At 59.1% G+C, this 57221-nt stretch carries 52 protein-coding genes (2 of these 52 cut by a window edge); 18 read left to right on the top strand and 34 right to left on the bottom strand.

The features are described from left to right. The 5 genes from sucA to sdhC form a co-directional block, all read right to left on the bottom strand. A protein-coding gene (sucA, locus tag G5229_RS13325; RefSeq protein WP_335819352.1) for a 2-oxoglutarate dehydrogenase E1 component crosses the window boundary here: on the bottom strand, positions 1 to 14 show its beginning. The gene continues 2797 nt to the left of window position 1, outside the view; the window shows 14 of its 2811 coding nt (coding positions 1–14); it begins with the start codon at positions 12 to 14; its stop codon lies beyond the left edge, outside the window. Positions 15 to 129: 115 nt separating this feature from the next. Next, positions 130 to 846 (bottom strand): succinate dehydrogenase iron-sulfur subunit, encoded by a 717-nt coding sequence (locus G5229_RS13320; protein ID WP_421209266.1) that lies wholly within the window; start codon positions 844 to 846, stop codon positions 130 to 132. Between the two features lie 16 nt (positions 847 to 862). After that, entirely contained in the window at positions 863 to 2629 is a 1767-nt protein-coding gene (gene sdhA / locus G5229_RS13315) for a succinate dehydrogenase flavoprotein subunit (protein ID WP_013723668.1), read from the bottom strand. A 1-nt stretch (position 2630) separates the two neighbouring features. Continuing rightward, entirely contained in the window at positions 2631 to 2975 is a 345-nt protein-coding gene (gene sdhD, locus G5229_RS13310; protein WP_216953466.1) for a succinate dehydrogenase, hydrophobic membrane anchor protein, read from the bottom strand. Continuing rightward, the gene (sdhC, locus tag G5229_RS13305; RefSeq protein ID WP_005346101.1) at positions 2969 to 3346 is read right to left on the bottom strand and encodes a succinate dehydrogenase cytochrome b556 subunit; all 378 of its coding nucleotides are present in this window, start codon (positions 3344 to 3346) and stop codon (positions 2969 to 2971) included. The genes sdhD and sdhC overlap by 7 nt, the downstream gene beginning before the upstream one ends. Before the next feature lie 64 nt (positions 3347 to 3410). Between sdhC and G5229_RS13300 the strand changes: the two genes are divergently transcribed. From G5229_RS13300 to G5229_RS13290, 3 genes are all read left to right on the top strand, one after another. Continuing rightward, positions 3411 to 3599, top strand: coding sequence for a hypothetical protein (locus G5229_RS13300; protein ID WP_216953465.1), 189 nt, complete (start codon positions 3411 to 3413; stop codon positions 3597 to 3599). A 189-nt stretch (positions 3600 to 3788) separates the two neighbouring features. Continuing rightward, positions 3789 to 5075 (top strand): citrate synthase, encoded by a 1287-nt coding sequence (locus G5229_RS13295; RefSeq protein WP_005346116.1) that lies wholly within the window; start codon positions 3789 to 3791, stop codon positions 5073 to 5075. Positions 5076 to 5166: 91 nt separating this feature from the next. Then, the gene (locus G5229_RS13290) at positions 5167 to 5484 is read left to right on the top strand and encodes a DUF4377 domain-containing protein (RefSeq protein ID WP_216953464.1); all 318 of its coding nucleotides are present in this window, start codon (positions 5167 to 5169) and stop codon (positions 5482 to 5484) included. Positions 5485 to 5561: 77 nt separating this feature from the next. Here G5229_RS13290 and G5229_RS13285 read toward each other — a convergent pair whose 3' ends face one another. Both G5229_RS13285 and G5229_RS13280 read right to left on the bottom strand, forming a co-directional pair. Next, the gene (locus G5229_RS13285) at positions 5562 to 6002 is read right to left on the bottom strand and encodes an acetyltransferase (protein ID WP_421209265.1); all 441 of its coding nucleotides are present in this window, start codon (positions 6000 to 6002) and stop codon (positions 5562 to 5564) included. Between the two features lie 58 nt (positions 6003 to 6060). Then, positions 6061 to 6906, bottom strand: a complete 846-nt coding sequence (locus G5229_RS13280; RefSeq protein WP_216953462.1) for a DUF5718 family protein — start codon at positions 6904 to 6906, stop codon at positions 6061 to 6063. A 339-nt stretch (positions 6907 to 7245) separates the two neighbouring features. On the opposite strand from G5229_RS13280, the gene G5229_RS13275 reads away from it, so the two are divergent. Then, entirely contained in the window at positions 7246 to 7638 is a 393-nt protein-coding gene (locus G5229_RS13275) for an NUDIX hydrolase (RefSeq protein WP_216953461.1), read from the top strand. Positions 7639 to 7715: 77 nt separating this feature from the next. Here G5229_RS13275 and pdxY read toward each other — a convergent pair whose 3' ends face one another. The 3 genes from pdxY to G5229_RS13260 form a co-directional block, all read right to left on the bottom strand. Next, positions 7716 to 8579 carry a pyridoxal kinase PdxY gene (gene pdxY / locus G5229_RS13270; RefSeq protein WP_216953460.1) on the bottom strand — a complete coding sequence of 288 codons (864 nt, stop codon included), beginning with the start codon at positions 8577 to 8579 and terminating at the stop codon, positions 7716 to 7718. 173 nt (positions 8580 to 8752) lie between these two features. Beyond that, on the bottom strand, positions 8753 to 9529 hold the full coding sequence (locus G5229_RS13265; RefSeq protein ID WP_421209264.1) for a DUF429 domain-containing protein: 777 nt from the start codon (positions 9527 to 9529) through the stop codon (positions 8753 to 8755). Positions 9530 to 9612: 83 nt separating this feature from the next. Beyond that, positions 9613 to 10176 (bottom strand): VC2662 family protein, encoded by a 564-nt coding sequence (locus G5229_RS13260; RefSeq protein ID WP_043824279.1) that lies wholly within the window; start codon positions 10174 to 10176, stop codon positions 9613 to 9615. Between the two features lie 260 nt (positions 10177 to 10436). Here G5229_RS13260 and ybcJ point away from each other — a divergent pair, with 260 nt between their 5' ends. Next, positions 10437 to 10670, top strand: a complete 234-nt coding sequence (ybcJ, locus tag G5229_RS13255; RefSeq protein ID WP_005361116.1) for a ribosome-associated protein YbcJ — start codon at positions 10437 to 10439, stop codon at positions 10668 to 10670. Between the two features lie 33 nt (positions 10671 to 10703). On the opposite strand, the gene G5229_RS13250 is transcribed toward ybcJ, so the two are convergent. The 4 genes from G5229_RS13250 to G5229_RS13235 form a co-directional block, all read right to left on the bottom strand. Next, positions 10704 to 11177, bottom strand: a complete 474-nt coding sequence (locus G5229_RS13250; RefSeq protein WP_421209263.1) for a DUF4442 domain-containing protein — start codon at positions 11175 to 11177, stop codon at positions 10704 to 10706. A gap of 167 nt (positions 11178 to 11344) precedes the next feature. Continuing rightward, on the bottom strand, positions 11345 to 13096 hold the full coding sequence (locus G5229_RS13245) for an ABC transporter transmembrane domain-containing protein (RefSeq protein ID WP_421209262.1): 1752 nt from the start codon (positions 13094 to 13096) through the stop codon (positions 11345 to 11347). Next, positions 13093 to 14829 (bottom strand): ABC transporter transmembrane domain-containing protein, encoded by a 1737-nt coding sequence (locus G5229_RS13240; RefSeq protein ID WP_421209261.1) that lies wholly within the window; start codon positions 14827 to 14829, stop codon positions 13093 to 13095. Before G5229_RS13240 ends, G5229_RS13245 begins: the two co-directional genes overlap by 4 nt. Positions 14830 to 14995: 166 nt before the next feature. Further along, positions 14996 to 17800, bottom strand: a complete 2805-nt coding sequence (locus G5229_RS13235; protein ID WP_421209260.1) for a response regulator — start codon at positions 17798 to 17800, stop codon at positions 14996 to 14998. Between the two features lie 167 nt (positions 17801 to 17967). Here G5229_RS13235 and trxC point away from each other — a divergent pair, with 167 nt between their 5' ends. Together trxC and G5229_RS13225 are read left to right on the top strand one after the other, a co-directional pair. After that, positions 17968 to 18402: a thioredoxin TrxC gene (gene trxC, locus G5229_RS13230; RefSeq protein ID WP_216978913.1), complete on the top strand. Its 435-nt coding sequence runs from the start codon at positions 17968 to 17970 to the stop codon at positions 18400 to 18402. Between the two features lie 161 nt (positions 18403 to 18563). Further along, on the top strand, positions 18564 to 19949 hold the full coding sequence (locus G5229_RS13225) for an SLC13 family permease (protein ID WP_216978914.1): 1386 nt from the start codon (positions 18564 to 18566) through the stop codon (positions 19947 to 19949). A gap of 369 nt (positions 19950 to 20318) precedes the next feature. Here the strand turns inward: G5229_RS13225 and G5229_RS13220 are convergent, their stop codons facing one another. Further along, positions 20319 to 22793, bottom strand: coding sequence for a glycogen/starch/alpha-glucan phosphorylase (locus G5229_RS13220; RefSeq protein ID WP_216978915.1), 2475 nt, complete (start codon positions 22791 to 22793; stop codon positions 20319 to 20321). 375 nt (positions 22794 to 23168) lie between these two features. Then, positions 23169 to 23366 (bottom strand): DUF4250 domain-containing protein, encoded by a 198-nt coding sequence (locus G5229_RS13215; protein WP_005333612.1) that lies wholly within the window; start codon positions 23364 to 23366, stop codon positions 23169 to 23171. 230 nt (positions 23367 to 23596) lie between these two features. Here G5229_RS13215 and G5229_RS13210 point away from each other — a divergent pair, with 230 nt between their 5' ends. After that, positions 23597 to 24082 (top strand): cell division inhibitor, encoded by a 486-nt coding sequence (locus G5229_RS13210; protein WP_216978916.1) that lies wholly within the window; start codon positions 23597 to 23599, stop codon positions 24080 to 24082. 412 nt (positions 24083 to 24494) lie between these two features. Beyond that, complete coding sequence (locus G5229_RS13205; RefSeq protein WP_005361134.1) at positions 24495 to 24929, top strand: YcgN family cysteine cluster protein; 435 nt, start codon at positions 24495 to 24497, stop codon at positions 24927 to 24929. Between the two features lie 362 nt (positions 24930 to 25291). Here the strand turns inward: G5229_RS13205 and pflB are convergent, their stop codons facing one another. The 4 genes from pflB to G5229_RS13185 all read right to left on the bottom strand — a co-directional run bounded on the left by pflB (position 25292) and on the right by G5229_RS13185 (position 32238). Further along, a complete protein-coding gene (gene pflB, locus G5229_RS13200) occupies positions 25292 to 27574 on the bottom strand; it encodes a formate C-acetyltransferase (RefSeq protein ID WP_005352571.1) in 2283 nt (760 codons plus the stop codon). Positions 27575 to 27620: 46 nt separating this feature from the next. After that, positions 27621 to 28469: a formate transporter FocA gene (gene focA / locus G5229_RS13195; RefSeq protein WP_005333620.1), complete on the bottom strand. Its 849-nt coding sequence runs from the start codon at positions 28467 to 28469 to the stop codon at positions 27621 to 27623. A gap of 381 nt (positions 28470 to 28850) precedes the next feature. Next, the gene (gene ycaO, locus G5229_RS13190) at positions 28851 to 30611 is read right to left on the bottom strand and encodes a 30S ribosomal protein S12 methylthiotransferase accessory factor YcaO (RefSeq protein WP_421209259.1); all 1761 of its coding nucleotides are present in this window, start codon (positions 30609 to 30611) and stop codon (positions 28851 to 28853) included. Between the two features lie 193 nt (positions 30612 to 30804). Then, positions 30805 to 32238 (bottom strand): glycoside hydrolase family 1 protein, encoded by a 1434-nt coding sequence (locus tag G5229_RS13185; protein WP_421209258.1) that lies wholly within the window; start codon positions 32236 to 32238, stop codon positions 30805 to 30807. A 167-nt stretch (positions 32239 to 32405) separates the two neighbouring features. Here G5229_RS13185 and G5229_RS13180 point away from each other — a divergent pair, with 167 nt between their 5' ends. After that, positions 32406 to 33269: a LysR family transcriptional regulator gene (locus G5229_RS13180; protein ID WP_216978919.1), complete on the top strand. Its 864-nt coding sequence runs from the start codon at positions 32406 to 32408 to the stop codon at positions 33267 to 33269. 36 nt (positions 33270 to 33305) lie between these two features. On the opposite strand, the gene G5229_RS13175 is transcribed toward G5229_RS13180, so the two are convergent. Both G5229_RS13175 and metE read right to left on the bottom strand, forming a co-directional pair. Next, positions 33306 to 34013 (bottom strand): substrate-binding periplasmic protein, encoded by a 708-nt coding sequence (locus tag G5229_RS13175; RefSeq protein WP_410489649.1) that lies wholly within the window; start codon positions 34011 to 34013, stop codon positions 33306 to 33308. 218 nt (positions 34014 to 34231) lie between these two features. Then, positions 34232 to 36496 (bottom strand): 5-methyltetrahydropteroyltriglutamate--homocysteine S-methyltransferase, encoded by a 2265-nt coding sequence (gene metE, locus G5229_RS13170; RefSeq protein WP_421209257.1) that lies wholly within the window; start codon positions 36494 to 36496, stop codon positions 34232 to 34234. 276 nt (positions 36497 to 36772) lie between these two features. Here metE and G5229_RS13165 point away from each other — a divergent pair, with 276 nt between their 5' ends. Next, a complete protein-coding gene (locus tag G5229_RS13165) occupies positions 36773 to 37681 on the top strand; it encodes a LysR substrate-binding domain-containing protein (protein WP_368227032.1) in 909 nt (302 codons plus the stop codon). A gap of 5 nt (positions 37682 to 37686) precedes the next feature. Here G5229_RS13165 and G5229_RS13160 read toward each other — a convergent pair whose 3' ends face one another. Next, the gene (locus G5229_RS13160; RefSeq protein WP_151286823.1) at positions 37687 to 38622 is read right to left on the bottom strand and encodes a LysR substrate-binding domain-containing protein; all 936 of its coding nucleotides are present in this window, start codon (positions 38620 to 38622) and stop codon (positions 37687 to 37689) included. 192 nt (positions 38623 to 38814) lie between these two features. Here G5229_RS13160 and G5229_RS13155 point away from each other — a divergent pair, with 192 nt between their 5' ends. Genes G5229_RS13155 through G5229_RS13145 form a run of 3 tightly spaced genes read left to right on the top strand, consistent with a single transcriptional unit; the run spans position 38815 to position 41734 of the window. Then, positions 38815 to 39552, top strand: coding sequence for an isochorismatase family protein (locus tag G5229_RS13155; RefSeq protein ID WP_236353604.1), 738 nt, complete (start codon positions 38815 to 38817; stop codon positions 39550 to 39552). A gap of 59 nt (positions 39553 to 39611) precedes the next feature. Then, positions 39612 to 40511 (top strand): pirin family protein, encoded by a 900-nt coding sequence (locus tag G5229_RS13150; RefSeq protein ID WP_236353602.1) that lies wholly within the window; start codon positions 39612 to 39614, stop codon positions 40509 to 40511. Then, positions 40508 to 41734 carry a CynX/NimT family MFS transporter gene (locus tag G5229_RS13145; protein ID WP_421209256.1) on the top strand — a complete coding sequence of 409 codons (1227 nt, stop codon included), beginning with the start codon at positions 40508 to 40510 and terminating at the stop codon, positions 41732 to 41734. Before G5229_RS13150 ends, G5229_RS13145 begins: the two co-directional genes overlap by 4 nt. A 28-nt stretch (positions 41735 to 41762) precedes the next feature. On the opposite strand, the gene G5229_RS13140 is transcribed toward G5229_RS13145, so the two are convergent. Beyond that, a complete protein-coding gene (locus G5229_RS13140) occupies positions 41763 to 42647 on the bottom strand; it encodes a LysR family transcriptional regulator (RefSeq protein WP_421209255.1) in 885 nt (294 codons plus the stop codon). Positions 42648 to 42748: 101 nt separating this feature from the next. On the opposite strand from G5229_RS13140, the gene G5229_RS13135 reads away from it, so the two are divergent. From G5229_RS13135 to G5229_RS13125, 3 genes are all read left to right on the top strand, one after another. Then, positions 42749 to 43387 carry an NAD(P)-dependent oxidoreductase gene (locus G5229_RS13135; RefSeq protein WP_115521834.1) on the top strand — a complete coding sequence of 213 codons (639 nt, stop codon included), beginning with the start codon at positions 42749 to 42751 and terminating at the stop codon, positions 43385 to 43387. A gap of 446 nt (positions 43388 to 43833) precedes the next feature. Next, entirely contained in the window at positions 43834 to 44877 is a 1044-nt protein-coding gene (locus tag G5229_RS13130) for an isopenicillin N synthase family dioxygenase (RefSeq protein WP_421209254.1), read from the top strand. A 133-nt stretch (positions 44878 to 45010) separates the two neighbouring features. After that, a complete protein-coding gene (locus G5229_RS13125; RefSeq protein ID WP_193859383.1) occupies positions 45011 to 46174 on the top strand; it encodes a trans-sulfuration enzyme family protein in 1164 nt (387 codons plus the stop codon). 110 nt (positions 46175 to 46284) lie between these two features. Here G5229_RS13125 and G5229_RS13120 read toward each other — a convergent pair whose 3' ends face one another. The 3 genes from G5229_RS13120 to G5229_RS13110 all read right to left on the bottom strand — a co-directional run bounded on the left by G5229_RS13120 (position 46285) and on the right by G5229_RS13110 (position 49541). Further along, positions 46285 to 47949, bottom strand: a complete 1665-nt coding sequence (locus tag G5229_RS13120) for an AMP-binding protein (RefSeq protein WP_005333638.1) — start codon at positions 47947 to 47949, stop codon at positions 46285 to 46287. A 98-nt stretch (positions 47950 to 48047) separates the two neighbouring features. Continuing rightward, a complete protein-coding gene (locus G5229_RS13115) occupies positions 48048 to 48326 on the bottom strand; it encodes a YfcL family protein (RefSeq protein WP_005333639.1) in 279 nt (92 codons plus the stop codon). Positions 48327 to 48425: 99 nt separating this feature from the next. Continuing rightward, positions 48426 to 49541: an ATP-NAD kinase family protein gene (locus G5229_RS13110; RefSeq protein WP_421209253.1), complete on the bottom strand. Its 1116-nt coding sequence runs from the start codon at positions 49539 to 49541 to the stop codon at positions 48426 to 48428. Positions 49542 to 49661: 120 nt separating this feature from the next. Between G5229_RS13110 and G5229_RS13105 the strand changes: the two genes are divergently transcribed. Beyond that, a complete protein-coding gene (locus G5229_RS13105; RefSeq protein WP_227342667.1) occupies positions 49662 to 50390 on the top strand; it encodes a TerC family protein in 729 nt (242 codons plus the stop codon). A 72-nt stretch (positions 50391 to 50462) separates the two neighbouring features. Here the strand turns inward: G5229_RS13105 and G5229_RS13100 are convergent, their stop codons facing one another. From G5229_RS13100 to G5229_RS13070, 7 genes are all read right to left on the bottom strand, one after another. After that, positions 50463 to 50951: an OmpA family protein gene (locus G5229_RS13100; RefSeq protein ID WP_421209252.1), complete on the bottom strand. Its 489-nt coding sequence runs from the start codon at positions 50949 to 50951 to the stop codon at positions 50463 to 50465. Positions 50952 to 50976: 25 nt separating this feature from the next. Then, positions 50977 to 52218 (bottom strand): diguanylate cyclase domain-containing protein, encoded by a 1242-nt coding sequence (locus G5229_RS13095; protein WP_421209251.1) that lies wholly within the window; start codon positions 52216 to 52218, stop codon positions 50977 to 50979. After that, a complete protein-coding gene (locus G5229_RS13090; RefSeq protein WP_421209250.1) occupies positions 52215 to 52772 on the bottom strand; it encodes a YfiR family protein in 558 nt (185 codons plus the stop codon). Before G5229_RS13090 ends, G5229_RS13095 begins: the two co-directional genes overlap by 4 nt. Positions 52773 to 52960: 188 nt before the next feature. Continuing rightward, a complete protein-coding gene (gene tyrR, locus G5229_RS13085; RefSeq protein ID WP_005333656.1) occupies positions 52961 to 54508 on the bottom strand; it encodes a transcriptional regulator TyrR in 1548 nt (515 codons plus the stop codon). Between the two features lie 148 nt (positions 54509 to 54656). Next, a complete protein-coding gene (locus G5229_RS13080) occupies positions 54657 to 54995 on the bottom strand; it encodes a 4a-hydroxytetrahydrobiopterin dehydratase (protein ID WP_042052889.1) in 339 nt (112 codons plus the stop codon). Between the two features lie 63 nt (positions 54996 to 55058). After that, the gene (gene phhA / locus G5229_RS13075; protein ID WP_043824799.1) at positions 55059 to 55853 is read right to left on the bottom strand and encodes a phenylalanine 4-monooxygenase; all 795 of its coding nucleotides are present in this window, start codon (positions 55851 to 55853) and stop codon (positions 55059 to 55061) included. A 152-nt stretch (positions 55854 to 56005) separates the two neighbouring features. Then, positions 56006 to 57221, bottom strand: the 3' portion of a protein-coding gene (locus G5229_RS13070) for a gamma-aminobutyraldehyde dehydrogenase (protein WP_325793800.1). The gene runs 215 nt beyond the window's last position; 1216 of the gene's 1431 nt are visible here — the last part of the coding sequence; its start codon lies off the right edge, out of view; its stop codon occupies positions 56006 to 56008.

Genomic DNA, 57221 nt, shown 5'->3' with positions numbered 1-57221 from the left:
ACGCCGTTATGCATTTCTATCCCTTGTACTTCTTGTTACTGCTACGCAGCTTGTAGGGTTCAAACAGCCATCCTGCCACGGGTGGGATGGCTATCCGGAAGTCGGGCCAGCACAGGACCGGCCCAAATACTAAACAGCCCGATTGAGCAACATCGACTTGATCTGGCCAATCGCCTTGGTCGGGTTCAAGCCTTTCGGACAGACGTTCACGCAGTTCATGATGCCGTGGCAGCGGAACACGCTGAAGGCGTCGTCCAGATTACCCAGCCGTTCGGTGGTCGCGGTGTCGCGGCTGTCAGCCAGCCAGCGGTAGCCGGCAAGCAGCCCGGCCGGACCGATGAACTTGTCGGGGTTCCACCAGAAGGAGGGGCAAGAGGTGGAGCAGCAGGCACAAAGAATACACTCGTACAGGCCATCCAGCTTGGCACGCTCTTCGGGGGATTGCAGGTGCTCACGCACCGGCGGCAACTTGTCTTCATTGATGAGGAAGGGTTTGACCTTCTCCCACTGGGTGTAGAACTGGGTCATGTCGATCACCAGATCACGGATCACCGGCAGGCCGGGCAAGGGGCGGATAACGACCTTGTTGCCCTTCTTCAGCAAATCGGAGAGCGGGGTGATGCAGGCAAGACCGTTCTTGCCATTCATGTTGAGACCGTCAGATCCACAAACCCCTTCGCGGCAGGAGCGGCGGAAGGCGAGCGTGGGATCCAGCTCTTTCAACTGGATCAGTGCATCGAGCACCATCATGTCGGAACCTTCAGGAATATCAAGATGATAATCCTTCATATGGGGGACGTTATCAACATCCGGATTGTATCTGTAGACAGAGAATGTGACGTTCATAGGGCTGGCTCCGCAATCAGTAAGTCCGAACCTTGGGCGGGAACGCCTCACGGGTCTTGGGTGACATGTTGACAGCACGACGGGTCATGGACTCGGTGTCCGGATGATAGAGGCTGTGGCACAGCCAGTTCTCATCGTCGCGATCCGGGAAGTCGAAGCGGCAGTGAGCACCGCGACTCTCGGTACGGAAGTTGGCGGCAACCGCCGTGGCAAACGCCGTCTCCATCAGGTTGTCCAGCTCCAGGCACTCGATGCGCTGGGTGTTGAACTCTTTGGAGGTGTCATCCAGACGGGCTGACTTGAGGCGCTCGCGGATAACCTTGAGCTCGGCCAGCCCCTCTGCCATCGCAGCCCCTTCGCGGAACACGGAGAAGTTGTTCTGCATGCAGCGCTGCAGGTCTTTGCGGATCTGCACCGGGTCTTCCCCGTCACGGCAATTTTCCCAGCGGTTGAAGCGGGCCAGTGCGGCATCCAGATCCGACTCAGAGGCATCGCGACCATGTTCCATCTCGCCCAGAGTGTTGACCAGATGCATGCCGGCCGCGCGGCCGAACACCACCAGATCCAGCAGGGAGTTGCCACCCAGACGGTTGGCGCCGTGCACCGAGACGCAGGCAATCTCGCCCACCGCAAACAGACCGACCACCGGCACATCGTTGCCGTTCTTGTCCTGGGTCAGGCACTGGCCATTCACGTTGGTCGGCACGCCACCCATCATGTAGTGGCAGGTCGGGATGATCGGGATCGGCTCTTTGACCGGATCCACGTGGGCGAAGGTGCGAGAGAGCTCGCAGATCCCCGGCAGACGGGATTCCAGCACCTCTTTGCCGAGGTGATCCAGCTTGAGCTTGATGTGCGGGCCCCAGGGACCGTCGCAGCCACGGCCTTCACGGATCTCGATCATGATGGAGCGGGCCACCACGTCGCGGCCGGCCAAGTCCTTGGCGTTCGGGGCGTAACGCTCCATGAAGCGCTCGCCATCTTTATTGAGCAGATAGCCGCCTTCACCACGGCAGCCTTCGGTTACCAGCACCCCTGCCCCGGCGATACCGGTCGGGTGGAACTGCCACATCTCCATGTCCTGCACGCCGACGCCGGCACGCAGCGCCATACCGACGCCGTCACCTGTGTTGATGTGGGCATTGGTGGTGGACTGGTAGATACGACCGGCACCGCCAGTCGCCAGCACGGTGGCCTTGGCCTTGAAGTAGACGACTTCACCGCTCTCCATATCGATGGCGGTACAACCCACCACGTGGCCATCCTGGTTTTTCACCAGATCCAGCGCATACCACTCGGAGAAGACGGTGGTCTTGTTCTTGACGTTCTGCTGATAGAGGGTGTGCAGCAGGGCGTGACCGGTACGGTCGGCGGCCGCTGCGGTACGAGCAGCCTGCTCGCCACCGAAATTCTTGGACTGACCACCAAACGGACGCTGGTAGACAGACCCGTTATCGAAACGGGAGAAGGGCAAGCCCATGTTCTCCAGCTCATAGATAGCCTCGGGACCGGTTTTGCACATGTATTCAATGGCTTCCTGATCACCGATGTAATCGGAACCTTTTACCGTGTCATACATGTGCCACTGCCAGTTGTCGTCGTGGGCATTGCCCAGCGCAACCGTGATCCCGCCCTGAGCGGAAACAGTGTGAGAACGGGTTGGAAAAACCTTGGACAACAGAGCGCAGCTCTTGCCGGACTGGGCAATCTGCAGCGCGGCGCGCATACCGGCACCACCGGCACCAATCACCACAGCATCAAATTCACGAGTTGGAATAGTCACCTTACACACCCCACAGCACGACGAAACCCGTCATCAGATAGACAAACAGCACCACGACCAGGGCAAATTGCAGCGCCCCGCGCAGCCCTACCGGCTTGATATAGTCGGTCAACACCTGCCACAGACCGATCCAGGCATGGATCAGTACGCAGAGCAGGGCCAACAGGGTGAATACCTTGGTGAAGGTATTGGCGAAGAAACCTGTCCACACCTCGTAGGTGATGTCGTTGAACGCGACAAAACTCACCAGATAGAGGACATAGCAGGTCATGATGAGGGCGGTGGCGCGGATCAGGATGTAATCGTGAACGCCGCTGCGCCCGAAAGTTGCAGAATTGGTTACCATACAAGCACTCCCGCTAATACAGCCAGGATCGCGGTGATCACGAAGGCCACACGGGCACTCTGATTACCGGATTCCAGCTCTTCCCAATAGCCCATGTCCATGACCAGATGACGCAAACCGCCCACAATGTGGTAAGCCAGCGCAGTCAGGATCCCCCACAATACGAATTTGACCAGGAAGTTGTCCATGATGGACACCACGGTCTCAAATCCTTCGGGAGAGGCGAGTGAAGTGCCAAGCATCCACAGCAAGATGCCCAGTGCAACAAAGGTAATAACCCCTGAAACACGGTGCAGGATGGAGGCGATGGCAGTGACAGGAAAGCTGATCGTTTGTAGGTCGAGGTTGACCGGTCTCTGTTTGTTTTTCACGCTTGCCCACTCAGCTCTATTGAGCACGTTAGTTATTGTTTTAACTCACACTTGAGGGCACGGGATGGTGATTGTTGGCTATTTGTTACCAAAACACTCTGAAAAAGCCAAAACGCGAATTTTTGGTTTCACATCAGGCTTTGCCAAAGCGTTTCAAACACCAGCAGCCATGACCCACGTGGCGCAGTATATCGACGGCCTTAACCGAAGACAATCAAACAGCTACAAAGAAAACACAAAACCGCAAACTTGATCGCATATTTAATTTAACATTCCGTTAATGCCTTTAATGCCGCCCCAGCAAAATTGACATTGATAGGGAACTCTGTTTCAAATAGGGCGCTCCAGCCACCTCGGTATGGGTAACAACCTTTGCCAGCGTCATAAAAGTCGTAATAGAGTAGGACTGGAACCAAATTATAAAGAGCAAAGGAGACGTGCTATGGCTGATAAGATAGCCACCCTACACCTGCCCGGGAAAGATCCGGTTGAACTGCCGATCCTCTCTGGAACCGTTGGACCGGATGTTGTCGATGTTAGAAAGCTGGGTGGGCAAGGGTATTTCACCTTTGACCCGGGCTTTATGGCGACCGGTTCTTGCAAATCTGCCATCACCTACATTGACGGGGATCAGGGTGTCTTGCTGCACCGTGGCTACCCCATCGCCCAGTTGGCCAAAGAGTCCAACTACCTCGAAGTCTGCTATATCCTGCTCTACGGCGAGGCGCCCACCAAGGCACAGTTTGCCGATTTCCAGCGTACCGTGACCCGCCATACCATGGTGCACGAGCAGATTGCCTTCTTCTTCCGCGGCTTCCGTCGTGACTCCCACCCCATGGCCATCATGTGTGGTGTGGTGGGCGCACTCTCTGCCTTCTATCACGACGCCTTGGACATCAACAACGAACAGCACCGCGAGATCTGCGCCTTCCGCCTCATCTCCAAGATGCCGACCCTGGCGGCCATGTGTTACAAGTACTCCATCGGCCAGCCGTTCATGCATCCGCGCAACGCCCTCTCCTATGCAGGCAACTTCCTGCATATGATGTTTGCGGTACCGACCGAGGAGTACAAGGTCAATCCGGTGGTCGAACGCGCCATGGACCGCATCTTTACCCTCCATGCGGATCACGAGCAGAATGCCTCTACCTCAACCGTCCGTCTGGCTGGCTCCTCCGGTGCCAACCCGTTTGCCTGTATCGCCGCAGGTATCGCCTCCCTGTGGGGTCCGGCCCATGGTGGTGCCAACGAAGCCTGCCTGCGCATGCTGGAGGAAGTAGGCTCGGTGGATCGCATCCCCGAGTACATCGCCAAGGCCAAGGACAAGAACGATCCGTTCCGTCTGATGGGCTTCGGTCACCGTGTCTACAAGAACCATGACCCTCGTGCCACCGTGATGCGCGAAACCTGCCACGAAGTACTGACCGAGCTGCAGATCAAGGATCCGCTGCTGGACGTGGCCATGGAGCTGGAGCGCATCGCGCTCTCCGACCCCTACTTCATCGAGAAGAAACTCTACCCGAACGTGGACTTCTACTCCGGTATCATCATGAAGGCGATCGGTATCCCGATGAACATGTTCACCGTGATCTTCGCCATCTCCCGTACCATCGGCTGGATTGCCCACTGGAACGAGTTCCACTCCGATCCGGATAGCAAGATCGGCCGCCCGCGCCAGCTCTACGTGGGCCACCCGCAACGGGACTTCACGCCGCTTGATCAACGCTAATGAACTGAATCAACATGGTTTGTTACAAAGGCGGTCATTGACCGCCTTTTTGTTTGCCGCTTTAATGCCCTTTTCAGCTCAAGGAGCCCTTATGAAACCTCTGCTTGCCAGCGCCGTCCTGCTGCTCACCGCCTGTCAGGGCACCACGGTCCAACAGGGTGAGACCCTCTATATCAACAGCCAGCTGGTCGATTGCGTCGGGGTTGGCCCGATGCAGTGCATGCAGGTTCGCAGTGATGAGCAGCAGCCCTGGACGCTGTTCTACCAGAATATTGAAGGTTTCCAGTTCGAGCCGGGCTACCGGTATCAGCTCACAGTCAGCAAGGAGCAGCTCACCGATGTACCAGCCGATGCCCCCTCCCTGCGCTATCAGCTGATCAAGGTGGTGAACAAGGTCGCCAGCAAGTAACAAACACTATCAAAAAACGGGGGATGGCTGATGCCATCCCCCGTTGGTTTATGGGTACTGCGCCTCATCAGGCACGATCAGGTCGGCGCCAGCGCCATATGTAGCAGCGGATAGGGCTTGCCCTGACCATCCAGCGGCGAGCGGCCCGTCACGGTGAATCCCATCTTCAGATAGAAGCCCACCGCCTGTTCGTTCTGCTCGTTGACGTCAACCAGCGTCGCGCCGCACTGGCTGATGGCATGTGCCACCAGCAAACGCCCCACGCCACTGCCGCGCACCGCCGGTGCCACAAACAGCATCTCTATCTTGCCATCGCATAGCCCGCAAAAACCGGCAATACGCCCCTCTTCTGTGCGGGCACAGTGCAGTGTCACCGCATCGAAGTAGTGCTCCAGAATAAGCGGCTTGAGCGCGAGGATCTCGGCCTCGGGCAGGAAGTGGTGGGACACCCGCACCGAGGCCTCCCACAGCGCGATCAGGGCCGGATAATCGGCCCGCGTTGCAGTATCAATCTTCATCAATGACTCTTTGTTGCAGCCCGCAGGATGACTGTGACCTCCCCGCGAGCCAACCTGATTAGCGCGCCTGTACCGCTTGCAGCAGCACCGACATATCAGCATCAAAGTGGCGGCTGCGGATCGCTTCGCGAATATCCGCTTCGCTATAACGGCTGCCCGGGTAGACCACCACGCAGGAGGTGTCGCCCGGTTTGAGGAAGTGGGTCTCGCCAAACGGGGTATAGCGGGTGGCACCGATACTGATGAGCGCATGGGGAGGATGTCCCGCCTGCGCCAGCAGTCCCTGAATGTGCTCCGCCGGCCCCTCATCCTGCTGATGATTGAACTTGTCGATGGCCCAGTCGAGCAGCTTGCCGTGGAAGTAGCTGTAGTCGATGGCGGCGCTGTCTACCCCGTAAGCGTGCAGCTCGCCATCGCGCTCCAGATAGCAAGCGATGCGATAGTCATCGAGCTCGCAACCGGCGGCAAAACCGGAAAGCGGCAGCAGATTGGCCGCCAACCCCTTGCTCTCTTCGCCCCAGTTCTTCTTCTCGCTGATCTTCTTGGCATTGGGACGACGGATGGAGCAGTCGTTATAGGCGCCAAAGGCACGGGGATGGATCGCTACCACCTGCTTGCCGGCATACTCCAGCTCGCACCAGAGGGCCACTTCCGGCTCGATCTGCACCTTCTCGTCACCACTGACCGCCGCCTCCGGCAGGAAGATAGCCTTGTCGCTCAACGGGAATACCCCGAGCTGACCCGGATGGCCCGGCACGAAAAAGGGGAACAGCGCCTTGGGCGCCGTGGTATCCCGCACGACTACCGCCACGAAATCCGACGCTTCACCCGCCTGCTCCAGATGACCGGCGAAATTCCCCGCGACCCCGAGTCCGATAAATTTGCTCTCTGCTGCTATCTGCATCTTGCTCACCTGCATCTTGACCACGCAAGGTAGCAGGCCCGTCGCCCACTACCGCTAAAGTGGCAAGATTAAACCACAAGGGCCCCGCCTTCGCCCAGTCCGGCCCTGTCGTGGTGTGCGCCAGTCCACTTTTTTAGGGACGAGAAGGCTGTGGTGAAACAGCCATTGCGTACTCTTCCAGCTACGCTGGTCACCACGCAGGAAACAGTGCGTTTCCTGCCTCTCCCCTCTTTCTCCTTGGGACTCAACCTCATCTTTGTTAGGCTGCCTGCATGCAAAACAACGGTGCGCTTGAGTGCGCCACTGCTCATCACGGTAACCCCATCGGAGAGAAAACGGATGATCGACAAACTCGCCTGGCTCACCTTTAAAGATCGGCAACTGCTCTGCGCCCGCTCCCACGGCAAAGCCATCTACTACATCCCCGGCGGCAAGCGGGAACCGGGTGAGAGCGACGAGGCGGCGCTGATCCGCGAGATTGAGGAGGAGCTGGCTGTCACCCTGCAGCCCGATACCCTGCGCTTTGCCTGCGAGTTCAGCGCCCAGGCCGATGGCAAACCGGCAGGAGTCGAGGTGCGACTGCGCTGCTACACCGGCGAAGCGAGCGGCACCCCAATCGCCTCGGCCGAAATTGCCGAGCTGCGCTGGCTCGATAGCTCTCACCTCGATGAGCTCTCCCCCGTCTCTCGTCTGCTTTTTGCCTGGCTGGTTGAGCAGGGGTTGATCCGCTGACCCCATAGCCGGGAGCGATACAAACAAAAAAGAGGTGAGCCAATGGCTCACCTCTTTTGCTTCAGACATGGCAGCAATCAGGGCAGTATCACCGCTCGCACCTCCACCTTCGGCGAATCAAACGCATCTTGCGCGGCGATCAGTTGCAGCTCGTAAGCCTGCTGGCGCCAGGTCTCCTGCAGCACCGCATCCACCGAGGCGTTGGTGCGCTCGAACGCGCTGACCGCATCGTGACCGGCCAGCAAATTGGCCAGCATCAGGGCGCTGATAAGATCGCCAACCCCCACCGGCTGGCGGGCAAAGTCATAAAGCGGACGGGCAATCAGGTAATCCCCTTGCGGGGTGGCCAGCAGCATCTCGAAGCGGCTGGAGTCCTGCGCCGCACGACCGAGATGCTTGACCAGCACCAGCTTGACGCCGCGGGCCAGCAGCTGATGGGCAGCCGCGCGGGTCTGATCCAGATCAGCCAGATGGGTATCACAGAGGGTCTCCAGCTCCAGCAGGTTGGGGGCCATCATGTCGGCCACCGGCAGCGCCTGCTCGGTCAGGAAACGGGTGACGCCGGGAGCAACGATACACCCCTTCTCCGGGTGCCCCATCACGGGGTCGCAGAAGTAGATGGCATCGGGGTTGGCCGCCTTGACGGCGTTGACCACGGTCAGGATCTCGTCCCCCTGTTCGGCGGAGCCAAGGTAGCCGCTCAGCACGGCGTCACACTGGCTCAACACCTCGATATTGCCCAATCCTTTCACCAGCGCACTGATATGGCCTGCCGGCATCGCCATCCCCTGCCACCCCTGGGCATATTGGGTGTGGTTGGAAAACTGCACCGTGTTGATGGGCCATACATCCATACCAAGGCGGCGCATGGGGAAGACGGCCGCGCTGTTGCCGGCACAACCAAAGACCACGTGGGACTGAATAGAGAGAACGGATTTCATCGGGAATACCACAGCAAAGGATCAGCAAGGTGGGCAATATATCGGATGAAGATAACGATGCGCCACCTTGGCGCGGGATGAACAGGCAATTTCCTGACTAAAGACAGGTTTTTTGCGCCATTTGGCCCGCCTCCACAGGGTGAGCGGCGCCATGATGTGCCGCGTCCCCGTCGTCACATGCCGTTGTGCTCTACAGCATGACGGGCAAAGTGATAGACCCATCCCTCATCACAAGGCATGTCACTGGGTGGCGAAATCAGCTCAGGCAATACCGTCACCTTGCCACCAGCGGCATATTGCAGCGCCATCAGGGCGCAGAGCACCGCATCGTAGCGATCGGTGCCGACCAGCACGTCCGCAGGCAGTAAGGCCGCCAGCTCGGGCCGTGCCGGGGAGGCCTTGCCGCCCACTTTGGCCAATGCCGGATAGACCTCCAGCACGGCACGACTGGCCTTCGGGGCAACGGTCGGCACCAGTTGCAGATCAGAGAGCCGCGGCAGCATGGAGAGCGCCAGAGTGGCGTTGTTGCCGAGCCGGTCGAAGGTGGCCGACAGCGGCTTCTTGCCATACTGCTGATACAACCAGCGCTCGCAGTCACGATAGGCGTAGGGGTTGTCTATCTCCCGTTCGGGCACGGCGCAGCTGTGTGGCTGGCCGTTGAGCAGATCCCGCAAGGCACGGGGAAAGGCGAGCGGAGCATCGATACCGAGCGCCAGTTGCGGGCAGGCTTCTACCTGCATCAGGGTCAGCTCGTTTTGCAGGGCCGGACGCAACAGGGCGGCCAGATCCGGCGCCACCCGCGAGCTCAAGCGAAACAGCGGCGACACCCCGAGCCAGTGCAGGCTGTTGGAGTCGGCCTGCCAGCCCACCACGGCCACCGCCTGGGCACTGCCCTGCCAGCCACGCACATCCCAGCCGATCCCGATTGCACTCATCTGCCCTGCCGTCATCAATCACCTCTGTTCGCCTGTCACAAGTTACAAGAGGCACAGGGTAATCAGCAGAGGCCCTTAACGCAAAGCGAACTGCCTTGTCAGAACGATTTCTGGAAGTTCACCAGTGGCAAAATGGGAAACACGCCGTTGGTGGCGTAGTTGGCCAGCCCGATCTGCAAGCCATCGAGGTGCTTGGTCGCATTGATAAAGCCGATCTGGAAGGTGGTACGCTCGGCGTAATTGACGAAGCCGACGTTGGCCAACGCATTGCCCCTGGCGATATTGACCGCCCCCCAGTTAAGCCCCTGCACATTGTTGGTCAGGTTGACCAGCCCCAGATTGACGCCGGTATCCTGCCCTTCGTGCCAGTTGATGGCGTTGATGGCGACCCCGCCAAACTGGTGGCGCACCCGGCCAGCACCCAGGAATACCCCGAGCTGCAGGCCGCTGAACTGATCCACATCGGAGAGGGCGAAGATCGGCAGATCAATACCCTTCACCTGACCGGTCCGGCCGTAGAGCAGCGAGGCGCGCGCTCCTTCCACCTGATGGGACGCGGGCAAATTGACCCCGGGCAGCGAGACCTGCACCGGAGTACTGGCCTGCGCAACACCGCACAGAGTCAGGGCGCTGCATGCCAGCAGCAGGCGGGAGAGTGTCATGGGAAGTTCCTTGGGCCATTGAAAGTGGCCCGATCCTAACAGTCAAGGGAGAGTGTGGGCACACCAGCAGGGACGAGGTGCGTCACGATACGTCACGGTTGGCCCTCTCACCTCTCCATCAGGACTTGCGAAAGCGCCACCTCAAGAGCAATCGGCCACTTTTTCACAGCGAGTGGTTCCTCTTCCTTTCTTTGCCTGAGCGAACTGCCTAAAATAGTCGCCCTGCTGTATCCGGCATTCATCCATCTAGAGGATTTCCCATGGAGACGTTTCTGCTCGAAGGTCACCCCTTCGTTGCCTTGTGTGACCTTATCAAACATCAGGGGTGGGCCGATTGTGGCGGCGCCGCCAAAGCCCTCGTTGCCGAAGGGCTGGTCGAGGTGGACGGTCAGGTGGAGACCCGCAAGCGCTGCAAGATCGTGGCCGAACAGGTGGTCAACTTCAACGGCATGAAGGTCGTGGTGAAAGAGGGCGTCAGCCCGGAGATTGGCTAATCCCGTCTTGGGGAGCCACTGTCCGGCAACCCGCTAGCTGGCCTTGATCGACAGGGTCAGCACAAAACGCGCCATCGCCTCATCCCCGTTCAATGACGGACAGGTGGCTACCACCCGGATGGGGCGATTGATACGCTGACCGCTTGCCAACGACTCGTCGATCATGGCGTCAATCTCCTCCCCCGCTGCGCAGTCGAACTGCACATCCCCCTCCGGTCGTTTCAAAAACTCCCCCTGCACATCCTTGAAGGCGAAGTGCACCTTCTTGCGCCGCTGCCGCCCCTTCTCCATCACCAGCAGACCGCCTACCAGATCGGCGCCGGTCGCCAGCACACCAAAATACATGCTGCCCAGGTGGTTGCGGGTACGCCAGCCAAGGGGAATGCGAATGCGCAGCGCCTTGGCGTTCATCTCTTCGATGATCGGGGCACAAAACCCGATGACGGGAATGTAGCGCCAGGCAAACAGCCGAAGCGCCAGATTGGCTTTGAAGCGTTGCAAATCCATATGCGAACTGATCCGATGAGTTGATGTAAACAACATGTTGCCTGCATCTGCGCCATTCGACAAGCACAGGGATCACGGTTACGACCTTTTGCCCAACCCAAAAAAACAGAGGGAACCGCATCGGTTCCCTCTTTTCGCTCATGTCGCTGTTACAGCAAATGTGCCGATCAGGCGCGCTTCTCTTCCAGCCAGGCCCCCTGACTCTGCATCTCGAACAGCTGGGCATAGTGACCGCCGAGGGCCATCAACTCACCATGGGTACCCCGCTCATTCACCTGACCGCGGGAGAGCAGCAGGATCTCGTCCGCATCGACGATGGTCGAGAGGCGGTGGGCGATGGCGATGGTGGTGCGGCCACGACGGGCGGCAGAGATCGCCTGCGACAGCGCCAACTCGGTCTGGGAGTCCACGCTGGCCGTCGCTTCATCCAGAATGAGGATACGCGGATCCCCCACCAGCGCGCGGGCAAAGGAGAGCAGTTGCCGCTGACCGGCGGAGAGGTTCTTGCCCCCCTCCTCCATCAGGGTGTTGATCCCCTGTGGCAGGCTGCGCACAAAGTCGGCCAACTGCACCTCGCTCAAAGCCTGCCAGAGCCGCGCTTCGTCTATTCCGGCGCGGCCGAGACGCAGGTTCTCCGCCAGGGTGCCGACGAAGATAAAGGGATCTTGCTGCACAAGCCCGATGCTGCGGCGCACAGCCGCCAGCGACAGGGTATCCAGTGCGTGCTCATCGAAGCGGATCTGCCCCTGATCCAGCGGATAGAAGCCCATCAGCAAGCTGATGATGGTGGACTTGCCGCTGCCGGTATGGCCCACCAGCGCCAGCATCTGGCCCGGTTTTGCGGCAAAGCTGACCTCCCGCAGCACCTGTTGCTCACCATCGTAGGAGAAGCTCACCCGCTCGAAACTGACCCGCCCTTCCAGCGGGATCATCTCGCCATCGGTGCTCTCGCGGGTTTCATCGAGCAGGGCAAAGACACGCTCCCCCGCCACCATCGCCTGCTGCAGCTGGTTAAGCTGGTTGGTCATCTCGATGAGCGGCTCGATCATCCGCCCCAGATAGCTGATAAATGCGTAGAGCACCCCCACCTGAATGGCATCAGCGTGGCTCACCCCCTCGTGGGCGAACAGCGCCAACAGACCGATCAGCACCATCATGTAGAAGAGATCGATGAGCGGACGCAGCAAAATGCCGTTGATCTTGAGGCTCTTGATCCGTGCCGACCAGTGCTGCTGGTTCACCTCGGCAAAGGCGTTGGCAAAGTGGCGCTCCTGCACCATCGCCTGGATCACCGGCATCCCCTGCAGCGACTCGTTGAGGCGGCTGTTGATGTCGGAGAGCAGACTGCGGGTCGCTCGCACCACCGGCACGCTCAGTTTCTGGTAGAGCCACATCACCCCACCCACTGCGGGCAGCAGCAGGGAGCAGACCAGCATCAGCCGCAGATCCAGCAGCGCCATCGAGATGAGGATGCCGCACAACAGCACCACTTTTTGCACCAGCAAGCCGATCACCTGCACATAGAGGTTCATGATCGCCTCGGTGTCGTTGGTGATGCGGGAAATCAGCGAGCCGGAGCGATGCTTGTCAAAGTAGCGGGCCGGCAAGCGGATGGCGGTGGCAAACACCTGCTCGCGCAAGGTTTGCACCACCGCCTGGGCGATACGGTTAAAGCGCAGTGATTGCAAATAGAAGCCCGCCGCCGAGAGTACCTGCAAGCCCAGATAGCCCGCTGCAATCAGGGCTATGGTGGGCAGCACGATATTGCGAGGCGCCAGATAGTCATCGATAAAGAGCTTGATCAGCAGCGGCCCGGCCACTTCGGCGCCGGTGGCGAGCAGCAGGCAAATCCCCGCCTGGATCAGCCAGCGAGGATACTGGGCGCAGTAGGCGAGCAGTCGTTTAATGGTCGGATTCACAGGCTCTCCTCCACCGCTTCTTCGAGACGCTGATAACGCACCATATCTGCATACCAGCCATTGTGCGCCATCAGGGCACCGTGATGACCTCGCTCGCTAACGGCCCCCTGCTCTAGCACCAGGATCTCGTCGGCCTGCTCCACCGCCGTCATGCGATGGCTGACCAGGATCAGGGTGCGACGATGGGCTTTGAGAGCGTGCAGAATTTGCTGCTCGGTGTGGGCATCCACCGCCGAGAGCGCATCATCGAGCACCAGAATGGGCGCCTCCAGCAGCAGGGCGCGGGCAATAGCCAGCCGCTGTTTCTGGCCGCCAGAGAGGGTCACCCCTTTCTCCCCCACCTCGGTCTCATAGCCCTTGGGGAAACGCACAATATCATCGTGGACACAGGCAATGCGCGCCACCCGTTCGACCTCCTCGCGGCTCGCATCGGGTTTGCCCAGGGCAATATTGGCGGCGATGGTGGTGGAAAACAGGAATGGCTCCTGCGGCACATAGGCAAACTGGCTGCGCAGTGTGGCGAGCGGCAGCTGGTCAATCGGAACGCCACCCATGACAATCGAACCGTGAGTCGGATTGGCAAGGCGCATCAACAGCTTGAGCAGGGAGCTCTTGCCTGCCCCGGTGCGCCCCACCACCCCGAGCATCCCCCCTTGCTTGAGGGTAACGTCGATATCCGCAAGCAGGGTGCGCTGCTCAAGTTGATAGCTCACCCCTTTGATCTGCAAAGGAAAGGCAGAGGTAAACGCGGCCGGCTGGGCGGGCTCTTCGATATCGCTGCGCTCCCCCAGCAGGCTTTCGATACGGGAGTAGGCGGCGCTGCCCCGCTCGATGATGTTGAACAGCCAGGCGATGGCAAACATCGGCCAGATCAGCTGGCCGAGGTACATGGTGAAGCTGGTGAGCTCACCCAGAGTCAGCTCATCGCGCAGCACCAGCACACTGCCCCCCGCCACCGCGAGGAAGTAGGAGCAACCGATACAGAGATAGATGACCGGATCGAATTTGGCATCGATGCGGGCCACCGCCATATTGCGCTCCCCCGCCTGTTTGGTCAGCTCGGCAAAGCCTTCATCTTCCAGCGATTCAACCGCATAGGATTTCAACACCCGCACGCCGGAAAGGGCCTCCTGGGTCTTGTTGTTGAGCTTGGAGAAGGCCCCTTGCGCCGCCTTGAACTGGGTGTAGATCTGGGTGCCGAAGCGGTTCATGAAATAGGCCATCACCGGCAGCGGCAGCAAGGAGACCAACGTCAACTGCCAGGAGTACTGGCTGCACATGATGGAGAGCACCAATACCCCGACCATGATGGAGTCCACCAGAGTCAGCACCCCTTCGCCAGCGGTCATCTCCACAGCCTGAATGTCATTGGTGGCATGGGCCATCAGATCGCCGGTACGGTGGCGCTGATAAAAATCTGGGCTCATCCGGGTGAAATGGCTGAACAGGCGATTGCGCAACACATAGGCCAGACGGTAAGAGGCACCAAACAGCATCACCCGCCAGACGTAGCGCAGCAGATAAATCAGCACACCCAGACCAAACAGCCCCGCCAGATAGCGCATCAGGGTACCATTGTCGAGACCGCCCTTGGTGATGCCATCCACCACCCAGCCCACCACTTTGGGTGGAATAACGGTCAACAGGGCTACCATCAGTAGCAGGGAGATGGCAGCCAGATAACGGGGCCACTGCTCCTTGAAAAACCAGCTCAATCGTAGAAATACGCTCACACCACCAACCTTTAGCGCTCTCTGCCCGTGACCGCTCCAAGGAGCGGCCATCAGAGAAGCCACGCAGAAATAGAAGAATGAAAACAATCGCCTCCGGCTGGAGGCGATTCGAACGAAAGCTCATCATATCCCGAACCGGGATGGTTGAGAATAATTACTATTTAATTCACTGTGACATGCGATCATCACCTGATGAATAGGGATTATACGAATTTTCATGCTGCTCACCGGTCAACAGGAAGTGTGACACCTCTTCCCGGGTCTGGCTGAACACCTGTTGCAACTGCTCCAGATCCGTCTCGCTTAGCACCTCGTTTTGCCGCAAGCGCCACTCCAGCTCACCAGCCACCAATTGCAGACGGGCCGCCGAGATATTGGCAGACACCCCCTTGAGGGTGTGCAGTAGCTTGCTGGCCACCTCGGGCTGCTGACGGCGCAAGGCGGAACGGATCTCCCACAGATCGTCCTTGTGCTCCGACATAAACAGCTTGAACAGGATCTGCAATGCCTCCTTGTCCTGCTCCAGCCGCTTGAGGGCATCCTGCAGATCGAGGATCCCGATCATATCCGGCGGTTTCACCTCCATGATCCCCGCCTGCTCCACCCCTTGCGGCTTCACCCACTGCAGCAGGTTGTTGTAAAGATCCAGCTTGCTCACCGGCTTGGTGACGTAACCATTCATCCCCACCCCCAGGCAGCGCTCCTTGTCTCCATGCATGGCGCTGGCGGTGAGGGCTATGATGGGCACATCGTGCTTGTCGACCATTTTGCGGATCTGGCGGGTGGCATCGAGTCCGTCCAGCACCGGCATCTGCAGGTCCATCAGGATCACGTCAAAAGGCTGCTCGGCAACCCGCTCCACCGCCTCGCGACCATTGTTAACCACGCACACTACCGCATCGACCCGACGTAGATATTCGATGATGAGCTGCTGATTGACCCGGTTGTCTTCGGCCAACAGCACTCGGGTACCCTGCAACAGGGATTTGAAGTGCTGCTGATCCCCCTGAGCCTCTGCCTTGCGCAGATTGAGTTCATAAGAGCTGCCATTGAGCAACTCGTCCACCTTGGCCAGCAGGGCATTCTCGGTCATCGGCTTGGGCAGAAAATGGGTCAGCCCCATGCTGTCCATCCGGGCGTGCAGCCCCTCTCTGGCCCAGGCGCTGATCATCAGGATGGGTATCCGCCGCCACTGGCTGTGCTGATACATCTCCAGCGCCAGATCGAGTCCATCCTCCTGCCCCATGCGCCAGTCGAGGATTGCCAACCGCAGATTGGGCCCCTCTTCACGCAATAATTGACGGGCACGGGAAAGGGAGTTGACCGGCAGCACTCGCACACCCGCCCGAGTCAGGATGTCCCGAGCCAGATCCAGCACCAGTTCGTTGTCATCCATCACCATCACCAGCGGCTGGTTTTCGAAGAAAACTTTCCGTCCAGCCACACCGTAGACCGCCTGCGCCATCGGGATATCGAACTTGAACAGAGAGCCGACGCCAGGCTTGCTCTCTACGGTGATCCGCCCCCCCATCAGCTCCACCAGCCGCTGGGAAATATTGAGCCCAAGACCCGAGCCGCCATATTTGCGGGTATTGCCCGCCTCCAGCTGGGTAAACGCCTGAAACAGTTGGGTCTGCTTCTCTTCGGCAATGCCGATGCCGGTATCGCGCACACTGAAGCGGATCCGCATTGGATGGGAGTTGGCCAGATCGATGGAGACTTCGACCTCACCACGTTCGGTGAATTTGATGGCATTGTTCACCAGATTGACCAGAACCTGCCCCAGCCGCAGAGGATCCCCACGCAAGAAGACAGGCACCTCCGGCGATTTGCGAATGATCACCTCCACATGTTTGCGCTCCGCCAGATCGGCAAACATGCCCGCCAGCGAGTCGAGCTGCTCGCTGAGATCGAAGTCGATCTCCTCCAACGTCAGCTTGCCGGACTCCACCTTGGTCAGATCGAGAATGTCGTTGATAAGCAGCAGCAAGGTATCTGATGAAGACTTTATCTTGCCCAGATAGTCCCGTTGTTGCTGATCCAGCTCGGTCTGCAGTGCCAGTGAGCTGAAACCGATGATGGCATTCATGGGGGTGCGGATCTCGTGGCTCATATTGGCCAGAAAATCGCTTTTGGCCTGTGCCAGCAAGGCCGTCTGACGGGACAACTCGCTCAACTTCTGATTACGACGCCATAGGGTATAGGCCACCAGCACAAAACTGATCAAGGCACCGCCAAGCACCATTAAATAGAAGCGGTTCAGCAATGATGAAGCCCGCTCCAGCTTATCCATCTTCCAGCGCACCAGGTTATCGCTCACCTGCATATCGATGAGACGATGGCGCAGGGTATGATAAGCCATCACCTGACGACTCAAATCCTTGCTCAGGTTAACCAAGGTGATCACCTCGGGTTGCGAGCCGTAATGGGAAGCAAGAGCACGCTGCAACAAGCTCAGCTGTTGCTGATACTGGTTATCGGCGCTGTGTTGCAAAAAATGGCTGAGTTGGGCCAACTCATTGAGATCACGATGCAAGAGGCTCTCTGCCGGCGTGATAGCGCGTACCTTCTCAAGCTGATGCTGAAAGGGTTGCACGATATATTCCACCGCCTTTTCCATGCTGTACAGTCTGGCCAGCTCCATCTGGTAGAGATCCAAATCCTGCAGCAACCTCTGTGAAAGAGGCGTTTGCTCAACCTCAGCATCACTACGAACCCTGTGAACAAAGCTATCGAGGATACCGGATAACTGGACGAGCCGTTGCTGAACATTGCTATCATTGGCACTCTCACGACCAAGCAGGTAAACACTGTCGGTGTTGATCCGGTTCAGCACTGCCTCCGCTGCCTGATTCAGGCTGTATGCACGCTGCTGTTGACTAAGCAGTTGCCAGCAAAGAACCAAGAAGCCGAGCAACAAGGCAGCAACAAGCAGCAGTACCACAGGGCTCTTCCGTGATCCTTTATTCATCCCGTTTTGACTCTCTACTTATAATGGCCGCTGAATTGTCCGGCTTGAGCAGAGCTCGGAGTGGAAGTGTCCACCCCAGCCGAGCGCTGTGTTAACGTTATTTCACTATTTTAACTCTGGCACTATTTTCATCACAGCCACCAGAACCGATCTTCAAGGAGACTATTATGTCATTTATCACTACTTATTGTAGCCACTGCTTTACAAGAAACCGCCTGCCCTCCACCCATGTAACCCACTCCGCCAAATGTGGGCACTGCAAGGCGTCCCTGTTCAGCCAAACCCCTTGCCTCGGGAAGGCGGATAACTTCGATACCCTGATCAACTCCGATATTCCGGTCGTTGTCGATTTTTGGGCCAGCTGGTGCGGCCCTTGCCAGCAGTTTGCTCCAGTATTTCATGATGTTGCCCATGAACTCGAACCACGGATGCGCTTTGTCAAAGTCGATACCGAGCAGCAGAGCACCATTGCCGCCCGTTACGCCATTCGCAGCATCCCCACCCTAATGGTCTTCAAACAGGGTAAAGTGGTGAACCAGATAAATGGATCCCTGCCCAAGAACATGTTCAAGCAGTGGCTGGAACAGTTCATGGATGTTTAACTTGTGTTTCAGAAATGTTTGATTTATGTATTTATTTCCTCATTTTTATCAATGAGTGTGTGAGTAGAGACTGATTTTCAATATGTGAGCCTGTTTCAAACAAGTGAATGGATGTAATCTCGGCAACACAAAAACAACCATAAATTAACCGAGAGAACGATATGCACACATCGGCTGTACCCGCTACTCCATCTCGTTGGCTGGATATCAAGACCGGGATCGTGATCCTGGATCTGCTCCTGCTATGCATCATGCTCGCTTGGCTCCCTTTTGATCCTATGGTCAACAAGGGGCTGGGCATTCTGGTCTTTATAGCTATTCTCTGGCTGACCGAAGCGGTCAACATCACTATCACCGCGATCTCCATCCCGGTACTTGCCACCCTGCTCGGGGTGTTTGATATGAGCAAGTCGTTGACCGACTTCGCAAACCCGGTGTTGTTCCTCTTCTTTGGCGGTTTTGCCCTGGCGGCAGCGCTATCCAAACAGGGGCTAGACACCCAGATTGCCGGTAAGGTGATGCAGCTCGCCAAGGGACACCTCGGCTGGGCTGCCATCGTACTCTTCAGTATTACTGCGGCACTCTCCATGTGGATCAGCAATACCGCTACCGCCGCCATGATGATGCCGCTGGCCCTTGGCATGCTCAAAGGTCTCGACATTCACAAGGAGCGCCGCACACTGGTCTTCGTATTGCTTGGTGTTGCCTACAGCGCCAGTATTGGCGGCATCGGCACCCTGGTAGGCAGCCCGCCCAATGCCATTGCGGCCGCCCAGATGGGGCTGGGCTTCACTGACTGGCTGAAATTTGGCATTCCTGTTGTCCTCATCTTCATGCCAGTAGGCATCGGGCTGCTCTATCTGGTAACCCGCCCCAACCTCTCACATCAGGTCAGCACCGAGCGAGTGACCATAGAGTGGACCGGCCAACGCAAGGTGACCATGCTGATATTTCTGACCACAGTGCTGTTGTGGATTGGCTCCCAGCCTATTGCCCAGGCGCTGGGAGGAATACCTCAATTTGATACACTGATCGCCATGGGAGCCATCATCGCCATCGCCGTCAGCCGGGTGGCCAGCTGGGATGACATCAACCAGAACACCGACTGGGGAGTACTGATGCTGTTTGGTGGCGGCTTGACCCTGAGCGCCATCCTTAAGCAGACCGGGGCCAACGCCTTCCTGGCGGAGCACCTATCCAACGGTCTGGCCACCATGCCGATCTTCGTCATCCTGCTCTGTCTTGCCACCTTCGTGGTGTTCCTGACCGAGCTGGTATCCAACACCGCTACCGCCGCTCTGCTGGTTCCACTGTTTGCCGGAGTCGCAGAGGCACTGGGAGTCTCTCCCATTGTCGTATCCGTGCTGATCGCTGTCGGTGCCTCCTGCGCTTTCATGCTGCCAGTGGCTACCCCGCCCAACGCCATTGTCTTCGCCAGCGGCCATATCCAGCAGCGTGAAATGATGCGGGCCGGCCTGGTGCTGAACCTGGTCTTCACCGTCATTTTGACCCTGCTTGCCTATTTTATGGGCGACATACTGCATTGATGGCTGGTGGCTCGCTCGCCGGGCTCCTCAATCAACACCAGGTTCCAACAAAGCCCCGTATCATCGGGGCTTTCTCTTTTCCTGCACCCCAACGGCCATCTGTCACATCCCTGACCATCGTCAGCTTGTGCCATGCGACAGCAGCGAGAGTACACATGATGATGATGACTTCAGACTTATGAGCGATACGGGTGCCATGAGATGAGGTGTTCCCGGGAAAGGCTGGTAATAACGACATTAAAATAATATGTGATGCCCTGTACATCTATCACAGATGATCAAGCTTTTTGCAAATGGTGTACAAATATTTACGAATCCAAGCAGCTATAAAAAAACCCCGCATAGCGGGGTTCTCATATTAAGAGGTGATCAACCGATGTTGCAGGGTTTCAGCTTCCAGATACGATCCACATAGTCCTGGATGGAACGGTCTGAGTTGAACTTACCCATGGTGGCCGAGTTGATGATAGCCTTCTTCGCCCACAGCGCCGGATCCCGATACCAAGTATCGATCAGCTTGTGTGCATCCGAGTAGGACTGGAAGTCCGCCAAGGTCAGGTAAGGGTCTCCCCCTTCCAGCAAAGAGCGCTTGATGGAGGCCAGCTCACCCGGACGACCCGGCGTGAAGTAGTCGGTATCAAACCAGTCCAGCACGGCCTTGAGCTCGGAGTTGGCATAGTAGAAGTCGTACGGATTATAACCGCGCGCCTTCAGCGACTTCACTTCGTCCACGTTCAGACCGAAGATGGCACAGTTTTCGGCCCCCGCCTCTTCGGCGATCTCGATGTTGGCTCCATCCAGCGTCCCGATGGTGATTGCACCGTTGAGTGCCATCTTCATGTTGCCGGTACCGGATGCTTCGTAACCAGCAGTAGAGATCTGCTCGGAGACATCTGCCGCCGGGATCAACTTCTCGGCCAGACTCACGCGGTAGTTCGGCATGAACACCACTTTCAGCTTGCCCTGGATACGAGCATCGTTGTTGACCCGATCCGCCAGCTTGTTGATGGCATAGATGATGTCTTTGGCCAGCTTGTAACCGGGCGCCGCTTTGGAGCCGAAGATAAACACACGCGGATGCATGTCATAGTCCGGGTTGGCCAGCAGACGACGATAGAGTGCCATGATGTGAATAAGGTTCAGTTGCTGGCGCTTGTACTCGTGCAGACGCTTGATCTGAACGTCAAAGATCGCCTCGGCACTGACATCGATACCGGTTTCGTCTTTGATGACCTTGACCAGCTTCTCTTTGTTATGACGTTTGATGGTCATGAACTGCTGCTGGAACGCCTTGTCGTCGGCAAATTTCACCACGCCACGCAGTTTGTCCAGTTGCAGCGGCCACTCCTTGCCCACCACTTCGTTGTAGAGACCCGCCAGCTCCGGGTTGCAGGCCAGCAGCCAGCGACGCGGGGTTACCCCGTTGGTCACGTTGCACATTTTTTCCGGCCACAGCTCGGCATACTCGGGGAAGAGATCTTCCTTCACCAGCTTGGAGTGGATCTCGGCCACACCGTTCACCTTGGACGAACCGATCACGCACAGGTTGCCCATGCGAACCTTGCGCACGGCCCCCTCTTCGATGATGGAGAGCTTGGCCTTGATGGCGTCGTTGCCCGGCCACTTGGGCTCCACCAACTCGTTCAGGAAGCGGGCGTTGATCTCGTAAATCACCTCCAGATGGCGAGGCAGTACTTTCTCGAACAGGCTGACCGACCACTTCTCCAGCGCTTCCGGCAGCAGAGTGTGGTTGGTATAAGAGAAGACCTGATAGCAGATGGCCCAAGCGGCATCCCAGTTCAGATCTTCCTCGTCAACCAGTACCCGCATCAGTTCCGGGATGGCGACAGTCGGGTGAGTATCGTTGAGCTGAATGGCAATTTGCGCGGCAAAGTTGCTGAAGTCGGCGCCATGCACCCGCTTGTAGCGGCGCATGATGTCCTTGATGGAGCAAGCACAGAAGAAGTACTGCTGGATCAGACGCAGCTCTTTACCGGCATCGGTCTCATCGTTCGGATAGAGTACCTTGGATATGGTCTCGGCCTGGGCTTTCTCAGCCTGGGAGTCGATATAACCACCGGCGTTGAATACGTCCCAGTCGAAAAACTCGGAGGCGCGGGATTCCCACAAACGCAGGATGTTGACGGTGTGACCGCCAAAACCGACCACCGGAATATCCCAAGGCACCCCTTTAATCTTGCGACCGGCGTGCCACACCTTCTTCAGGCCGCCATTGTCACCAAACACGGTCTCGACGTAGCCATAGAGCGGCACTTCTTGCACCGACTCGGGACGGCAGATCTCCCAGGGGTTGCCATATTCACGCCAGGAGTCTGGGCGCTCAATCTGGCGACCATCCTGAATTTCCTGACGGAACAGACCGTGTTCGTAGTGGATACCGTAACCAACCGCCGGATAGTTCAGGGTGGCCAGCGAGTCGATAAAGCAGGCAGCCAGACGACCCAGGCCGCCGTTGCCAAGTGCCATATCCGGCTCTTGTTCGCACAGGTCGGTCAGTTCCAGGCCGAGTTCGCCCAGCGCCTCTTCGCAAGTCTTGTAGAGGGAGAGGTTGTGCAGGTTGTTGGAGGTCAATCTTCCCATCAGGAATTCAGCAGAGAGGTAGTGAATCGCACGAGTATCTTTCTTGAAATGAGTCTGCTGAGTGCGGGTCAGGCGCTCGTACACCTGTTCATTGACGGCCGCCGCAGTGGCTTTCCACCACGCTTCGGGAGAGGCTTTCTGTTCGCTTGTTCCCAAGGTAGAACGCAGGTGACGCACGATACTCGCCTTGAGCTGATCTTTATCCAGTTGGAGATCCTGGTCTGTCTTCTTCTTGGTAGCCATAAACCATATTCCTTCGTTACAAATAAAATTGTTATCCCGCTTGCGGGACCGGCGCTGTTGTTATCTCAAAATATGTACCGGCGTGAGAATACTAACTAAAGCGGCAGAATTAAAAGTTAACGCAAGTCACACTTTAACCGATAAAAACAGCCTGAAAAGCTTGAAAACCCTTTCCTTAAATTGATCGCACAAAAACAAACATTCCCTTTATTATCATAAGCTTAATGAAAAAATAAAAATATTCTGGCATGAATAGGTTTTCAGAGATTGCCAAGCCTTGAAAATCCCTGAAAATAGGCAGCAAGACGGCACATTGAAACCGGTTTCAATGTGCCTGAAAAATTACCGTATAAATATGAAGCAATCATTGCATCCTTAAAGATGTGCTTTGAACTGATTGCTCAATGGATCGTAATGGTACCCAATCTGATCCAGACGCCCTGCCAACTGCTCTTCACTCATATCGTAATAGGCCAGCAACTCCTCCAACCCGTCACACTCAAGCCTTAGCTTCTCATTGATGATGCCCAGCAAGATGTTGGCATCAAGACGTTGCAAGGTACTGATATCCATGGCGGCACCTCCTGTAAATGACCTGTATAACCATGGGTGGTTACGCAAGGTTTGTCCATAGTACGAAAAACACCCAGCCAGTTTTATATTAAATAACTTTTAAAAACATAGTCTTACTAACGTCACATGCTAACACCATCACATTTTTCAGCAAAAACACCTTGTCACTGCCACAGGATAGAACTACTGTATACAAATACAGCTTGGATATTCATACAGGAATCCCATATATGAACCAGCCCCTGCACTCACTGCCCTTTGCGATGAATCGTGTCATGAGCAAGCCCTGGCCAACCAGAACCGCCTGCAAAGCGGAGTTGGCTCATGATGGTGTGACTATCCAGTCTGATGATCAGTTTCTGAGCGAACTGAGCAAGTTAGGTGACTCTCATACCGGCTGGATCTTGTTGATCGCCCCGCCGGGACGCCCCACAGTCAGCCGTCTCGAAGAGCGAGGTATCGATCCCAAGAGAGTGCTGGTGGTACATAGCCCCAAAATCAAGAACTGGCAGCAAACCCTAGAGCGCAGTCTGGGCAATGGTCACTGCGCCGCCGTATTTACCTGGCTACCCGAGCAGATCGAGCTGGATCACGTCAAGCTGCAGCGACTGGGACAGCAATCTGGCGTACTCACCCGCTTCTTTGGCGCGAAACGGACTAACCTCGGCACACCTCTGCTGGCCTATTCAGAGCAAGATATCTATCTCAATCATTAAGACAAAAAACGAACGCCTACGCAGGCTCTCCCGCGGGTCGCAGTGACAGAAGGGCGCAAACAATATGTGACCAGCGGCTTTATTTGAAAGACAAGCTTGCAACAGCCTGACGGTAGGCATCGGAGATCATTTGACCCTGCTTGCTGCAAGCAGACAAACATCAAAAGATGTAACGGATAAAGAAGCAGAAAATAAAACCTGAACTGGACAATCATGCAGCCCAAGTATTCAAACCTGCGGGACTTCCTGCCCACCAGCGAACCCGTTTGAGCAATATGATGAGGCTGAAAGTCATTGCATTCATTTGAGCTGATCACGACAATTTGCCCACCGGAGTGACCCTCTCCTTGAAATACCGGGTAACAAGGGGTATAACCACGCGTTTTATCAGGTGTAATAAGTGAGCGGTATGATGCAAGCCCCCTTTTGGCAGACCAAGAGTCTGCAGCAGATGACTGAATCCGAATGGGAATCCCTCTGCGATGGTTGCGGAAAATGCTGCCTCAACAAGCTGATCGATGAAGATACCGACGAACTGGTTTTCACCAATGTCGCCTGCAATTTGCTTAACACCAAGACCTGTCAGTGCTCTGATTACGCCAATCGTTTCAAAAAAGAGCCTGACTGTCTGCAGATCACCCATGACAAGATCACCGAATATGACTGGCTCCCCTCAACCTGCGCATATCGCCTGCTGTCTGAAGGTGACGCTCTTCCAGAATGGCATCCTCTGCTGACCGGCAGTCGTTCCGCGATGCATCAGGCTGGTCAATCCGTCCGTGGCAAAGTCATTCACGAGGATCAGGCGGGTGAATGGATCGATCACATCATCACCTGGGCCAGCTGACACGCTCAACCCGCTATTCTCCAAAGACAAGGGCTTATGGGTATTGCTTGATACCCGCGATGGCGCCTCTGTTCACCCCTTAAACCTGATCAGCTGTTCCACGAGCCATAGCAACACTGATGCAATGGCAGGCAGAGCAACCGCCTATCCCCTTAGAGCGCGAATAAAGCATAATCGCATTACAGACGGGGCCCAGGTCAATCCTGGTGAGCCCCTCCCCTTGATCCTCTTCAAATCCCCAGTAACAACTGTTGTGGTTGCGATGGAACTGGGGGCGATTCACAGGGGATGATTACTCCCCCTGAATCGCACGCATAAAAAAACCGGCGCCTTGGCGCCGGTTTTTGCTCACTATGTCTCGATTACAGAGAAGCAGTGAAGGTACGGGTGATGACGTCTTGCTGTTGCTCTTTGGTCAAAGAGTTGAAGCGAACGGCATAACCGGATACGCGGATGGTCAACTGCGGATATTTCTCCGGGTTTTCCATGGCGTCCAGCAGCATTTCACGGTTCATCACGTTAACGTTCAGGTGCTGACCACCTTCTACGTTGGATTCGTGGTGGAAGTAACCGTCCATCAGGCCAGCCAGGTTGGCTTTCTGGGCTTCCATATCTTTACCCAGTGCGTTCGGAACGATGGAGAAGGTATAGGAGATACCATCTTTAGCGTAAGCGAACGGCAGCTTGGCTACGGAAGTCAGGGAAGCAACAGCACCCTTCTGGTCACGACCGTGCATCGGGTTGGCACCCGGGCCGAACGGAGCACCAGCACGACGGCCATCCGGGGTGTTACCGGTCTTCTTGCCATATACCACGTTGGAGGTGATGGTCAGAACAGACTGGGTAGCAACAGCACCACGGTAGGTGTTCAGCTTCTGAATCTTCTTCATGAAGCGCTCAACCAGGTCACAGGCGATATCATCGACGCGAGCGTCGTTGTTACCGAACTGCGGGTATTCGCCTTCGATTTCGAAGTCGATGGCAACGCCATCTTCGTCACGAATCGGCTTGACCTTGGCGTACTTGATGGCAGACAGGGAGTCAGCGGCTACAGACAGACCAGCGATACCACACGCCATGGTGCGATATACGTCACGGTCGTGCAGCGCCATCAGAGAGGCTTCGTAGCTGTACTTGTCGTGCATGTAGTGGATGATGTTCAGCGCAGCAACGTATTGCTTGGCCAGCCAATCCATGAAGTGGTCCAGACGATCCATTACGTCGTTGTAGTCGAGGTACTCGGACTTGACCATCTCGGTTTTCGGACCGACCTGGATCTTGAGCTTCTCGTCCATACCACCGTTGATTGCATACAGCATGGTCTTGGCCAGGTTGGCACGAGCACCGAAGAACTGCATCTGCTTGCCAACGATCATCGGGGATACACAGCAAGCGATGGCGTAGTCATCGTTGTTGAAATCCGGACGCATCAGATCGTCGTTCTCGTACTGAACGGAAGAGGTCTCGATGGATACCTTGGCACAGTACTTCTTGAAACCGACCGGCAGCTTCTCGGACCACAGGATGGTCAGGTTCGGCTCAGGGGACGGGCCCATGGTGTACAGGGTGTTCAGCATACGGAAGCTGTTCTTGGTGACCAGAGTACGGCCATCAACGCCCATACCAGCCAGGGTCTCGGTCGCCCACATCGGGTCGCCGGAGAACAGTGAATCGTATTCCGGAGTACGCAGGAAGCGAACCATACGCAGCTTCATGACCATGTGGTCCATCAGCTCCTGGGCTTCTTGCTCGGTGATCAGGCCTTTCTGCAGGTCACGCTCGATGTAGATATCCAGGAAGCTGGAGGTACGACCGAAGGACATGGCAGCACCGTTCTGGGACTTGACTGCCGCCAGGTAGGCGAAGTAGGTCCACTGTACGGCTTCTTTGGCGTTCTTGGCCGGTACGGAGATATCGCAACCGTACTTGGCAGCCATCACCTTCATCTGTGCCAGGGCACGGTGCTGCTCGGAGATCTCTTCGCGCAGACGGATGGTGGCTTCCAAGTTGACGCCGTTTTCCAGGTCAGCTTGCAGGGACTTGAACTGGGCCAGTTTGTCGGCCATCAGGAAGTCAACACCGTACAGAGCAACACGACGGTAGTCACCGATGATACGGCCACGGCCGTAGGCATCCGGCAGACCGGTGATAACACCAGACTTGCGGCAGTTCAGGATGTCTTTGGTGTAAACGTCAAACACGCCCTGGTTGTGAGTCTTGCGGTATTCGGTGAAGATCTTCTCGACCATCGGGTCCAGTTGACGACCGTACACTTCGCAAGAAGTTTTAACCATCTTGATACCGCCGTTGGCGATGATGGCGCGCTTCAGCGGCTTGTCAGTCTGCAGACCAACGATCTGCTCCAGGCTCTGATCGATATAACCGGCATCGTGTGCGGTAATGGTGGAGGGCAGGTCAGTATCAAAATCAACCGGCGCATGAGTGCGGTTTTCGATTTTGATCCCTTCCATGACCTTGTCCCACAGCTTGGTGGTCGCTTCGGTCGCGCCAGCCAGGAAGGACTCGTCACCTTCATACGGGGTGTAGTTCTTCTGGATGAAGTCACGGGTGTTGACAGAGGTCTGCCATTCACCGGCCGCGAAGCCTTCCCATGCTTTTTGGAACTGTTCGTTAAGTTCTGCCATTTTTCATTACCTCACACGGTATTGATGTAGTATCCCGCAATCATCCTTAATGATGACGACGGAAGATAAACCAGTAAGTCAGACCAACCATCACGCCACCACCGATGATATTGCCGATGGTCACGGGGATGAGGTTGTGTAGGACGAAGTTGGATACGGTCAGGTCAGCAAAGGTTGCCGGATCCTGGCCGATGGCCTGCCAAAATTCCGGACTAGCCACGCTGTGGATAGCGATACCAACCGGAATCATAAACATGTTTGCGATGCTGTGCTCGAAACCTGAGGCAACGAACATGGCAACCGGCAGCAGCATAACCACTACCTTGTCAGTCGCGCTGCGGGCACCAAAGGCCATCCATGCAGCAAGACATACCATCAGGTTACAGAGGATACCCAGCGCCACCGCTTCGAAGAAGGTGTGGTGAATTTTGTGTTGGGCCACTTTGAGGGCGTTAAGGCCCCACTGACCGTCTGCTGCCGTGTACTCGGCAGAAACGATGATCAGCGCCACCATCAGCAGACCGCCAATCAGGTTACCGAAGTAGACCAGACCCCAATTCTTGAGCAGCTGAGCCCAGCTGATGCGATTGGCAGCCTTGGCCACCAGTGTCAGGGTGGTGGAGGTGAACAGCTCGGCACCGAGCAGCACACAGAGAATAAGTCCGAGAGAGAAGCAGAGACCGCCCACCAACTTGGCCATACCCCAAGGCATGGAGCCGGTTCCGGTCGTCACTGTGATGTAGAAGATAAATGCGATGGCGATGAAAGCGCCTGCGGTAATGGCCAGTGGAATGACCTTGTATGCCGGCTTGGTAGCCTTGGCATAGGTGATGTCTTCAGCCAGTGCAGCGATGGCTTCGGGCTTGAGACAATCGAATGGAGATTCAGCTTTCAATTATTTTCTACCTGAATGTTTTGCCTGTTGAAATCATAACAAAGGGCCAAATAGCCAAAATTGACATTGATCAAGTTTATCAGAGTGCGAATGTAATTTTACTACAAATATTTTAGTGCGATGGCTACGCCACTTTACACCAGGTATCAGCTGAAACAGAAATATCACATTTTTAATGCAATGATTTTAAAGAATTTATTTTCGATCATGGAAATATGGTATTGGCAAGATATCTTTGCAGATCGACAGCACATCCCCTGCCCTGCCATCAACCCCCTTAGGGGTATTTTTTGTTTTTTATTTCATCTTTGAATAACTATCCCGTGCCTTGCCGCACGATAAACAGAAGGGGCCACTCGGCCCCTTCCTTTACAGCAACGATCACGCCCAGTGATGGGCTCGCTTGGCCTTCTGCAGCTTCTCGTAAGCCGCCAGCAGCTTCTGGTGCAGCGGGAACTGGGAGAGCGACAGGTCGGCCGCCTCCAGCCCGTGGAAGCGTGCTTCGCCAGTGGCGTTAGCCCATGCCTGTGCCAGCGTCTCTTCGCCATACATGCGAGTGAAGACGGCGCGATACTGCTCCGGATCCCGCTCCTCGTCGAGGAACAACTCGACGCAGGCACGCAGGGCGCGGTAGTAACTGGCACGCTCGGCAGTGAACACTGACTGGTTGAACTCCATGGTCCAATCGATGAGATCGAGAGCAGTCTCCAGCTCACCGGCGGCCAGCGCCAGCATGGCTTTCAGCTCGCCAACGCGCAGGGTGTGCAGCGCGGTACCCTTGGCAGCGGCGATGCCCAGCAGCTCGCGTACACGGGTACGCTCGTCGTGCCCCTCTTCATCCAGTTGATCAAACAACGCCATGTACTGCTCGGCATCCCAATCCAGTGATGGCAGTGCCAGGATCACTTCGCGCAGGTTGGCGCCCATATTGTTGTTGGCCAGCAGCAGATCTTCGGCCGGATAGATGTCGGACATGCCCGGCACCAGGATGCGGCAGGCGTAGACACCCAGATGCTCGTAGTCGGCGATATAGACCGGCTGCTCCAACTCGTGGAAGATGCCGATCAGGTGATCGAACTCCTCCTGCGAGGTGCCACGAAAATCCCAGTCGGCAAACTCGAAGTCCGCATCCTGCTTGAACAGGTCCCAGCTGATAAGGCCCGAGGAGTCGATGAAGTGGGTCTCGAGGTTGTGGTGATCCGCCACCTGCTCGTTGTCGAATGACGGCGGCACAAACACGTCGAGATCCTTGAGACCGCGGCCCTGCAGCAGCTCGGTGACGGTACGCTCGAAGGCCACTTCGAAGCGCGGGTGGGCACCGAAGGAGGCAAAGCAGGTGCCATTGCTCGGGTTGAGCAGCACCACACAGATGACCGGATAGCGGCCACCCAGAGAGGCATCGAAGCTGTAAATGGGGAAGCCTTCCGCTTCGAGGGCGGCGATGGAGGCGGCAATCCCCGGATAACGGGCAATGACCTCGTCCGGGATCAACGGCAAGCTGATGGCCTCGGCGATGATCTTGTTCTTCACGTGGCGCTCGAACACCTCGGAGAGCGCCTGGGTGCGCGCTTCGGTCTTGGTGTTGCCGGCGCTCATGCCGTTGGAGACATAGAGGTTGCCGATGATGTTCATCGGGATGTAGACGGTCTCGTGATCGGACTGACGCTCGAACGGCAGGGCGACGATACCGCGCTCTTCGTTGTTTGACTGCAGATCCACCAGCATGTCGGCGGTCACTTCACCATCCGGGTTGTAAAACTTGCGGGTGAAGCTGTCGAGCAGACCGGCCGGGAACTGGTCACCCTCGATGGGGAACCACTTTTCGTTCGGGTAGTGAACGAAATCGCCGTTGGCGACCTGCTCGCCCAGATAGAAGTCGGCGAAGAAGTAGTTGGTGGAGAGACGCTCGAAATATTCGCCAAGGGCAGAAGCGAGGGCCGCCTTCTTGCTGGCACCCTTGCCGTTGGTAAAGCAGAGGACGCACTCTTTGTCGCGAATATGCACCGACCAAACGTTCGGCACGGGGTTGAGCCAGGAGGCCTCTTCGATATCAAACCCTAAGGCTTGCAGCTTGGTCTGGAAGCGTTCGATGGAGTCTTCCAGCGCCGCGTCCTTGCCGGGAATAAAAGTGTGGTCAGTCATCACGATATCCTGATTTTTATTGGCTCATGTTCGGCCGCAGATAATAGCAGGGGTCGGCGGCTTTGGCAGGACAAAAATCAGCAAACAGGGATGAGTCGCACGGAGAGAAACCGGCTTGCCCCCGCTCCCCCGCCAAAAACAGCGCAGGCCCGGGGATTGCCCGGGCCCGCTGGTTACGCGACGCGATAAACCGTCAGAGCTGCTTGCCCTGGCTCGCAATCACTTGGCTGTACCAGTGGAAGCTCGCCTTCTTGATCCGGCGAAGGGAGCCCCCCTGCTCGTCACGCTCCACATAGACGAAGCCGTAGCGCTTCTGATAGCCGTTGAGCCAGCTCAGGATGTCGGTGAACGACCAGGCGCAGTAGCCGAGCAATTCCACCCCATCCTGCATCGCCTCCTGGCACGCCTTGACGTGGCTGCGCAGGTAATCGATGCGGTACGCATCATTCACCTTGTCGCCCGCCTCCAGCTTGTCGAACTCGCCAAGACCGTTCTCGGTGATCATCAGCGGCAGACCATAGCGGGAAGAGAGGCGACGCAGGGCGATACGCATCCCGGTCGGATCGATGGCCCAGTCCCAGTTACTGGTCTCAAGGTGTGGATTGGGCGCCGTCTTGTAGAGGCCGGGGATGCCGCTCGATGGCGTAGTACCCTTCTTGCCGGTGGTGTTGATCCGCTGCAGGGTCTGACCGCCCAAGGGGTTATCTGTGTAGGTCAGGGTGTAGTAGTAGTTGACGCCGATGTAGTCGGGCGTCCCCTCTCGCAGCAACTCCATATCGCCCGGCAGGATCTCCGGCGCCTCGCCGTTTTCTCGCAAGTAAGCGAGCGCCGCCTGGGGATAGCGGCCAAAGCAGTAGGCATCCAGCCACCAGAGGTTGTTGAACTCCTCGGCGTTCTCATAGGCCAGCATATCTTTCGGATCGCACGACGCCGGATAGGCAGGGGAGTAGGCAAAACTCGGGCCGATGAGGCCATTTGGCACATACTGGCGAAAGGCCTTGATCACCCGAGCATTGGCCAGAAACGCGATGTGGTTGGCGGCAAAGAAGCGCTTGCGATCCTGCACGGCAGGCGGATGGGTGCCGAGCTGATAGGCATTGGTCAGGTTGTAATTCTGCTCGTTGAGAGAGACCCAGTACTTCACCTTGCCGGCAAAACGCTGATAGAGGGTCACGCAGTAGCGCTCGAAATCCTCGATAATGCGTCGGTCTTCCCAGCCGCCGTACTCATCCTGCAGCGCCTGCGGCAGATCCCAGTGATAAAGGGTCAGCACCGGTTCGATCTGGTGGGCCAAGAGGGTGTCGATCAGCTTCTCGTAGAAGGCCAGCCCCGCCTCGTTCACCTCCCCCCGACCGGTGGGATAGATGCGCGGCCAGCTCACCGAGAAGCGGTAAGCCTTGAGCCCCATCTCGGCCATCAGCGCCACGTCCTCTTCCATGCGGTGGTAGTGATCCACCGCCACATCGCCGTTGCTCCCCTCAAAGGTCTTGCCCGGCAGCTTGGTGAAGAGATCCCACACCGAGGGCCCCTTGCCATCGGCATTCCAGCCTCCCTCCACCTGATAGGCGGCGGAGGCGGCGCCCCACAGAAAATCGCTCGGGAAGTCGTTGAACTTGTGGTGATGCATCTGGTGTTGCTCCTTCTGCGCTGATGGTGTCAGCCATCTCTGATAACTCGGCGCCCCCGTGCCGGGGCATCCGAAATGAATTGGCATAAGCATCCATCACTTCTAAAATTCCGTCCAATGACAAATTTGACCACTCAACATTCCCAACAGGAATGAAAGGAGCCCTGATGGAGCTACGGGATCTGAAAGCTTTCGTCACTCTGGGGGAAGTGCTGCACTTCGGCCAAGCAGCGGTACGTCAGCATGTTACCCAGTCGGCCCTGAGCAAACAGATAAGGCGGCTTGAGGAGGAGCTGGGCGGCGAGCTGTTCGAGCGCAACGCCAGTACCACTCGCCTCACCGGACTGGGCAGGGCGCTGTATGAGGATGCCAGCGCTGTGGTCATCCAGAGCGAGCAGCTCTCGCGCACCGCCCGCGACGTGCTGGCGGGCAATGTCGGCACCCTGCGCATCGGCTTTGGCGTGGCCACCAAGATCCTGGTGCCCGCCGCCATCGCCCGCTTTCGCGCCGAGCGGCCGCAGGTCACCATAGAGCTCAACGATCTCTCCACCCACCACCAGTTGCTGGCGCTCAGTGAAGGCAAGCTGGATCTCGGTTTTTGCCGCCTGCCCGCCCCCAAGGGGTGGCACGCCCTGCCGGTGGTCGAAGCCCACTTTGTCGCCGTGCTGCCCGCCAGCTACCGCGATGTGAGGGAATTGGCGGATCTGGTGGACAAGCCGCTGGCGATCCTGCGTCGGGACAAGGCCCCGTCGTTTTACGATCACCTGATGAACTATCTGGCCCAGAGCGGGCTGCGTTTTCGCGATATCCAGTACGTCAACGACTTCGCCGCAGGCGTCGCCACCGCGGCGGCAGAGATCGCCTGGACCCTGGTCCCCTCCTCCACCACCATAGAGCACCCGGATGTACTCACCCTCCCCCTTAGAGATGGGGAAGCCTGCTGGACCATTGGCCTTATCCGTCCGCCCCACAGCAAGGGGCCCTTGATCGATGCCTTCTGGGCAACCATCGCCGATATGACGCCAAGATAGACACGCCGTTGGCAAACAGCAGATGGCAGCCGCGCATCAACGATAGCGTTCGACGATACGCGCCAACTCGCCGCTTTGTCGCAGCTGTTGCAGGGCACTGTTGAACTCGGTTATCCGGGTATTGAAGCGGGAGTGTTTGCCGATGCAGAGGTTAAACGGTGTCGACTCAAGCACGAGTGGCACCTCAACCACCTGATTGGCCAGCCCCAGCTTGTTGAGTTTGAAGCGTGCGACCAGTGGGTCTGTCACCATCAGATCCCCCCGACCCGCCGCCAGCATTTTGAAGACGTTATCAACATTGATGGTCTGATGAACGGTGAAGCTGGCCAGATTCTCCTTGCCCCAGCCGTTACCGAAATAGTCGAGAAAGGTGAACGCCCTGAGATCGCCCAGATGTTTGGCTTGCAGGAACTCCTGCATATGGGGATGAGCACGCGGCGTAAATATCGTCAGAGTCGTCGTGGTGACCGGCTCTTCCACAACCAGGGTATAGCTGCGCCGCTCCCGGGTGGCGATGGTTACAAAACCATCGGCCTGCGCCAGACGCACCATTTTTTGCGCCCGTTGCCACGGATAGCCTTCGTGGTGCACCCGCAGCCCCATCTGCGCTGCCACCCGATCCATCACATCGATCATCAGCCCGCGCATCTTGCCCTGTTCATCACGCCACGAATATGGGGCAAAGTCGTCAAAATAGACCAGCTTCAACTCGGCCGCTGGCGCCGCCCAGACACTCTGCCACATCAGCAATCCCCACAGGATTGCGATTCTCATACCAACACCCATGGCCGCGACTCCATCCACTCCTGCCACCTCTGAGCCTAGTGCAAAGCGGGCTGCGGCAAGGTTCAGGATCCAGTGGAAAAAGTGGCCAACGAAAAAAAAGAGAGGAAGCAGTGGCTTCCCCTCTCTCGTTCGTTTGTCAGCACACCACCTTATCGATGGCGGTCACGGCTTGCCGGTTACGCCAGCTCGGCCCGCAGCGCCTTGGTGGCATCGACCATCACCTTGAGGGCGGCTTCTGTCTCTTCCCAGCCGCGGGTCTTGAGGCCGCAATCCGGGTTGACCCAGAGCCGCTCGGCCGGGATCTGTTTGGCCGCCTTGCGCAGCAACCCCTCAATCCAGCTCTGGCTCGGCACGTTTGGCGAATGGATATCGTAGACGCCGGGGCCTATCTCGTTGGGGTAGTTGAAGCGCTCGAACGCTTCGAGCAGCTGCATCTGGCTGCGGCTCGTCTCGATGGTGATCACATCCGCATCCAGCGCCGCCACCGCCTCGATGATGAGGTTGAAGTCGCTGTAACACATGTGAGTGTGGATCTGGGTGCTATCCGCCACCGGACTGGCACTCAGACGGAAGGCCCGCACTGCCCAGTCGAGATAAGCCTGATGATCCTGCTTGCGCAGGGGCAAGCCTTCACGGATCGCCGGTTCGTCGATCTGGATGATCTTGATGCCGGCGGCTTCCAGGTCTGCCACCTCGTCGCGAATGGCCAGCCCGATTTGCAGGGCGGACTGCTCGCGGCTCACGTCTTCCCGCGGGAAGGACCAGCAGAGGATGGTCACAGGGCCAGTCAGCATCCCCTTCACCGGCTTGTCGGTCAGGCTCTGGGCAAATCGGGTCCATTCGAGCGTCATGGGAGTCGGGCGGTCAATATCGCGGGTGATCACCGGCGGCTTGACGCAGCGTGAGCCATAGCTCTGTACCCAACCGAAGCGGGTGATGGCAAAGCCATCCAGCAGCTCACCGAAATACTCCACCATGTCGTTGCGCTCGGCCTCGCCATGTACCAGCACGTCCAGCCCGATGGCCTCCTGACGCGCGATGGCATCGCGGATCTCCGCCTTAATGCCCGCCTCGTAGGCGCTATCATCGATGCGACCAGCACGCCAATCCTGCCGCAATACCCGGATCTGCGAGGTCTGCGGGAAGGAGCCGATGGTGGTGGTCGGCAGCAGCGGCAGTTTGAGATCCGAGCGCTGCAGCTCGGCCCTGACCGGATAGGGGCTGTGGCGATCAAAATCGCTGTTGGTGAGGCTGGCGAGCCGTGACTGCACCGCTTTTTTGTGCACCCGGCTGTCGGACTCCCGATCCACGATGGGCTGGCTGTAGGCGGTGATTTTGTCGAGCTCGCCCCCATCCAGATACTCTCTGAGCAGTCCCAACTCGAAACATTTTTGCAAGGCGAAGGCGAACCAGCTGCGGGTCTGGGGATCCAGCTCCTGCTCCAGAGTCAAATCCACCGGGCTGTGCAGCAATGAGCAGGATGAGGCCACCCAGAGCCGCTCGCCGAGCTTGGCTTTCAGTGCCTTCAGAGTCGGCGCCAGCTTGGCCAGATTGGCACGCCAGACGTTGCGGCCGTTGATCACCCCGGCTGAGATGACCCACTGGGCGGGCAGATGCGGCAACAGGGTCTCCAGCTGCTCGGGGGCGGCCACCAGATCCAGATGCAGGCCATCTACCTTGAGGCTGGTGATGATGTCGCGCTGATGGGCCACCGAGCCGAAATAGGTGGTGAGCAACAGCTTGCAGGGGCCGCTCAAGCGCTCGTAGGCGTTGAGGTAGGCCAGCCGCCACTCGTCCGGCAAGTCCAGCGTCAGCGCAGGTTCATCGATCTGTACCCACTCCACTCCCTGGGCGGCCAACTTGGCCAGGATCTCCTGATAGACGATGAGCAGGCGATCGAGCAGTTCAAGGCGGGAGAAGCCGCTCTCTTTCTCCTTGCCGAGCCACAGATAAGAGACCGGTCCCAGCAGCACCGCCTTGACCGGCAGCCCCAGTGCTTTGGCCTCTTCTACCTCGTCAAACAGCTGGCTCCAGCCCAGCTTGAAGCGCTGATCACGGCTGAATTCCGGCACCAGATAGTGATAGTTGGTGTTGAACCATTTGGTCATCTCGGCGGCGGCCGCCGCTGGGCCGGTCGGCGCACGGCCCCGGGCCACCCGGAACAGGGTGTCGAGATCGGTCTCGCCATGGCGGTGACGGGCAGGCACCGCATCCACCAGCAGGCTGGTACCGAGCACCTGATCATACCAGGCAAAGTCACCCACCGGCAGCAGATTGACCCCGGCGCCGTGCTGGGCCTGCCAGTGGCGCTCACGCAGCGTCTTGCCCACGGCAACAAGTTCGGCCTGAGTGGTCTCGCCACGCCAGTAGGATTCGAGGGCAAATTTCAGCTCGCGCTTGGCGCCGATACGGGGGAAGCCCAGGGTGTGTGCTCGTGTCATAGGTTCATTTCCTTATGCTCATTCATCTGATGGGAAACTGGATGATTTAGCCATCCAGATGTTTACACATCCAAAATGACAAGATAAGGTGACGCTGGCTATTGAATCCTCTTCAAGTGGCTCTCAAATAATCCTCAACTGACCGCCAGTCAGGTTCACCGCGAGGATACAGAGGCCGATTTTTACAGGTGCAAGAGGTGCCGGAGTCAAGAAGCGCAGCAGGTCACCGCCGACCGCAACCTCAGCGCCATACGCAATCTCACAAGGAGCCATCTTATGGCAGTGCCAAGCAATGCAGGGATAGAGATCAAACACTTGAAAACATTGACCGCGCTGGCCGAGCAGGGCTCGCTGGCCGGTGCGGCGCTGACCCTCAACCTCACCCAGTCCGCCCTCTCCCACCAGCTCAAAGAGCTGGAGACCCGCCTCAATCTGGAGCTTTACCTGCGCAAAAGCCGCCCGCTGGTGCTGACCGCGGCAGGCAGCCAGCTGCTCGCCTTTGCCCGTCAGGTACTGCCCGCCCTGGCCCAAACCGAGAAACAGCTGCAGGCCTTGCAGAGCGGCGATGCGGGAAGGCTGCATTTGGCGCTCGATTGCCACAGTTGCATCCAGTGGCTGCTGCCGCTGTTGCCCGATTTTCGCCGCCAGTGGCCCGGGGTAGATCTGGAGGTGGAGTCAGTGCCGGGCTTTGATGCCATCAATGCCCTGCTCGGCGGCCAACTCGACCTGCTGCTCACCTCCGATGTGCAGGCCCGGGGCGATCTCCACTTCGAGCCGCTGTTTGCCTTTGATCTGACTCTGGTGATGGCGCCGGATCACCCCCTCTGCCACCGGAGCCACATCGAGCCGGGCGATCTGGGGGCGGAGGTGCTGCTGGTCTATCCGGTGGAGCGCAGCCGCATGGATATCTTCAACCGCTTTTTGCAACCCGCCGGGGTGGAGCCCGCCCGCTGCAAGCCGGTGGACAACACCTCGGTGATGCTGCAGATGGCCGCCGCCGGCCTCGGGGTCGCCGCCCTGCCGCGCTGGGCCAGCAACGAGTTTGTCAGACAGGGGATGCTCTGCGCCCGCCCCCTCGGCAGTGGTATTCGTCGCCATATGTACGGTGCGGTGCGGGCCGCCGATCGGGATCAAGCCTGCCTGCAGAGCCTGTTCGAGCGCATTCGCCGCAAGATGGAGGGATAACCCCTTCAGCGGGGCTGGCCGACCTCTGCGAGCAGTGCAGGCAACTTTGCCTTGATAAAGTCGATGAGGGCTCTGACCGCCGGTGACAGGCCGCGCCGCGCTGGGTAGAGCATCACCAGCTTGCCATCTTTGGGACGCCACTCGGGCAGCAGTTGTTGCAGCCGCCCATCCGCCAGCTCATTCACGCAGGCGTAAAGTGGCAAGCCCACCATTCCTAGCCCCGCCAGCGCCGCCTGCTTGAGGGTTTGCATATTGTCGCTGCGCAACAGCACATTGACCGCCACCTCCTCACTCTCCCCACTATCGTGCCGCAGCCGCAACAGATCGGCCTGACGCTCCAGCGAGCTGAAGAGCAGGGCATCCTCTCCCTCCAGCTGGCGCGGATGCATCAATGCACCGTGGCGAGAGAGCCACGTTGGGGCAGCCAGCACGCCCCACTGCACCGTGCAGAGCGGCACCTGCACCAGACTGGAGGGGGGCTGCTCGAAGGCCACCCCGCGGATCACTACATCCAGCCCCTCCTCCAGCAGATCCACCTGCCGGTTGCTGGCTTGCACGGCGAGCCTCACCTTGGGGTATTGCACCATAAACGCGGGCAGCAAACGGGCAAGCAGCGCATCGGCAATGGTAATGGGCACGCTGATCCGCACCAGACCGCTCGGCTCCTGCTGCCGTTGCCGCACAGCCGCCTCTCCCGCCTGCGCTTCGGCCAGCATCGCCTGACAGTGGCGATAGAGCACCTCACCGGCATCGGTCAGGCTGAGTTGGCGCGAGGTACGTTGCAGCAGCCGGGTATCCAGCCGCTCCTCCAGCAGCCGGATCCGGCGCGAGATCCGCGACTTGGGCACGCCAAGCGCCCGCGCGGCGGCAGTGAATCCCTGTCGTTGCACCACATGGGTGAAGAGATAGAGATCATTCAAATCAAGTTCCAGTGGTGTCATCGGGCAGCCTTGGTCAGGGTGAGGTGCATTCACATCGTTCCACAAATGGAACGATAAGAACCTATTTCACCAGATTGTCGCCATTTTTGCAGCCATCATAATGGCCCTGTCCCCATCAGACGGTTGCTGCGCGGGCAATCCGCCCCACCAGCAAGGGCCGTTTGACTGTTCCGATATCACAAGGAGTTCACCATGAAACTGCGACAAATCTGCTCTGCCACCCTGCTCGGTCTGGCGACCCTGACCGCCACGCTGGCCACTACAGCGACACCGGCCATGGCCGCCGAGGCTGCCAGCCATCCGACCGTATCACCCAACCGCTATCTGGAGATGCTCTCCCGAGACAATGCGGTACTGCTGCTGGTCGACCATCAGGTCGGCTTGCTGAGCGGCGTGCGCGACACCACGGTGGGCGAGCTCAAGCACAACGTGGTGGCGCTGGCCAACGCCGCCCGCGCCCTCGGCGTGCCGGTGATCGTGACCGCGACCATGCCCGATGGCATGTGGGGCCCCACCATGCCCGAACTGACCAGTGCCCTGCCGGATGTGAAGGTGATCAACCGCACCGTCATCAACGCCTGGGACGATCCCGCCGTGCGCGCCGCCATTGAGCAGACCGGCCGCAAACAGCTGATCATCGCCGGGGTATCCCTCGAGATCTGCGCCAGCTTCCCGGCCCTCTCTGCCAAGGCTGCCGGCTATGATGCCCGGGTGGTGCTCGATGCCTCCGGCACCTTCAACGAAGCCAAGCGCACCACAGGTCTGCAACGCTTGCTGGGGGCCGGTATCCCGGTCACCGACTACGCCTCCGCCGCTGTCGAGATGCTGCGCAGCAACGTCGACCCCAAGGCACACGATGTCTACAGCGCCCTCGACATGCCTTTCGCCACCCTGGTGTGGCAGATGCAAGAGGGTGCCAAGAAGTCGTAACTCGCCTCGCCTTCGGTCAGATGACCGAAGGCATCTTCTATCTTCTGGAGGATCCATTGATGACCAGACGCCTGACTCTCTCTGCCCCCGTCAAGGGCCAACCGCTGCACATTGGCAACGGCTTTGCAGCCAGCCATTTTGGCGAACATTTTTTCAACGGTCTGATAGACCCCGTGGTAATGGTGGATCACTTCCAGATGACCGCACCCACCTTCGAGCCCCACCCCCATGCCGGGATCTCTGCCGTCACCTATCTGTTCGAAGATTCGACGAGCCCCCACGTCAACTACGACTCCCTCGGCAATCAGGGCCCCATCGAACCGGGAGCGCTCCACTGGCTGGCGGCCGGACGCGGGGCCGTGCATACCGAACAGCCGGAGGGGGCATCGCCCTACGTCCACGCCCTGCAGATCTTCGTCAACCTGCCTGCTCGTCAGAAGATGACGTCGCCTTTTGCCATCCACGCAGCCGCTGCCACCATCCCCGAGTTTCATGGCGAAGGGGTGCGAATACGGGTGGTCGCAGGCCACAGCAACGGGATAACGGCACCACACTCGGTAGAACTGCCCCAACCCTTTACCCTGCTCGATGGGCATTGCGCGCCCGGCAGCCGCTTCACCCATCTGCTGGCGGCAGGCTGGAATGCCATGATCTATCCCCTGACCGGATCGCTGACCCTGCAGGCGGAGGGTGAGCGGCACCTCATCCCGGCGGGTCACGGGATGGGTGTCAGCCTCTCTGCCGATGGCAGCGAGGCGGTGGCTCTGCAACTGGAGGCCACCGAGCCCTGCCACTTCGTGCTGCTCTCAGGCCAGGCGCTCAATGAACCCCTGGTCAAACATGGCCCCTTCGTGATGAATAGCCACGACGCCATTGCAGATCGGCTGCATGCCTATCAGCGCGGCGAATTTGGTCAGCTCAACGATGAGTGGCTGCGCAACGGCCAATATCGACCATGAGCACGCTCGCTGGCCACCAGCCACAAAGCACGCGCTGGCCTCTGGTCTTCCTCGCCATTTTTGCCGGTGCCAGCGGCGCCCTCTGCCTTGGCAAAGTGCCCGCCGTACTCGGCATACTGCGCAGCGAACTGGGGCTGACACTGGTCGAAGCCAGCTATCTCGCCTCAGCTTTCAATACGCTGGCGATCCTCTGCAGCCTCTTTCTCGGCCTGCTGCTGACTCGCTGGAGTGGGCGGCAAACCGGGGTTGTCGGGCTACTGGTTATCGTCACAGGCGGTGCGTTGGCGCTGCCCGCCACCGGGCTGGCCATGATGCTGCTGTCGCGCATTGTCGAGGGGATTGGCTTTTTGCTGATCTCGGTGGCCATGCCCGCCTTTATCGTGGCGGTGACCCGGGAGGAGGATAAACGGCTGGCCTTGAGCCTGTGGACGGTCAACCTGCCTCTCGGGGCGGCGGCGGGTATGCTGCTCACCCCCTGGCTCACGGCGCAAGGTGGCTGGCGACTGGCCTGGCTGCTCCTGATGATCCCGCAACTCTCTGTCCTGTTGCTTCTGCTCGCCAGTCGCTCGGCAGATGGGCTGCGGGTCTGGGCACCCCAAAACTCGATCAACTCGGGCCACCCGCTGCGCCAACTCACGGTACTCCGACAACTGACACTCTGGCGCTACGGGTTGGCGTTCATGCTCTACAGCCTGATGCTTTGGGCGCTCTTTGTCTGGCTGCCGACCATGTTGCAAGGCAGCCCCGGGATTGGCCAAAACCAGATCGCCCTGCTCTCGGCGCTGGCGGTGGTCGCCAATATTCCCGGCAACCTGATGGGGGCATGGCTGCTGCGCCGGGGCGTGGCGCGAGATCGGCTCATCTGCTGGGCACTGAGTCTGATGGCGCTGTGCGGCATGCTCGCCTTCTGGCCCGGCCTGTCGCCGTGGTGGGCCTATGGATTGTGCCTCGTCCTCTCCCTGTCGGGTGGTATGGCGCCGCCGGCTATCCTCTCGTCTGCGCAGGGAGTGAGTCAGGGGCCGGTACAACTGGCCATCGTGCAGGGATTTTTTGTCCAGCTCGCCAACCTCGGTCAGCTGCTTGGCCCCCTGTTGCTGGCGGCCCTGATGACGGACAACGGCCAATGGGGGAGCGCTCGCTGGCTCTTTCTGGGCGGCTTGCTGCTGGCAATCGGACTCTATCTGTGGCGCCGCCAGCCCATTGGCGGGCAAGAGCCCAACTGACAGCTAGGCCAAGCTGCATTGATATGTGTCAGGAAGTGCCTGCGAAGTAGCTGCGTAGCGCCTCCACCACCCGCCGCACCTTCTCCGGGATCTCCCGCTGCGGCGTGATAGCGTGGATCTCCATCGGCTGCACCCGAAAACCGGGCAACAGTTCGAGCAGACGCCCCTGCGCCAGATCCTCGCCAATTTCTCCCTCCGGTTGCAGCGAGATCCCCTGCCCCGCCAGCGCAAACTGGCGCAGGGGCAACACGTTATTGCAGAGCACCTTGGCCTTGAACCTCACCCTGTGCTCGCCCCCCTTCTCGTCAAGCAGCAGCAAACCGTTGCCCAGCATGTCGCCACAGAGCCAGTCGTGGGTGGCCAGATCGGCGGGCGTGCGCGGCGCTCCCTTGCGCGCCAGATAGGCGGGGGCGGCGCAGAGCAGCATCCGGGTCTGCCCCAGTTTGCGGGCCACCAGGGTCGAGTCAGGCAAGGTGCCGACCCGCAGCGCCACGTCGATCCGCTCGGCAATCAGATCCCGCTTCTCGTCGTCGGCGATGATCTGGATGGTGAGGCCGGGGTGGGCCTGCAGCAGCGGTGAGAGGGCCAGCGCCAGCGGCTGGCCCGCCATCCCCACCGGGGCGGTGATCCGCACTTCACCGAGCAGGGCGTCGCGCACCTCCGAGAGGCGCAGTTCGGTCTCGCTCAGAGTCTGCTGCAACGCCCGACACCCTTGCCACACCACCTCTCCCGCCTCGGTCAGACTGAGACGACGGGTGGAGCGATGGAGCAGGGGCAGTCCGAGCAGGCTTTCGAGCTGGCTGATATGCTGACTGACGGCGGAGGGGGTCATGCCAAGGGATTTGGCCGCCCCTGTCATGCTGCCCGCTTCCACCACAGCGGCGAAGATGGCGTAACGTCTGAGCTGTTCCATTATTAAATCCAGCTTATAAGTGAATGCATTTTTGAGGTGATTATTAAATCATAAATGGCGGCGTAGGATAGCCCCATTCCAACAGTGAAGGAGAGTTCCCCATGAAGATTGCCCTGATCGGTGCCAGTGGTTTTGTCGGTTCAGCCATCCTGAACGAAGCCATCAGCCGCGGCCATCACGTCACCGCCATCGTCCGCGATGTCAGCAAGGTGGCCGCCCATCCGCAGGTCACCGCCGTGGCGGTAGATGCCCAAAACCCGCAGGCATTGGCCGAGGTGCTCAAGGGGCACGATCGGGTGATCAGCGCCTACAACCCGGGCTGGACCACACCGGATATCTACGACCAGTACCTCAAGGGCGCCAACGCGATCGTCGCAGCAGCCAAAGCGGCCAACAGCTGGCTGCTGGTAGTAGGTGGCGCCGGCAGTCTGGAGGTTGCCCCCGGCGTGCAACTGGTGGATACCCCTGAGTTTCCGGCCGAGTGGAAACAGGGGGCGCTGGCGGCCCGCGACGGTCTCACCGCCCTGCGTCATGAAACCACCCTCGACTGGCGCTTTGTCTCTCCCCCGGTGTTCCTCGAACCGGGCGAGAAGCGCGGCGGCTATCGGATTGGTGGCGATCAGGTGCTGTTCAGCGGCGAACAGCCTGCCGGGATCACCGCCGGTGATCTGGCTGACGGTGTGCTGAACGAGGTGGAAAAACCGGCTCACCAGCGCCAGCGCTTTACCCTGGGTTACTGAGAGCCAGCAATCGGTTAAGGCCAGAATGCACGGTCACTCGCCTGTGCTTTCGGTCAGGTGAAAAACCGCTCAACCAGAAGGGAGGCATCCGCCTCCCTTCTGTTTTGGCCATTTTCTGTTTTGGTCATTTTTGCCGCTGGCAGCTTGCCTCTGGTTATCACTCTCCTTCCCATCATTTCCCATTCCGCCCTTAATGGCTGCGCAAAAAGCAGCTACTCCATTACACACCGAATTCCATTTCGAATTTTGTATATAACTAAGAATAATTTGTTGTTTCCGTCTTATAACACCGAACAGTAGCATCCCCTTCATTCCAGATGGCGCCACACCGCAAGCGCAAACAGCCACACTGTCGCGCCATCCCGTTTGCCGCTCATCAGACCTGCCCGCACCAGAGGCAGCAGAAGAGATGGCGCCAGAGATAACGAAAGAGTGAGGAGGTGCACATGGAACATTCACCACTGCCGATCATCGATCTGGCTGCCCTCAACGGGGCACCCGACCTGCGTCGCCCTATGTTGGCCAAGCTGGCTGCGGCCGCCCGCGACGTCGGCTTTTTCTATCTGACAGGGCATGGCCTGAGTGACGCCGAGCAGCGAGAGACTCTGGCGCTGGCAGAGCGCTTCTTTGCCCTGCCGGAGCAGGAGAAGCTGACGGTGCAGATGGTCAACAGCCCCCACTTTCGCGGCTACAACCGGGTCGGTGCCGAGCTGACACGCCAGCGGCCGGATCTGCGTGAGCAGTTCGATATCATGAACGAGGCGCAAGCCCTGCCTGCGGCCCTGATCCGTGAACCCTGGCAGCGGCTGGTCGGCCCCAACCAGTGGCCAACCGCCCTGCCAGAGATGAAAGCCCATCTGCTGGCGTGGCAAGATCGGCTGAGCGATATCACCCTCACCCTGCTGGCCGCTTTTGCCGAGGTGCTGGAGCAACCGGCCCAAGTGTTTGACGACAGTATTCGCGGCGCCCCCTACCAGCACATGAAGCTGATTCACTACCCTGGGCAAGAGGCGGGCAGCAGCAGTCAGGGGGTCGGCGCCCACAAGGATCCCGGCTACCTGACGCTGGTGATGCAGGACAATCACTCGGGGCTTGAGGTCGAGACGGCCGACGGCTGGATCTCCGCGCCCCCCCTGCCCGGAGCGCTGGTGGTCAATATCGGCGAGCTGCTGGAGCTGGCCTCCAACGGCTATCTCAAGGCGACCCTGCATCGGGTGGTGAGCCCGCCGCCCGGCGTCTCGCGCCTCTCCTGCGCCTTCTTTATGGCGGCGCGGCTCGATGCCACCGTGCCCCTGCTCAGCCTCTCCCCAGAGCTGGCAGCGCAGGCGCAAGGGCCGGAGAGTGACCCGACCAACCCGCTCTTTAATCAGGTGGGGGAGAACGTGCTCAAGGGGCGGCTGCGCTCCCACCCGGATGTGACGGCGCGGCACTATGGGCCGGTGGAACCAACTCGCCTCCCGCGCACTGAAAGCGAAGCGATACCGGCCTAAGCAGCGTAAAGATCCGCAGGCGGGTATATGCATAAGCCACAAGCCGCATGCACATACCCGCGCTGACAAAAACAACAAGCAACGAACAACAAAACAAGTCATGGCCAGAGCCTGGCCATCACGGAGCAACACGATGAAATTCAAGACCATGAGCGTACACAGCGGCCAGCGGATCGACCCACAGACCGGTGCCCTCACCACCCCGCTCTACCAGAGCAGCACCTTCAGCTACTTCAACGCCCAGGCGGGCAAGGAGCGCTTTGCAGGTCAGGCCCCCGGCTTTATCTACAGCCGCTTTGGCAACCCCACCACCGCCGAGCTGGAGCAGAAGCTGGCAGCCCTCGAAGGGGCCGACGAGGCGCTGGTGGTGGCGAGCGGCATGGCGGCGGTGAGCGCCATCATGTATGCCCTGGCCGACAGCGGCGATGAGGTGGCCTATATCGGCCCGCTCTACGGCGGCACCGATGCCTTCTTGAAGCAGACCTTCAGCCGCGCTGGCATCAAGGTCACCGCCTACGAGAGCGATCGGGATCTGCTGGCCAATATCCGCCCTGCCACCAAGGTGGTACTGTTCGAAACCCTGACCAACCCCACCCTCAAGGTGGTGGATCCGCGGCTGGTGGTGGAAGCGGCCCGCAAGGTGGGCGCCATTACGGTATGTGACAACACCTTCCTCACCCCCTACCTGCTGCGTCCGCTGGAACTCGGGGTCGATGTAGTGATGCACAGCGGCACCAAATATCTGGGCGGCCACGGCGACATCATCGCCGGAGTGGTAGCGGGATCTCACGCCCTGATGAAGTCGATCCGCACCGTGGCCCTCAAACATATCGGCTCCCCAATCGGCCCGCAGGAGGCCTACCTGCTGCAGCGCGGGGTCAAGACCCTGCCCCTGCGGATGGATGCCCACCTGCACAATGCGCAGAAAGTGGCCGAGTTTCTGGCCGCCCATCCGGCGGTGAAGAAGGTGATCTACCCGGGGCTTGCCAGCCATCCGGGCCACGATGCCCTAGGCGCCTTCGCCAGCGGCTTTGGCGGCATGGTGAGCATTGAGCTGGAAGGCGGGTTTGAGCGCTGCGCTACCCTGCTCGATAACCTGCAACTGTTCGTGCAGGCGGTGAGTCTGGGGGATCTCGAGAGTCTCGCTTGCCATCCGGCCAGTACCACCCACGCCGCCATGGACGAGGCGAGCCGCCTCGCCGCTGGGGTCAACGACGACCTCATCCGCTTCAGCATCGGGGTGGAAGATGCAGACGATCTCATCGCCGATCTGGCCGCTGCGCTGGCGCAGATCTAACCGGACACGCTTTTTACTCCCCGACAAAACAGCGGCGAGTGATATGCCTCAAACACAACAACGGCCCATCAAGGGCCGTTGTTGTTTGTTGCGCTATGGAAAGACGGGAGTTACTCCTCCCACACCACCACCTGGGATGAGGGCCAGCGATCCCCGACCTGGGCGTACTTTTGCTCCAGCAGGTGACGCTTGATCTTCATGGTGGGAGTCAGCACACCGTTTTCGATATTCCAGGGAGTCTTCACTACCAGAATGCCGCGAATTTTGGCATGAGATTCCAGCTGATCGTTGACCCGTACCCGCGCCGCTTCCAGTCTGGCGTTGACCTCCTCCCGATTGCCCTTCATGGCGCTCTCGGCCAGTTGCACCAGCGCAATGGGCTGGGGCATGCCGTAGCCAATCACGCAGAGCTGTTCGATAATGGGCTCCTGCCCCAGCAGTCCCTCGATGGGCACCGGCGCCACATACTTGCCCTTGGCGGTCTTGAACACATCCTTCATCCGGCCGGTGATGGTGAGATAACCCTCCTTGTCCAGCTTGCCCATGTCGCCGGTGTGGAGCCACCCCTCGGCATCGATGGCCTCGGCGCTGTGCTCAGGATCCTTGTAGTAACCCAGCATCATCCCTTCGCAGCGGCAGAGGATCTCCCCCTCGTCAGAGATCTTGATGGTCACCCCGATCCCCGCCTTGCCGACGGTGCCGATCTTGTCGGCGCGGAATGGGTAGTTGATGGTGGAGTAGGCGTGGTTCTCGGTCATGCCCCAGGCTTCCGTCACCTTGAGGCCGATGCTCAGATACCACTCAAGCAGCGCAGGGGAGACAGGCGCGGAGCCGCAGCCGAGTACCCGTGCCTGATCCAGCCCCAGCCCCTTTTGCAGCTTGCGTTTGATAAGGCCGGAGATAAGCGGGATCTTGAGCAGCAACGCCAGTTTGTTCTGGGGCAGCTTCTCGTGGATCTTGATGCGGAACATGGCCCACAGCCGTGGCACCGAGATAAAGACGGTGGGACGGCAGCGTTTGACATCTTCGATAAAGGTGTCGAGGGATTCGGGGAACGCGATGGTAGCGCCGCCATAGAGGCTGCCGCCGTAGATGTAGACCCGCTCGGTAATGTGGGCCAGCGGCAGGTAGGAGAAGCCCCTATCGGCCTGGCTCAGGCTCACCGTCTCCACCAGCTTCTCGCACGACCAGGCGTAACGCTCGACGCTCAACATGGCCCCTTTCGGCTTGCCGGTACTGCCGGAGGTGTAGACCAGACTCAGCAGGGAGTCAGGGGCCTGCACCGGGCTGTCAGGGATCGGCTCATGCGCCTCCAGCAGATCGTCCCACTGGTGGCTGGCCGGCATGGTATCGTAGGGGAAGGCGATGCGCAGCAGATCGGCGGGTACGCCCGCCTCCTGACTCTTCCAGTCATCCAGCTTGCCGACGAAGATCGCCTTGGCTTCGCTGTGGCGCAGCACATATTCGATGGTGTCGACGTTGGCAGTCGGGTAGATGGGCACGCTCACATACTGCCCCATCTGCATCGCCAGATCGGCGATAAACCACTGGGCGCAGTTCTTGGAGAGCAGCGCCACCTTGTCACCGGCCACCAGACCGAGGTGACGCAAGGCCGTCACCATCCGCCGCGCTTCATCGGCCACTTCACCCCAGGTGAAATCGACATATTCGCGGTTGATGGTTTGACGCAGGTAGGTTCGATCAGGACACTGCCGCTCCCAGTGATAGAGCATCTCGAGCGGCAGTTTATTGGCAATGCGTGAGGAGGAGGCCATAGTTTAATCCCTGAAACAAAAGGCGAAACTTATTATTAACCTTTCACTAACTTCAGGGGAAGGATAAACTCAAACTTCAGTTTGAATTGTGTATCCGATCAAGCTTCTGCGTCTTGTTGCAAACGACTCCACATCGCCTGCACCAGTTTTTCATCCTCTTCAGATAGCTCACCTTGCAAGATCGCCTCGTTGAGGCTGCGCAGCACATAGCTCTTGACGTCCCGCACCAGGGTCTTGCCTTCCAGCTCGGCCCGGGCAACGGCCAATGAGATATGACCTCGCAGGTAACCCCCCGCAAACAGCTCATCGTCGGTCGCGGTAGCAACCATGCTGTCGATCAGTCCCAACAACTTGTGCTCAAAATCGTGAATCGTCATGTAACGCAGCCTCATTTGCGGCAAAAAATTCGGGGGTATGGAACCGCAATCCGGTTGATTGCAGCTCTCTGGCGCCAGGCCAGCAGCGTCCTTGGCGTCCTATTCCGGGTTGGCCACCGGGTAGATGACCTGATCCTTGTATCCCGTGGTTATTCGCAGATAACCACGCAACGCCCGGTTTAATTCGGGATCATCGGTGTCCACCAGCAGCGGCCTGCCCGCAAGGGCGGCAAGCTTGGCTTTGGTTGCCAGCACCTGGATATTCTCCAGCCCGACACACCGAATCACCTCAGGACTCAATTGCTGATTTCCGCGCCCGAACAGATGTCCCTGTCCGCCTATCAGGGTAATGATCAGTCGGCAGCGACGGCCGCGGATCCGGGTCAGGATCTCGGCGGCGCTGAGATCCTGCCCGATAAGTCGGCCATTTTCCACCAGATCCACACCGAGCAAAGTATTTTCCAGACCGAGCTCTGCCATACAGGCTGCCACCGTGCTGCCGGAGCCCATCAGATAGAGGGTATCGGGCTCCATCTGCTCCACCACACCGGCGGCGAGATCCGCCAACACCAGCTCTTCGGACTCCTTGCCCCCCTGTTTTACCGCCTGTACGTAACGCAGATCGCCGGGCACCTTCAGCTGGCCGTAGTGGCGGGCCCGCACCTTGCCCGCGCGAAACGCCTCCTCGTCGATGTCGCGCACCTCGGCATCGATCAGGCTGAGCAGTTCCCCTGCGATCATCCGCGCCACCACCCGTCCGCTGGCGGCGGGCGTCACCCCGTAGACGCCGGAGTGGATCTTGCACCCCGCGGGAATGCCAAGCACATGGCAAGACTCCCCCACCGCGGCGCAAATATCCCGCGCCGTGCCATCGCCACCGGCAAACAGCAGCAGATCGACCCCGGCTTCGCGCATCAACTCGGCGGCGTGGCGGGTATCATCGGCCGAGGTGCTCTCCCCGACCGGTTGATAGATGACCCGACAGGGCAACCCCAGCTCGCGGGCCACCGCCTCCCCCATCTCTCCCGCCACCGTCAGCAGTTCGAACGGGATGCTCAGCTCGCACAGTGGCAACAGAGCTTGCCGCGCTCGATCTTGTGCTCTGGGCACGGCACCACGAGCAAGCGCCTCATCCACCACGCCGTCACTCCCCTTGAGCCCCACTGCGCCGCCAATCCCGGCGACAGGATTAATAATGAACCCTAATCGAAACATGCCTGCCTCCCTTGCGATGGCCCCCATTTTTATCTTTTCCCCCCTCTGGGACAAGCAGTGGCGCCCCTGCTAGAATGCGCTGCTTCAATTTTCCAACCAATTTTCAACCAAGGTTCAATCATGCTGGAATGGGTTCTTGATCCCTCTGCTTGGGTCGCACTCGCCACCCTTACCCTGCTCGAGATCGTGCTGGGCATCGACAACATCATCTTTATCTCCATCCTGGTAGGTCGCCTGCCGGAGGCTCAGCGCCAAAAAGCGCGCATTCTGGGTCTGGGGCTCGCCATGGGCACCCGGATCCTGTTGCTGCTCTCGCTCGCCTGGGTGATGCGTCTCACCGAACCGCTCTTCACAGTGCTGAACGAGGCTATCTCGGGCCGCGATCTCATCCTGCTGCTGGGTGGTCTGTTCCTTATCGGCAAGAGTACCCACGAGATCCACGCCACTCTGGAAGGGGCGGCCGAGCCGGAGAGCGTCAGCAAAGCGGCCTCGGGCTTTATCAGCACCCTGATCCAGATCGCCATTCTGGACATAGTGTTCAGCCTGGACTCGGTGATCACTGCGGTCGGCATGGCCGATCACGTGCCGGTGATGGTGCTGGCCATCATGATCGCCGTCTTCATCATGATGTTTGCCGCCAAGTCTATTGGCGATTTCGTCGATGACCACCCCACCATCAAGATGCTGGCCCTCTCCTTCCTCACCCTGGTGGGGTTTGCCCTGATGGCGGAGGGGATGGATCTGCACATACCGAAAGGCTACATCTACTTCGCCATGGCCTTCTCGCTGGTGGTGGAGATGATCAACATCCGCTTGCGCAAGCACAGCGAGGTCGACACAGGGAAGTAGTGTCGCCGGATCAAAAAGAGCGCCTCTCGGGGCGCTCTTTTGTTATGCACACGGCATGCTGCCGGATAGAGATCACTGGTTGGCAATCACAATGGCAACCCGGCGGTTTTCTGCTCGTCCGGCTGCGCTCTTGTTGTCCGCAACCGGGGCCGTCTCACCGCGGCCACGGATCTCAAGATTGGCGGGCATCATCCCCACCGAGATCAGCACATCTGCCACCGATTGGGCTCGTTTCAGAGAGAGCTGCTGGTTGTAGCTGCTCTCGCCCGTATTGTCGGTATGGCCATCCACCCTCGCCTTGTCGAGCCCGACCCCAAGCAGGGCCTTGCCCAGTTTTTCCACTATCAGCCGGGTCTGCGGATTGAGTTCACCCACATTGTTGGCAAACAGCACCCGGTTGGCCAGATCCAGTGTCCAGCCCTCATCGGTCAGATAGAAACCTTGCTCCTTCAATACTGCCAGCTGTTCCGGGGTCAACCCCCTGGGGGTGCTCTGACAACCCACCAGCAGAGAGAACAACAGGCCCAGCACGACAGCCTTGATGGAGAGGGATAGTTTCATTGTTATGACTCCTTTACACCTTGACTCACGCCGATTTGGCGGCCTCAACCTCCTCACGGCGTGTACGTTTTGCCAAATACATGGCTTTGTCTGCCAGCTCGCACAGCTCGCTGGCGCGGGTCCCGGGTTGATGGATGGCAAAACCGATGCTGATCCCTGCCACCAGTTGCTGTCCATCCCGCAATACCACAGGATCACTCATCGCCTGCTGAATGCGGTCGATCACCTCTTCCACATCCTGCCCCAGATGCACAGGTGTCAGCAGTATGGCGAACTCATCCCCCCCCAGCCGGCAGACCAGATCTCCGGGGCGCAGCTGATGCTGTACCCGCCGGGAGAGGGTCACCAGCACATCGTCACCGGCGTTGTGCCCCAGGGTGTCGTTAATCTGTTTGAAACGATCGCAATCGAGATAAAGCAGGGCGAACGGGGCCCCCCCCTCGCTTACCTCCCCAATGGCATGCTCGAGGCGAGCTTCGAATAACGCCCGGTTGGGCAACCCGGTCAACGCATCATGGGTCGCCTGGTGGAGCAGACTGGCGTTCTCCCGCGCCTGATGAGCCTGCCAGGCTTGCAGCTCATCCAGCAGGGCGTTGAAATCCTCTCCCAGTTCATTGAGCTCGACGATATCGGCCGGTGGCGCCCGCATCCCCAGAGTGCGTTGTCGACGCACCGAGTGGGCGACCTGTGCCAGTTGTCGCAGTGGCGAGGTGATCGCGACCTGCATCCGCCCGGCGACATAGAAGGCGCCCATCACACTCAACACCAGGCAAATCACCATCACCAGCAGCACCGAGAGCAAGAACAGCAACAGATACTCGCCATGACCGCGCAGCTCTATGGTGGCAATCAGCTCACCGCCCCGCAGCATGGGATAGGTGACCGGCCCCGGTAACAGCAGGCGGGCAAGATAATCTTCGACTGTGGCCAGCGGATTGCTGACGGGACGAACCCATTTAGCGAGCTGTTGACCATTGGCCAGCACGATACTGGCTTCGGCCACCTCCTCATGGGCGACAATACCGCCAAGCGCCTCGCTCGCTGCCTCTTCATCGTGGAACACCACCGCAGCCTCGGCGCTGTAGCTGATGGCGCGGGCCACCAGCTCCAGATTGTGATCGGCGTAGAAGCGTACTACCAGCAAAGCAACCAGGGTAAAGAAGAGTCCCGCCACGCTGACGGCCGTGATGGCGGCCACCAGATGGGTTCGCCCCAGGCTCTGACGTAGGGTCGGACGACGGGGATCCGCGCTGACCTGTCGTCTCATGGGACCCCCTTGTCGGCACGGGCCAGCTTGAGCACAGCGGGATGTACTCGTACGCCGCTCAGGGCCAGGGCATCGAGGTTCACTTTAAACCGCACTCGCACGCTGTCCGGCGAGGTCTGCAGGCAGAACACCGAGCTGGTGGAACAGTCGTGGTTGTATTCGCTGATGCTGAGCACTGAATGACCCTGCAAGCGCGCAAACAACGCAATCCGGGTCGGCTCGTCGACGACTCCGAGATAGAGCACATCGCAATTATCACTGATGGCCGGATCACTCGCGTCGTAGCGATTGACCTGCACGGCACGGCCATTGGCCTGACGATCGATGGTAAAGAGGGCTCCGGCATACTCCGTCGGCGCCGCCACACATAGGCGCAGCACCGCAGGCTCGGTGGGCCAGCGAGTGTAACTCAGGATATCGAGCACCAGCTCCCTGACCGCCGTCGCCCGGCTCTCTGCGGCCGTTTCCGCCAGCGCGCGGGGCAACAGCAGGCCAAACGCAACCAACAGGAGCGCCAGACGGGCAGTTAAACGGGGGGAAAAGAGTAACAGCATGATCGGGAAGTGGCCGCCTTGACAACACCGCTGCAGTGGCATAGCGGTTCGGGTACATGTATCCAGATAGTAAGTTGGTGGACACTGGCCTGACAAGTCTCCCGAAGCCCTCCCGCCCGGAAGCCGTGTAAAGAAAACAGAGAGCCCGTCTGGTGACGGGCTCTCTGTTGGCTGGCATCCGGAACAACTTACTTCTTGCTGATGCCATATTCCCGCAGCTTGTTGGCGATGGCGGTATGCGACACACCCAGGCGTTTGGCCAGCTGACGGGTCGACGGGAAGGCGGGATAGAGCCGGGCCAGCAGCTGGCTCTCGAAGCGCTTCACCGCATCGTCGAGATTCCCCTCAAACCACTCGTCGATCAGCGGCATGGTATCGGCCGCCACCGGCAGGTCGATCTGCTCAGGCCCCAGCTCATCCCCTTCCAGCAGGGTCATGGCGCGGTAGAGACAGTTGCGCAGCTGACGCACGTTGCCCGGCCAGCGGTAGGCGGTCAGGTAGTCGGCCATGTTGCGGGTAAAGCGCGGACGGGGTCGCTGCAACTCGCTGGCAAAGCGGGAGACAAACTGCTGGGCCAGCACCATGATGTCTGCCTTGCGCTCGCGCAGGGGGGGCAGCGCCAGACTGAGCACGTTGAGGCGATAGTAGAGATCCTCGCGGAAGGTTCCTTCGTGCACCAGATCCAGCAACTGCTTCTGGGTGGTGCAGATGAAACGCACGTTGACCTTCACCTCTTGCTCGTCACCGACCCGGCGGAACACCCCATCCTGCAGCACCCGCAAAAACTTGGTCTGCAGATGGGGAGACATGTCGCCAATCTCGTCCAGCATCAGGGTGCCGCCGCTCGCCAGCTCCAGCACGCCGCGCTTACCCTCGGTGTTGTTGCCAAAGGCGCCGGGGGCATAACCAAACAGCTCGCTCTCGGCCACGTTATCGGGCATGGCGGCGCAGTTGAGGGCCATAAAGGGGTGGCTGGAGCGCAGGCTGGCACCGTGACAGGCACGGGCCAGCAGCTCCTTGCCGGTACCGGTCTCACCGACAATCAGCAGCGGCGCGTCCTGCATCGCCAGTTTTCGCGCTTGCGACAGTACCTCTTTCATCTTGGGGCTCTCGGCCTGCAGATGCTCGAAGCCCCCCACTTCCACCGCATGAAGCGCGCTGAAGTGCAGGCCGACCCGACGGGCAGATTTGAGCACCACCACGGCACCGGCCAGCGCCTGCTTGCCGCGGGCTTCTGCAACGAACAGCGGCATCAGATCTGCCAGATACTCTTCGCCATTGAAACTGAGCTTGCAGGTCTGCGGCTTGATCTCGCTCGCCTCCAGCCAGCGGGTGAAGGAGAAACCCTTAACCAGCGAACCGAGCGCCACGCCGCGCACCTCCTCCACCGGCAAGCCGAGGGTGGTGAGGGCCGACTGGTTGGCCTGGGTCACCTTGCCCTTGCTGTCGAGGGAGAAGACCAGATCCGGCAGCGCCTTGAGCAGCGCCTCGATTTCGTGGTGCTCTCGCTCGGAAGGCATGTAGGGGATGGTCTTTACGTCGTAGACGCCGGGAATGCGGCGGATCTCCGGCATCAGGTGCTGAAAATCACTGAACTCCAGCTCGGGAAAGTTGAGATAGATGATGCCTGAGGTATCGATTTCGATGCCGCGCAGATCGATATTGTGCTCCACCAGGCGGTCGAGCAGTTCCCGGGTCAGGCCCAGGCGGTCTTCACAGCTGACTTCAAGACGCATTCGGGACACACTTCCTAGCTAACTCTATGAATGAGCGGATAATACAGTCTCGATCCCCCCAGTGCGAGCGCCAGCCCATAAAAATGCGGGCCCGCCCCGCTTTCGCAGGCAGGCCCGGGTCAACCGATGACGCTGGTGTGGGGCGCCATTACCGGAGCAACTGATCGGTACGCGCCGCCATGATGAAGTCGTTACGATGCAAGCCGCCGATCTTGTGGGTCCACCAGCTGACGGTCACCTTACCCCACTCGGTCAGAATGGCCGGATGGTGGAACTCCGCCTCCGCCAGCTCGCCCAGGCGGTTGGTAAAGGCCAGCGCCTCCTTGAAGTTGCGAAACGTAAATTCCCGCCGCAGTTGCAGCGCCCCCTCCTCCACCAGCGGCTGCCAGTCGGGAATAAGCTGCATCAGCTCACGCAGCTCCTCATCGCTCACCTTGGGGGCATCGGCGCGACACGCTTCACACTGTTGGCTGGCCAGTTCGGACATGGGTTACTCCTGCTTGAATTAATGAAAAATTAATGAAAATGAAATAGGGTTGTTTGCTTTTGGTCAGCTCGCCTGTTTGCCAGCGGGAACCTCAAAACGTGGCGGATAGAGGCCAAGCCGACTGGCCTCCGCCAGAGCAGCCATGATCTCCTCCCCGGTCAGCTGGTAGAGATGATCGAGACTCGGCAGCACAAAATAGGTGGGCTGCATGATGTCGATGCGATACGGGGTGCGCAGCACAGTCAGTAGATCGAAGGGTTGCAGCAGCGGTTTGCCACAGAGGGCATAGGCGGTCTCGCCGATGGAGGAGAGAATACCGCCGCCGTAGATACGTAGCCCGTCCGGCGTTGCCAAGAGGCCAAACTCCACGGTGAACCAGTAGAGACGGGCCAGAAAGACCCGCTGCTCCTTGCTCGCCTGCTGGCCAAGCTGGCCATAGAGGTGGGTGAAGTGGGCAAAGGCCGGATTGGTCAGCATGGCGCAGTGGCCAAAGATCTCGTGAAAGATATCGGGCTCTTGCAGGTAGTCGAGCTCGTCCCGGCGCCGGATAAAGGTCGCCACCGGAAACTGGCGATTGGCCAGCAGGGCGAAGAAGCGATCGAACGAGATAAGCGCGGGCACCGCCGCCACCGACCAGCCGGTCGCAGGCTGCAAGACGGCGTTGATCTCGGCCAGCTGGGGGATGCGATCACGGGGCAGCCCCAGTCTGTCGAGACCGGCCAGATATTCGTTACACCCCTTGCCATCGAGGGCGGCGAACTGGCGTTCGATCAGGATCTGCCAGGTGCCATGCTCCTCGTTGCTGTAGTGGATCACCCCGTCAGCATCCGGCTGGTGGGCGGTGTAAAAGGTTGCCATAGCGGTTCCATCCTCTGGCGCCACATCAGGCGCCTTGCCGTTTCATCACGACTTCACTGTAACGAAATGGCAACAAAAAAAGCAGCCGACCCATGAGTCGGCTGCCTGAAACAGTTGTAAATAAATTGTGACAACCCGCTAACCAATCCCCACTACAGCTTGACCATGATATGGCGCGGCACAGTGTAATCCTCCAGCGCATAGAGGGAGAGATCCTTGCCGTAACCCGACATCTTCATGCCGCCGTGGGGCATCTCGGAGGTGAGCATGAAGTGGGTATTGATCCAGGTGCAGCCATATTGCAGGTGGCTGGCCACCTTGCTGGCGAGGCTCAGATCTTTGGTCCAGACCGACGAGGCGAGGCCATAGTCCGAGTCGTTGGCCCACTGCACCACCTGCTCGGCATCGTTGAAACGGGTCACCGACACCACAGGGCCAAACACCTCGCGGCGCACGATCTCATCCTCCTGACGGGCCCCGACAATCAGGGTCGGCTCGAAGAAGAAGCCGTTGCTTGGGCGGATCTTGCCCCCCGCCGTCACCTCCACATGACCGCTGCTCTGGGCCCGCTCGACAAAGCTGGCGACCCGGTTGCGCTGTCTGTCCGAAATAAGCGGCCCCATCTCCACCCCCTCCTCGTACTGGCTTCCCACCTTGATGGAGGCCACCGCATCGGTCATGGCGGCGACGAACTTGTCGTAGATCTTGCCCTGGGCATAGATACGGCAGGCGGCGGTGCAATCCTGGCCTGCGTTGTAGAAACCGAAGGTGCGAATGCCCGCCACCACCGCCTCCAGATCCGCATCGTCGAAAATGATGACCGGCGCCTTGCCTCCCAGCTCAAGGTGGGTGCGCTTCATGGTGCGGGCGGCGCTCTGCAGGATCTTCTGGCCGGTGGCGATATCGCCGGTGAGCGACACCATCCGCACCAGCGGGTGCTCCACCAGCGGCGCCCCCACGCTTTCGCCTCGCCCGCAGATGACGTTGATAACGCCACGGGGGAAGATCTCGCTGGCCAGTTCGGCAAGGCGTAAAGCAGTGAGCGGGGTCTGCTCGGAGGGTTTGAGCACCACCGTATTGCCCGCCGCCAGCACCGGCGCCATCTTCCAGGCCGCCATCATCAGCGGGTAGTTCCAGGGGGCGATACTGCCCACAACACCTATGGGGTCGCGGCGGATCATGCTGGTGTGCCCCTCGAGATACTCCCCCGCCAGCGGCCCTTGCAGGCAGCGGGCCGCCCCGGCAAAGAAGCGGAAGCAGTCCACCACCGCGGGCAGCTCGTCGTTGAGCACTGCCAGATAGGGTTTGCCGCAGTTGAGGGATTCGAGCGCCGCGAACTCCTCGGCGTGGCGCTCGACGAGATCCGCC

The organism is Aeromonas sp. 602396 (genome assembly GCF_049173735.1).
Taxonomy (GTDB): Bacteria; Pseudomonadota; Gammaproteobacteria; order Enterobacterales; family Aeromonadaceae; genus Aeromonas; species Aeromonas veronii_A.
The sequence above is the reverse complement of the archived record's forward strand: the minus strand, read 5'-3'. Positions and strand labels throughout refer to the sequence as shown.

What these genes read in the sequence shown, in the direction of transcription:
- G5229_RS13320 (WP_421209266.1), bottom strand. Translation starts at nt 846, where the DNA reads ATGAACGTCACATTCTCTGTCTACAGATACAATCCGGATGTTGATAAC.
- sdhD (WP_216953466.1), bottom strand. Translation starts at nt 2,975, where the DNA reads ATGGTAACCAATTCTGCAACTTTCGGGCGCAGCGGCGTTCACGATTAC.
- G5229_RS13300 (WP_216953465.1), top strand. Translation starts at nt 3,411, where the DNA reads ATGGTGATTGTTGGCTATTTGTTACCAAAACACTCTGAAAAAGCCAAA.
- G5229_RS13295 (WP_005346116.1), top strand. Translation starts at nt 3,789, where the DNA reads ATGGCTGATAAGATAGCCACCCTACACCTGCCCGGGAAAGATCCGGTT.
- G5229_RS13290 (WP_216953464.1), top strand. Translation starts at nt 5,167, where the DNA reads ATGAAACCTCTGCTTGCCAGCGCCGTCCTGCTGCTCACCGCCTGTCAG.
- G5229_RS13285 (WP_421209265.1), bottom strand. Translation starts at nt 6,002, where the DNA reads ATGAAGATTGATACTGCAACGCGGGCCGATTATCCGGCCCTGATCGCG.
- G5229_RS13280 (WP_216953462.1), bottom strand. Translation starts at nt 6,906, where the DNA reads ATGCAGATAGCAGCAGAGAGCAAATTTATCGGACTCGGGGTCGCGGGG.
- G5229_RS13275 (WP_216953461.1), top strand. Translation starts at nt 7,246, where the DNA reads ATGATCGACAAACTCGCCTGGCTCACCTTTAAAGATCGGCAACTGCTC.
- pdxY (WP_216953460.1), bottom strand. Translation starts at nt 8,579, where the DNA reads ATGAAATCCGTTCTCTCTATTCAGTCCCACGTGGTCTTTGGTTGTGCC.
- G5229_RS13265 (WP_421209264.1), bottom strand. Translation starts at nt 9,529, where the DNA reads ATGACGGCAGGGCAGATGAGTGCAATCGGGATCGGCTGGGATGTGCGT.
- G5229_RS13260 (WP_043824279.1), bottom strand. Translation starts at nt 10,176, where the DNA reads ATGACACTCTCCCGCCTGCTGCTGGCATGCAGCGCCCTGACTCTGTGC.
- ybcJ (WP_005361116.1), top strand. Translation starts at nt 10,437, where the DNA reads ATGGAGACGTTTCTGCTCGAAGGTCACCCCTTCGTTGCCTTGTGTGAC.
- G5229_RS13250 (WP_421209263.1), bottom strand. Translation starts at nt 11,177, where the DNA reads ATGGATTTGCAACGCTTCAAAGCCAATCTGGCGCTTCGGCTGTTTGCC.
- G5229_RS13235 (WP_421209260.1), bottom strand. Translation starts at nt 17,800, where the DNA reads ATGAATAAAGGATCACGGAAGAGCCCTGTGGTACTGCTGCTTGTTGCT.
- trxC (WP_216978913.1), top strand. Translation starts at nt 17,968, where the DNA reads ATGTCATTTATCACTACTTATTGTAGCCACTGCTTTACAAGAAACCGC.
- G5229_RS13225 (WP_216978914.1), top strand. Translation starts at nt 18,564, where the DNA reads ATGCACACATCGGCTGTACCCGCTACTCCATCTCGTTGGCTGGATATC.
- G5229_RS13220 (WP_216978915.1), bottom strand. Translation starts at nt 22,793, where the DNA reads ATGGCTACCAAGAAGAAGACAGACCAGGATCTCCAACTGGATAAAGAT.
- G5229_RS13215 (WP_005333612.1), bottom strand. Translation starts at nt 23,366, where the DNA reads ATGGATATCAGTACCTTGCAACGTCTTGATGCCAACATCTTGCTGGGC.
- G5229_RS13210 (WP_216978916.1), top strand. Translation starts at nt 23,597, where the DNA reads ATGAACCAGCCCCTGCACTCACTGCCCTTTGCGATGAATCGTGTCATG.
- G5229_RS13205 (WP_005361134.1), top strand. Translation starts at nt 24,495, where the DNA reads ATGCAAGCCCCCTTTTGGCAGACCAAGAGTCTGCAGCAGATGACTGAA.
- pflB (WP_005352571.1), bottom strand. Translation starts at nt 27,574, where the DNA reads ATGGCAGAACTTAACGAACAGTTCCAAAAAGCATGGGAAGGCTTCGCG.
- ycaO (WP_421209259.1), bottom strand. Translation starts at nt 30,611, where the DNA reads ATGACTGACCACACTTTTATTCCCGGCAAGGACGCGGCGCTGGAAGAC.
- G5229_RS13185 (WP_421209258.1), bottom strand. Translation starts at nt 32,238, where the DNA reads ATGCATCACCACAAGTTCAACGACTTCCCGAGCGATTTTCTGTGGGGC.
- G5229_RS13180 (WP_216978919.1), top strand. Translation starts at nt 32,406, where the DNA reads ATGGAGCTACGGGATCTGAAAGCTTTCGTCACTCTGGGGGAAGTGCTG.
- G5229_RS13175 (WP_410489649.1), bottom strand. Translation starts at nt 34,013, where the DNA reads ATGTGGCAGAGTGTCTGGGCGGCGCCAGCGGCCGAGTTGAAGCTGGTC.
- metE (WP_421209257.1), bottom strand. Translation starts at nt 36,496, where the DNA reads ATGACACGAGCACACACCCTGGGCTTCCCCCGTATCGGCGCCAAGCGC.
- G5229_RS13165 (WP_368227032.1), top strand. Translation starts at nt 36,773, where the DNA reads ATGGCAGTGCCAAGCAATGCAGGGATAGAGATCAAACACTTGAAAACA.
- G5229_RS13160 (WP_151286823.1), bottom strand. Translation starts at nt 38,622, where the DNA reads ATGACACCACTGGAACTTGATTTGAATGATCTCTATCTCTTCACCCAT.
- G5229_RS13155 (WP_236353604.1), top strand. Translation starts at nt 38,815, where the DNA reads ATGAAACTGCGACAAATCTGCTCTGCCACCCTGCTCGGTCTGGCGACC.
- G5229_RS13150 (WP_236353602.1), top strand. Translation starts at nt 39,612, where the DNA reads ATGACCAGACGCCTGACTCTCTCTGCCCCCGTCAAGGGCCAACCGCTG.
- G5229_RS13145 (WP_421209256.1), top strand. Translation starts at nt 40,508, where the DNA reads ATGAGCACGCTCGCTGGCCACCAGCCACAAAGCACGCGCTGGCCTCTG.
- G5229_RS13140 (WP_421209255.1), bottom strand. Translation starts at nt 42,647, where the DNA reads ATGGAACAGCTCAGACGTTACGCCATCTTCGCCGCTGTGGTGGAAGCG.
- G5229_RS13135 (WP_115521834.1), top strand. Translation starts at nt 42,749, where the DNA reads ATGAAGATTGCCCTGATCGGTGCCAGTGGTTTTGTCGGTTCAGCCATC.
- G5229_RS13130 (WP_421209254.1), top strand. Translation starts at nt 43,834, where the DNA reads ATGGAACATTCACCACTGCCGATCATCGATCTGGCTGCCCTCAACGGG.
- G5229_RS13125 (WP_193859383.1), top strand. Translation starts at nt 45,011, where the DNA reads ATGAAATTCAAGACCATGAGCGTACACAGCGGCCAGCGGATCGACCCA.
- G5229_RS13120 (WP_005333638.1), bottom strand. Translation starts at nt 47,949, where the DNA reads ATGGCCTCCTCCTCACGCATTGCCAATAAACTGCCGCTCGAGATGCTC.
- G5229_RS13115 (WP_005333639.1), bottom strand. Translation starts at nt 48,326, where the DNA reads ATGACGATTCACGATTTTGAGCACAAGTTGTTGGGACTGATCGACAGC.
- G5229_RS13110 (WP_421209253.1), bottom strand. Translation starts at nt 49,541, where the DNA reads ATGTTTCGATTAGGGTTCATTATTAATCCTGTCGCCGGGATTGGCGGC.
- G5229_RS13105 (WP_227342667.1), top strand. Translation starts at nt 49,662, where the DNA reads ATGCTGGAATGGGTTCTTGATCCCTCTGCTTGGGTCGCACTCGCCACC.
- G5229_RS13100 (WP_421209252.1), bottom strand. Translation starts at nt 50,951, where the DNA reads ATGAAACTATCCCTCTCCATCAAGGCTGTCGTGCTGGGCCTGTTGTTC.
- G5229_RS13095 (WP_421209251.1), bottom strand. Translation starts at nt 52,218, where the DNA reads ATGAGACGACAGGTCAGCGCGGATCCCCGTCGTCCGACCCTACGTCAG.
- G5229_RS13090 (WP_421209250.1), bottom strand. Translation starts at nt 52,772, where the DNA reads ATGCTGTTACTCTTTTCCCCCCGTTTAACTGCCCGTCTGGCGCTCCTG.
- tyrR (WP_005333656.1), bottom strand. Translation starts at nt 54,508, where the DNA reads ATGCGTCTTGAAGTCAGCTGTGAAGACCGCCTGGGCCTGACCCGGGAA.
- G5229_RS13080 (WP_042052889.1), bottom strand. Translation starts at nt 54,995, where the DNA reads ATGTCCGAACTGGCCAGCCAACAGTGTGAAGCGTGTCGCGCCGATGCC.
- phhA (WP_043824799.1), bottom strand. Translation starts at nt 55,853, where the DNA reads ATGGCAACCTTTTACACCGCCCACCAGCCGGATGCTGACGGGGTGATC.